The organism is Leisingera sp. MMG026, assembly GCF_021654205.1.
In the GTDB taxonomy this organism is placed as follows: domain Bacteria; phylum Pseudomonadota; class Alphaproteobacteria; order Rhodobacterales; family Rhodobacteraceae; genus Leisingera.
This window is the reverse complement of sequence record NZ_JAKFZM010000028.1, coordinates 1-56,804: the sequence shown is the minus strand read 5'-3', so window position 1 is coordinate 56,804 and position 56,804 is coordinate 1. Positions and strand designations below refer to the sequence as shown.

General features: G+C 63.2%; 52 protein-coding genes (1 of these 52 running past the window's edge). 33 read left to right on the top strand and 19 right to left on the bottom strand.

What is annotated here, in order from left to right; genetic code table 11:
* From L1069_RS15790 to mdoH, 5 genes are all read left to right on the top strand, one after another.
* A protein-coding gene (locus L1069_RS15790; RefSeq protein ID WP_237456298.1) for a CaiB/BaiF CoA-transferase family protein crosses the window boundary here: on the top strand, positions 1-736 show its 3' portion. 464 nt of this gene lie to the left of the window's left edge; the window shows 736 of its 1,200 coding nt (coding positions 465-1,200); its start codon lies beyond the left edge, outside the window; it ends in the stop codon at positions 734-736.
* A gap of 260 nt (positions 737-996) precedes the next feature.
* Positions 997-2,358: a tetratricopeptide repeat protein gene (locus L1069_RS15785; protein ID WP_237456297.1), complete on the top strand. Its 1,362-nt coding sequence runs from the start codon at positions 997-999 to the stop codon at positions 2,356-2,358.
* Positions 2,359-2,382: 24 nt separating this feature from the next.
* Positions 2,383-3,645, top strand: coding sequence for an OpgC domain-containing protein (locus L1069_RS15780; protein ID WP_237456296.1), 1,263 nt, complete (start codon positions 2,383-2,385; stop codon positions 3,643-3,645).
* Entirely contained in the window at positions 3,642-5,150 is a 1,509-nt protein-coding gene (locus tag L1069_RS15775) for a glucan biosynthesis protein G (protein WP_129370604.1), read from the top strand. Before L1069_RS15780 ends, L1069_RS15775 begins: the two co-directional genes overlap by 4 nt.
* Positions 5,147-7,024 carry a glucans biosynthesis glucosyltransferase MdoH gene (gene mdoH, locus L1069_RS15770; RefSeq protein WP_237456295.1) on the top strand — a complete coding sequence of 626 codons (1,878 nt, stop codon included), beginning with the start codon at positions 5,147-5,149 and terminating at the stop codon, positions 7,022-7,024. The genes L1069_RS15775 and mdoH overlap by 4 nt, the downstream gene beginning before the upstream one ends.
* A 262-nt stretch (positions 7,025-7,286) precedes the next feature.
* Here the strand turns inward: mdoH and L1069_RS15765 are convergent, their stop codons facing one another.
* Together L1069_RS15765 and L1069_RS15760 are read right to left on the bottom strand one after the other, a co-directional pair.
* Complete coding sequence (locus L1069_RS15765; RefSeq protein WP_343328062.1) at positions 7,287-8,123, bottom strand: alpha/beta fold hydrolase; 837 nt, start codon at positions 8,121-8,123, stop codon at positions 7,287-7,289.
* Positions 8,123-8,599 (bottom strand): rhodanese-like domain-containing protein, encoded by a 477-nt coding sequence (locus L1069_RS15760; RefSeq protein ID WP_211037970.1) that lies wholly within the window; start codon positions 8,597-8,599, stop codon positions 8,123-8,125. Before L1069_RS15760 ends, L1069_RS15765 begins: the two co-directional genes overlap by 1 nt.
* A 288-nt stretch (positions 8,600-8,887) precedes the next feature.
* Between L1069_RS15760 and L1069_RS15755 the strand changes: the two genes are divergently transcribed.
* From L1069_RS15755 to selD, 7 genes are read left to right on the top strand one after another with little or no spacing between them, the layout of a single operon-like run.
* A complete protein-coding gene (locus L1069_RS15755; protein ID WP_237456293.1) occupies positions 8,888-11,749 on the top strand; it encodes a monovalent cation/H+ antiporter subunit A in 2,862 nt (953 codons plus the stop codon).
* A gap of 2 nt (positions 11,750-11,751) precedes the next feature.
* Positions 11,752-12,105 (top strand): Na+/H+ antiporter subunit C, encoded by a 354-nt coding sequence (locus L1069_RS15750; protein WP_129370599.1) that lies wholly within the window; start codon positions 11,752-11,754, stop codon positions 12,103-12,105.
* The gene (locus L1069_RS15745; RefSeq protein ID WP_237456312.1) at positions 12,105-13,643 is read left to right on the top strand and encodes a monovalent cation/H+ antiporter subunit D; all 1,539 of its coding nucleotides are present in this window, start codon (positions 12,105-12,107) and stop codon (positions 13,641-13,643) included. The genes L1069_RS15750 and L1069_RS15745 overlap by 1 nt, the downstream gene beginning before the upstream one ends.
* Positions 13,640-14,137, top strand: a complete 498-nt coding sequence (locus L1069_RS15740) for a Na+/H+ antiporter subunit E (protein WP_237456292.1) — start codon at positions 13,640-13,642, stop codon at positions 14,135-14,137. The genes L1069_RS15745 and L1069_RS15740 overlap by 4 nt, the downstream gene beginning before the upstream one ends.
* Positions 14,134-14,403 (top strand): K+/H+ antiporter subunit F, encoded by a 270-nt coding sequence (locus tag L1069_RS15735; RefSeq protein WP_027259298.1) that lies wholly within the window; start codon positions 14,134-14,136, stop codon positions 14,401-14,403. Before L1069_RS15740 ends, L1069_RS15735 begins: the two co-directional genes overlap by 4 nt.
* Before the next feature lie 9 nt (positions 14,404-14,412).
* Positions 14,413-14,814 (top strand): Na+/H+ antiporter subunit G, encoded by a 402-nt coding sequence (locus tag L1069_RS15730; RefSeq protein WP_237456291.1) that lies wholly within the window; start codon positions 14,413-14,415, stop codon positions 14,812-14,814.
* A gap of 31 nt (positions 14,815-14,845) precedes the next feature.
* On the top strand, positions 14,846-17,008 hold the full coding sequence (selD, locus tag L1069_RS15725; protein WP_237456311.1) for a selenide, water dikinase SelD: 2,163 nt from the start codon (positions 14,846-14,848) through the stop codon (positions 17,006-17,008).
* Positions 17,009-17,248: 240 nt separating this feature from the next.
* Here selD and mnmH read toward each other — a convergent pair whose 3' ends face one another.
* Complete coding sequence (gene mnmH / locus L1069_RS15720; protein WP_237456290.1) at positions 17,249-18,301, bottom strand: tRNA 2-selenouridine(34) synthase MnmH; 1,053 nt, start codon at positions 18,299-18,301, stop codon at positions 17,249-17,251.
* 175 nt (positions 18,302-18,476) lie between these two features.
* On the opposite strand from mnmH, the gene L1069_RS15715 reads away from it, so the two are divergent.
* On the top strand, positions 18,477-18,968 hold the full coding sequence (locus L1069_RS15715; RefSeq protein ID WP_237456289.1) for a MarR family transcriptional regulator: 492 nt from the start codon (positions 18,477-18,479) through the stop codon (positions 18,966-18,968).
* A gap of 2 nt (positions 18,969-18,970) precedes the next feature.
* Here L1069_RS15715 and L1069_RS15710 read toward each other — a convergent pair whose 3' ends face one another.
* Positions 18,971-19,660, bottom strand: coding sequence for an SOS response-associated peptidase (locus L1069_RS15710; RefSeq protein ID WP_237456288.1), 690 nt, complete (start codon positions 19,658-19,660; stop codon positions 18,971-18,973).
* A 91-nt stretch (positions 19,661-19,751) separates the two neighbouring features.
* On the opposite strand from L1069_RS15710, the gene L1069_RS15705 reads away from it, so the two are divergent.
* Complete coding sequence (locus L1069_RS15705; protein WP_237456287.1) at positions 19,752-21,500, top strand: tetratricopeptide repeat-containing sulfotransferase family protein; 1,749 nt, start codon at positions 19,752-19,754, stop codon at positions 21,498-21,500.
* A 6-nt stretch (positions 21,501-21,506) separates the two neighbouring features.
* Here the strand turns inward: L1069_RS15705 and L1069_RS15700 are convergent, their stop codons facing one another.
* Both L1069_RS15700 and L1069_RS15695 read right to left on the bottom strand, forming a co-directional pair.
* Complete coding sequence (locus tag L1069_RS15700; protein ID WP_134831286.1) at positions 21,507-21,815, bottom strand: DUF1992 domain-containing protein; 309 nt, start codon at positions 21,813-21,815, stop codon at positions 21,507-21,509.
* Between the two features lie 153 nt (positions 21,816-21,968).
* Complete coding sequence (locus L1069_RS15695; RefSeq protein WP_237456286.1) at positions 21,969-23,549, bottom strand: bifunctional metallophosphatase/5'-nucleotidase; 1,581 nt, start codon at positions 23,547-23,549, stop codon at positions 21,969-21,971.
* Positions 23,550-23,711: 162 nt separating this feature from the next.
* Between L1069_RS15695 and L1069_RS15690 the strand changes: the two genes are divergently transcribed.
* Genes L1069_RS15690 through arsC form a run of 3 tightly spaced genes read left to right on the top strand, consistent with a single transcriptional unit; the run spans position 23,712 to position 25,443 of the window.
* The gene (locus L1069_RS15690; RefSeq protein WP_237456285.1) at positions 23,712-24,050 is read left to right on the top strand and encodes a DUF952 domain-containing protein; all 339 of its coding nucleotides are present in this window, start codon (positions 23,712-23,714) and stop codon (positions 24,048-24,050) included.
* Positions 24,047-25,105, top strand: coding sequence for a quinone-dependent dihydroorotate dehydrogenase (locus tag L1069_RS15685; RefSeq protein ID WP_237456284.1), 1,059 nt, complete (start codon positions 24,047-24,049; stop codon positions 25,103-25,105). Before L1069_RS15690 ends, L1069_RS15685 begins: the two co-directional genes overlap by 4 nt.
* A complete protein-coding gene (arsC, locus tag L1069_RS15680; RefSeq protein WP_237456283.1) occupies positions 25,102-25,443 on the top strand; it encodes an arsenate reductase (glutaredoxin) in 342 nt (113 codons plus the stop codon). Before L1069_RS15685 ends, arsC begins: the two co-directional genes overlap by 4 nt.
* A gap of 36 nt (positions 25,444-25,479) precedes the next feature.
* Here arsC and L1069_RS15675 read toward each other — a convergent pair whose 3' ends face one another.
* Genes L1069_RS15675 through L1069_RS15665 form a run of 3 tightly spaced genes read right to left on the bottom strand, consistent with a single transcriptional unit; the run spans position 25,480 to position 27,741 of the window.
* Positions 25,480-26,799 carry an MATE family efflux transporter gene (locus tag L1069_RS15675; protein ID WP_237456282.1) on the bottom strand — a complete coding sequence of 440 codons (1,320 nt, stop codon included), beginning with the start codon at positions 26,797-26,799 and terminating at the stop codon, positions 25,480-25,482.
* A 4-nt stretch (positions 26,800-26,803) separates the two neighbouring features.
* A complete protein-coding gene (locus tag L1069_RS15670) occupies positions 26,804-27,322 on the bottom strand; it encodes a PaaI family thioesterase (RefSeq protein ID WP_024089720.1) in 519 nt (172 codons plus the stop codon).
* Positions 27,319-27,741, bottom strand: coding sequence for a PaaI family thioesterase (locus L1069_RS15665; protein WP_129370586.1), 423 nt, complete (start codon positions 27,739-27,741; stop codon positions 27,319-27,321). Before L1069_RS15665 ends, L1069_RS15670 begins: the two co-directional genes overlap by 4 nt.
* Positions 27,742-27,865: 124 nt before the next feature.
* Between L1069_RS15665 and L1069_RS15660 the strand changes: the two genes are divergently transcribed.
* The 9 genes from L1069_RS15660 (at position 27,866) to L1069_RS15620 (ending at position 37,236) form a co-directional block, all read left to right on the top strand.
* Entirely contained in the window at positions 27,866-28,234 is a 369-nt protein-coding gene (locus L1069_RS15660; RefSeq protein ID WP_134829707.1) for a MerR family DNA-binding transcriptional regulator, read from the top strand.
* A 454-nt stretch (positions 28,235-28,688) separates the two neighbouring features.
* On the top strand, positions 28,689-29,090 hold the full coding sequence (locus L1069_RS15655) for a MerR family DNA-binding transcriptional regulator (protein WP_129370584.1): 402 nt from the start codon (positions 28,689-28,691) through the stop codon (positions 29,088-29,090).
* 74 nt (positions 29,091-29,164) lie between these two features.
* A complete protein-coding gene (locus L1069_RS15650; protein ID WP_134829706.1) occupies positions 29,165-30,946 on the top strand; it encodes an acyl-CoA dehydrogenase C-terminal domain-containing protein in 1,782 nt (593 codons plus the stop codon).
* 76 nt (positions 30,947-31,022) lie between these two features.
* On the top strand, positions 31,023-31,235 hold the full coding sequence (locus L1069_RS15645; RefSeq protein WP_134829705.1) for a hypothetical protein: 213 nt from the start codon (positions 31,023-31,025) through the stop codon (positions 31,233-31,235).
* 28 nt (positions 31,236-31,263) lie between these two features.
* The gene (locus tag L1069_RS15640) at positions 31,264-32,412 is read left to right on the top strand and encodes an acyl-CoA dehydrogenase family protein (protein ID WP_134829704.1); all 1,149 of its coding nucleotides are present in this window, start codon (positions 31,264-31,266) and stop codon (positions 32,410-32,412) included.
* Positions 32,413-32,698: 286 nt separating this feature from the next.
* Positions 32,699-33,331 carry a glutathione S-transferase gene (locus tag L1069_RS15635; RefSeq protein ID WP_237456281.1) on the top strand — a complete coding sequence of 211 codons (633 nt, stop codon included), beginning with the start codon at positions 32,699-32,701 and terminating at the stop codon, positions 33,329-33,331.
* Between the two features lie 10 nt (positions 33,332-33,341).
* Positions 33,342-34,553, top strand: a complete 1,212-nt coding sequence (locus L1069_RS15630) for an acetyl-CoA C-acetyltransferase (RefSeq protein ID WP_237456280.1) — start codon at positions 33,342-33,344, stop codon at positions 34,551-34,553.
* The gene (locus tag L1069_RS15625; protein ID WP_134829701.1) at positions 34,553-35,038 is read left to right on the top strand and encodes a cupin domain-containing protein; all 486 of its coding nucleotides are present in this window, start codon (positions 34,553-34,555) and stop codon (positions 35,036-35,038) included. The genes L1069_RS15630 and L1069_RS15625 overlap by 1 nt, the downstream gene beginning before the upstream one ends.
* Entirely contained in the window at positions 35,035-37,236 is a 2,202-nt protein-coding gene (locus tag L1069_RS15620; RefSeq protein ID WP_237456279.1) for a 3-hydroxyacyl-CoA dehydrogenase NAD-binding domain-containing protein, read from the top strand. The genes L1069_RS15625 and L1069_RS15620 overlap by 4 nt, the downstream gene beginning before the upstream one ends.
* A 111-nt stretch (positions 37,237-37,347) precedes the next feature.
* Here the strand turns inward: L1069_RS15620 and L1069_RS15615 are convergent, their stop codons facing one another.
* The 3 genes from L1069_RS15615 to L1069_RS15605 form a co-directional block, all read right to left on the bottom strand.
* On the bottom strand, positions 37,348-38,028 hold the full coding sequence (locus L1069_RS15615; protein ID WP_129370577.1) for a Hint domain-containing protein: 681 nt from the start codon (positions 38,026-38,028) through the stop codon (positions 37,348-37,350).
* Between the two features lie 111 nt (positions 38,029-38,139).
* Positions 38,140-38,805, bottom strand: a complete 666-nt coding sequence (locus L1069_RS15610) for a sulfotransferase family 2 domain-containing protein (protein ID WP_237456278.1) — start codon at positions 38,803-38,805, stop codon at positions 38,140-38,142.
* Between the two features lie 174 nt (positions 38,806-38,979).
* Entirely contained in the window at positions 38,980-39,903 is a 924-nt protein-coding gene (locus L1069_RS15605; protein ID WP_134829697.1) for a DMT family transporter, read from the bottom strand.
* Between the two features lie 76 nt (positions 39,904-39,979).
* On the opposite strand from L1069_RS15605, the gene L1069_RS15600 reads away from it, so the two are divergent.
* Positions 39,980-41,608: an AMP-binding protein gene (locus L1069_RS15600; protein ID WP_237456277.1), complete on the top strand. Its 1,629-nt coding sequence runs from the start codon at positions 39,980-39,982 to the stop codon at positions 41,606-41,608.
* 105 nt (positions 41,609-41,713) lie between these two features.
* On the top strand, positions 41,714-42,724 hold the full coding sequence (locus L1069_RS15595) for a hypothetical protein (protein WP_134829695.1): 1,011 nt from the start codon (positions 41,714-41,716) through the stop codon (positions 42,722-42,724).
* Positions 42,725-42,924: 200 nt separating this feature from the next.
* Here L1069_RS15595 and L1069_RS15590 read toward each other — a convergent pair whose 3' ends face one another.
* The 5 genes from L1069_RS15590 to L1069_RS15570 form a co-directional block, all read right to left on the bottom strand.
* Positions 42,925-44,241, bottom strand: a complete 1,317-nt coding sequence (locus tag L1069_RS15590; RefSeq protein WP_237456276.1) for an SPOR domain-containing protein — start codon at positions 44,239-44,241, stop codon at positions 42,925-42,927.
* 185 nt (positions 44,242-44,426) lie between these two features.
* Entirely contained in the window at positions 44,427-45,059 is a 633-nt protein-coding gene (upp, locus tag L1069_RS15585) for a uracil phosphoribosyltransferase (protein WP_129370571.1), read from the bottom strand.
* Between the two features lie 91 nt (positions 45,060-45,150).
* Complete coding sequence (locus L1069_RS15580) at positions 45,151-46,362, bottom strand: phosphopentomutase (protein WP_237456275.1); 1,212 nt, start codon at positions 46,360-46,362, stop codon at positions 45,151-45,153.
* Positions 46,362-47,666, bottom strand: a complete 1,305-nt coding sequence (locus L1069_RS15575; RefSeq protein WP_237456274.1) for a thymidine phosphorylase — start codon at positions 47,664-47,666, stop codon at positions 46,362-46,364. The genes L1069_RS15580 and L1069_RS15575 overlap by 1 nt, the downstream gene beginning before the upstream one ends.
* Positions 47,666-48,058 carry a cytidine deaminase gene (locus L1069_RS15570; protein WP_129370568.1) on the bottom strand — a complete coding sequence of 131 codons (393 nt, stop codon included), beginning with the start codon at positions 48,056-48,058 and terminating at the stop codon, positions 47,666-47,668. Before L1069_RS15570 ends, L1069_RS15575 begins: the two co-directional genes overlap by 1 nt.
* A gap of 79 nt (positions 48,059-48,137) precedes the next feature.
* Here L1069_RS15570 and L1069_RS15565 point away from each other — a divergent pair, with 79 nt between their 5' ends.
* The 3 genes from L1069_RS15565 to L1069_RS15555 all read left to right on the top strand — a co-directional run bounded on the left by L1069_RS15565 (position 48,138) and on the right by L1069_RS15555 (position 51,359).
* Positions 48,138-48,590 carry a hypothetical protein gene (locus tag L1069_RS15565; protein WP_237456273.1) on the top strand — a complete coding sequence of 151 codons (453 nt, stop codon included), beginning with the start codon at positions 48,138-48,140 and terminating at the stop codon, positions 48,588-48,590.
* Between the two features lie 32 nt (positions 48,591-48,622).
* Positions 48,623-50,896 carry an NADP-dependent malic enzyme gene (locus L1069_RS15560; protein WP_237456272.1) on the top strand — a complete coding sequence of 758 codons (2,274 nt, stop codon included), beginning with the start codon at positions 48,623-48,625 and terminating at the stop codon, positions 50,894-50,896.
* A 61-nt stretch (positions 50,897-50,957) separates the two neighbouring features.
* Complete coding sequence (locus L1069_RS15555; RefSeq protein ID WP_129370565.1) at positions 50,958-51,359, top strand: GFA family protein; 402 nt, start codon at positions 50,958-50,960, stop codon at positions 51,357-51,359.
* A gap of 95 nt (positions 51,360-51,454) precedes the next feature.
* On the opposite strand, the gene prpE is transcribed toward L1069_RS15555, so the two are convergent.
* On the bottom strand, positions 51,455-53,344 hold the full coding sequence (gene prpE, locus L1069_RS15550; RefSeq protein ID WP_237456271.1) for a propionate-CoA ligase PrpE: 1,890 nt from the start codon (positions 53,342-53,344) through the stop codon (positions 51,455-51,457).
* Between the two features lie 600 nt (positions 53,345-53,944).
* Between prpE and L1069_RS15545 the strand changes: the two genes are divergently transcribed.
* Positions 53,945-55,390 (top strand): amidase family protein, encoded by a 1,446-nt coding sequence (locus L1069_RS15545; protein ID WP_237456270.1) that lies wholly within the window; start codon positions 53,945-53,947, stop codon positions 55,388-55,390.
* 457 nt (positions 55,391-55,847) lie between these two features.
* Here L1069_RS15545 and L1069_RS15540 read toward each other — a convergent pair whose 3' ends face one another.
* On the bottom strand, positions 55,848-56,609 hold the full coding sequence (locus tag L1069_RS15540) for an NAD kinase (protein ID WP_237456269.1): 762 nt from the start codon (positions 56,607-56,609) through the stop codon (positions 55,848-55,850).
* Between L1069_RS15540 and L1069_RS15535 the strand changes: the two genes are divergently transcribed.
* Positions 56,608-56,804 (top strand): hypothetical protein (locus L1069_RS15535; RefSeq protein WP_237456268.1); only part of this gene is annotated, 197 nt, incomplete at its 3' end. The genes L1069_RS15540 and L1069_RS15535 overlap by 2 nt on opposite strands.

The following is a 56,804-nucleotide window of genomic DNA, read 5'->3' as shown; positions in this document are numbered from 1 at the left end:
CATCATGGCGCAGGGGTTCGGCGGCATCATGTCGCTGACCGGCGAACCTGACGGCCAACCGATGAAGGCAGGCGTTGGCATCGCAGACGTCATGTGCGGAATGTATGCCTGCATCGGTATCCTGTCGGCCCTGCACCACCGCGTAAAGTCAGGCGAAGGCCAGCAGATCGACCTCGCCCTGGTCGATGCGCAGATCGCCTGGCTGATCAACGAAGGCACCGCTTACCTGAACACCGGCCAGATCCCCAAGCGCCGCGGCAATGAGCATCCCAGCATCATGCCCTATGGCGTCTATGAGACCTCGGACGGGCATGTGATCCTGGCGGTGGGCAATGACAGCCAGTTCCAACGCTTTATGGCGTACCTGAAACTGGAAGGCCTGGCCGAGGACCCGCGCTTTGCTACCAACCCGGCCCGGCTGCAGAACCGCGACGCGCTGAACGGGGTCCTGATCCCGTCGGTGCAGCGGTTCACCACACAGGAGGTGCTGGCAGCGATGGAGGCCCGCAAGGTTCCCGCAGGACCGGTTCAGGATCTGGAGACGCTGTTTGCCACTGATCAGGTCGCGGCCCGCAATATGGCCATCGGCATGGACAGCGCGGCCGGCCCGGTCAAACTGCTGGGCAACCCGCTGAATTTCTCGCGCACGCCTGTAACATACCGGCACGCGCCCCCCGCTTGCGGTGAAGGGACAGAGGAGATTCTGGACGCCGGCGACCCCTTTGGGCCAAGCTAAGCACCGCCTTTCGCGGCGGCTTTTCGCCAAGTGTTACAATTTCCGGCAAATCACCGCCAAATCAGCGGTCATTTCGCCGCTCCTTAACCCTTTCGCTTGCAAAAATTTCCCCGGAAATCCTACACATCCGGCGAATTTGACTGTCAGGCACACACAGGCCATCACCAAACCGCGAGCGGGGTTCGCCCGGACCAATCCGATGAACTACTCTTTCATCAGGACACGGAACCCGCGCTTAATTTGAAAAAGATTGGACTCCTATGATGCATGATATTTTCGGCCAAGACAGCAGCCTGACCGATGCAGCGGCGCTGCGGGATTGGAATGCCGTGCAGATGGGCGTTCTGGCGCATGCCGCAATAACCGCCGATCACCTGGGCGCGGTTCTGAAGTCGGCGCCGGAGTTTGCCCTGGCCCATGCGATCAAAGGATTGTCCTTATTGATGCTGGGCCGCCGGGAGCTGCTTCCCACAGCGCAGGACGCCCTGCGCGATGCCAAGGCGCAGTACGAAGGTGCCCTGCCGCGGGAACGCAAATATATCGATGCGCTGGAAAACTGGCTGGCCGGCCGCCCCAGCCAGGCCATCCGCCGGATGGAAGAGGTGCTGGACATCTTCCCGCAGGATACCCTGGCAATGAAGCTCAGCCATGGCATCCGCTTTATCCTTGGCGACCCCAAAGGCATGCGCGCATCCGTTGAACGGGTGATGCCGGCCTATGCGCCCGACCACGCGGGCCGCGGTTATCTGTTGGGCTGCCACTCCTTTGCGCTGGAGGAAACCGGCGAGTTTGAACGCGCGGCCAATGCCGGCCGCCAGGCGCTGTGGATGGCGCCGGATGATGCCTGGGGCCTGCATGCGGTGGCGCATGTGCATGACATGACCGGCAATGCCAAGTCGGGGCTGGAATGGCTGCACGGCCGCGAAGAGGCCTGGGCCCATTGCAACAACTTCCGCTATCACGTCTGGTGGCACAAGGCGCTGATGCATCTGGACCTGGGCCAAATGGACGAAGCACTTGCGCTGTACGACACCGAAGTGCGCAAGGACAAAACCGACGACTACCGCGACATCTCCAACGCCACCTCATTGCTGGTGCGGCTGGAGCTGGAAGGCGTCGATGCCGGCAGCCGCTGGGAAGAATTGTCGGACCTTTGCGCCAACCGGACCGAGGACGGCAGCCTGATTTTCGCCGACCTGCATTATCTGCTGGCCCTCACCGGCCACCGCAAGGAAGACGCCCGCAAGCTGGTTCAGCGCATTCATGCCGACGCCAAACAGGGCGGCTCCGAAGCCTGCGCCCGCATGGGTGATCCGGGCTGCGCTGCGGCTGACGGGCTGGAAGCCTTTGGCGACGGCAATTACAAATCCGCCTTCAGCCATCTTGCGTCCGCCCGCGGCAGCATGCAGCTGGCCGGCGGCAGCCACGCGCAACGCGATGTTTTTGAACGCATTACCATAGACGCGGGAATCCGCTCAGGCCAGCTTGACGCGGTCGAGGCAATCCTGGATGACCGCCGTGCCAAGCGCGGCGGCGCCGAGGACAATTACGCGCTTGCCCGCCGCACCCTGATCGCCGAAGGCCGGAACTCTCCCGGTGCTGCAAGCGTTCCTGCCGAATAAGACCTTCAAGGACCAAAAACAAAAATGTCCAGCGTTGCGCCCTTCCCCGGGCCTCAGAACGATCCCGGCGTCGCCAACCGCGCAGCCCCCCCGCCGCAAGCGGCGCAGCCGCGTGTGCGCGACCCGCGGCTCGACTTCTACCGTGGCATTGCCATGTTCATCATCCTGGCCGCCCACATCCCGGGCAACCGCTGGACCGGCTGGATCCCGGCCCGTTTCGGGTTCTCGGACGCAACCGAGATCTTTGTATTCTGCTCCGGCATGGCCTCGGCCATTGCCTTTGGCGGCTCTTTCGCCAAACAAGGCTGGTGGCTGGGCACCGCCCGCGTTGCATTTCGCTGCTGGCAGGTGTTCTGGGCGCATATCGGCCTGTTTGTGTTCATTGCCGTCTCCATGGCTGCCATCGACCTCTATGGCGGGTTCGAGAAGAGCTATGTGAACTCTCTGAATCTCGGCCATTTCTTCAAGGATCCGATGACCCAGCTGGTCGGGCTGTTCACCCTGACCTATGTGCCGAACTACTTTGACATCCTGCCGATGTATCTGGTGGTGCTGATGCTGATGCCGGTGATGATGGGTCTGGAAAAGATCGGCCTTTGGGCCGTTGCAGCCATATCAGTGCTGATCTGGCTGACCGCCAACCCCTATATGATCGGCCTGGGTCCTGATGGTGTGTCGCTGCCCGCAGAACCCTGGTCGGAACGCGAATGGTTCTTTAATCCCTTCGGCTGGCAGCTGCTGTTTTTCACTGGTTTTGCCTTTATGAAAGGCTGGCTGCCGAAGCCGCCGGTTTCCAAAGTGCTGATCGTGCTGGCCGCCGCCTTTCTGATCCTGTCGGCGCCTTATGGCTCGTGGAAAGTCTTCACCTGGGTCAAATCTGCCAGCCCCGAATTGGCCGACCTGATCAAGCCGGGCCGCGATGCCATCGGCGAATGGCGCGAGAAAACCGACTTTGGCCTGCTGCGCTATGCCCATTTCCTGGCGCTGGCCTATCTGGGCTGGGTCGCAGCAGGCGAAGGCGGCAAACGGCTGATCGCCAACGGCAGTTCCGCTGCTGCGCGGATCTGGGCGGTTTTGCTGCAGGTCATCACCAAAGTCGGCCAGCAATCGCTTGCGGTGTTTGTATTCTCGATGGCACTGGCGCGTTTCATCGGCTTTGCGCTTGACCATACGGACCGCGCGGTTATGACCACGGCATTCGCCAATCTGTTTGGTTTTTTCCTAATCATTGGTTGCGCTTACGGCGCTGCCTGGTTCAAGTCCCAGCCATGGAGAGCCAAGAAATGAGCTCTTTCACCCGCCGTTCCTTTCTGGCTGCCGCACTTGGCAGCACCGCGCTTGCCGCATTGCCGTCTGTGGCACGGGAGGCCATGCCCTTTACCCGCGATGTTGTCGTGGCCAAGGCCCGTGCACTGGCCGCCAAACCCTTTGCCGAGCGCCCGATGGTGCCGCAGGATTGGCTGGACCAGTCATATGACGACTATAAATCGCGCTGGTTCCGCACCAAGGACGCGCTGTGGGCGGGGACCGACCGCAGCTATAACGTCGATTTCTTCCTGCCCGGCCTTTATTTCCCGCGCGCCGTTCAGGTGAACACGGTGGCAAACGGCATGGCTGAGCGGATCGGCTTTGACCTGTCGCTGTTCGACAAAAACGACAAGGCGCCGGATCTGACGACCGAGGGTGATCTGGGCTATTCCGGCCTGCGCCTGCGCACCGAGCAGGCCGAACCCGGCCAGAAAACCGAATTCTGCGTCTTTCAGGGCGCCAGCTATTTCCGCGCCATCGGCACCGGCAACGCCTATGGGCTCTCGGCCCGCGGCCTGGCGCTGAAAACCGCCGACCCCGAGGGCGAGGAATTCCCCGAATTCACCGAGTTCTGGCTTGAGGCCCCCGCCCCCGGCCAGCGCTCTATGGTGGTGCATGCGCTGATGGATTCGCCGTCCGTGACCGGCGCCTACCGGTTCACCATCACCCCCGGCAGCAGCGCGGTGATGGATGTGGAGGCAACCCTGTTCGCCCGCGAGGAGCTGAGCCACGCAGGTCTTGCGCCGCTCACCTCGATGTTCCTGTTCGACGCCACCAACCGCAATCGTTTCGATGATTTCCGCCCGGCGGTGCATGACAGCGACGGGTTGCTGGTGCTGAATGGCAATGGCGAGACCCTGTGGCGGCCGCTGGCCAATCCGACCCGTCTGCAGGTCTCGTCCTTTGTCGATGAGAACCCGCAAGGCTTTGGCCTGATGCAGCGCCCGCGCAGACTGTCGGAGTTCAACGACCTGGAAGCCTTTTATCACAACCGCCCCTGCCTGTGGGTCGAACCCAAGGAAGACTGGGGCAAAGGCGCCGTCACCCTGGTTGAGATCCCGGCGGACAAGGAAATCTACGACAATATCGTCGCCTACTGGCGCCCGCGCGAGCCCTATGCCGCCGGATCCGAGGTGAACCTGAATTACCGTCTCACCTGGGGCGAAGAGCCGGTGCTGTCGATGCCGCGGGTGATCGACACCGCCGAGGGCGCACGGATCTTCGGCGGGCCGGGCCGGATCATGACCATCGACTTCGATGCCCACCCGTTGTTTGACGGCGGCCCGGACACTCTTGACGTCCACATCCACTCTCCCCATGTGGCGACCAGCGAAGGCGTGCTGCAGCACAACCCCGAAACCGGCGGTCTGCGGCTGGCCTTCTATTTTGATCCCGGTGAGCGGGATCACGTTGAACTGCGCGCCCAGCTCAGGAAGGACGGCAATGCCGCTTCCGAGGTCTGGCTATACAGGTGGACCGCATGACTGCATGTGATCTGATGCCCCCGGAACAGCCGCTGGCGATGCCGGAACAGGATTTCAGCAAGGACTTTCACGATGCCGAAGCCCCCGGCGGTGCCGCGCCGCGCCAGGTGGCGTTGTGGCGGCTGCTGGCCTTCTCGCCGGCGATGCTGGCAACCGGCGTTCTGACCTGGGTGATGCGGGGCTGGTTTACGGCTGACGGGTTTTCGCTGCTGGAGCTGATCCTGCTGGCGCTGATCGCCTTCAACTTCTTCTGGATCGCCTTTACCGTCTCGACCGTGTTGCTGGGCCTTTACGGTCTGTCCCGCCGGGAAAAGACCGTGGTCCGCGGCGCGGCCCGCCCGATGAAGGTGGCACTCTTGATGCCGGTCTACAACGAGGTGCCGTGGTACGTGCTGGGCAACGCCCAGACCATGCTGCAGGAACTTCATGGCCGCGGCGGTCAGCATGAATATGCGATGTTCATCCTGTCCGACACCCGCAACGACGCCATTGCCGCACAGGAGCGCGCCAGTGTCGAGGCGCTGCGCAGCATGCTGCCGGAAGGCACTGAACTGTATTACCGCCGCCGCGCCGACAATGAGGGCCGCAAGGTCGGCAATATCTCTGACTGGGTGCGCCGCTGGGGGGCGGATTACGAGGCGATGCTGGTGCTGGACGCCGACAGCCTGATGACCGGCCGCGCCATTGCCCGGCTGGCCGATGCGCTGGCCCGCGATCCCGGCGCCGGCCTGATCCAAAGCTATCCGCAGCTGATCGGCGCCCAGTCGGTCTTTGGCCGCATGCAGCAGTTCGCCAATGGTGTTTATGGCCTCGCCCTGGCCGAAGGGCTGGCCCGCTGGGCAGGCCACGAGGGCAACTATTGGGGCCATAACGCAATCATCCGCACCCGCGCCTTTGCCGCCTGTGCCGGCTTGCCGCTGCTGCGTTCGCGCTTTGGCGGCGGCGACAAGCTGATCATGAGCCATGATTTTGTCGAGGCAGGCCTGTTGCGCCGCGCGGGCTGGTCGGTGCGTTTTCTGCCCCGCATCCGCGGATCATACGAGGAAACCCCGGCCACCCTGATCGACCACATCCTGCGCGACCGGCGCTGGTGCCAGGGCAACCTCCAGCACCTGAACCTGCTGCACGCCAAGGGTTTCCGGGCGATCTCGCGCTTTCACCTGTTTGCCGGCGCCATCGGCTATCTGATGGCACCGGTGTGGTTTGCGCTGCTGGTGCTTTGGGCCATCATCGGCCGCAGCGACGAGGCCTCGGTGATCAGCTACTTCAGCGAGGCCAACCCGTTCCGCCCCAGCTGGCCGGATATGTCGGAACCCAAACACGTGCTGGTGATCATCCTGATCTACGCGATGCTGCTGGCGCCCAAGATGCTGGCCGCAACGGCGCTGCCGCTGACCGGCAGCCGGTTCTCGGAATACGGCGGTCCAGTGCATTTTGCGCTGTCCTTTGTGTCCGAGGTCCTGCTGGCGATCCTATATGCGCCGATCCTGATGGTGCAGCAGATGATCGCGGTGTTCCGTACCGCCTTAGGCTTGCAGCGCGGCTGGGAACCGCAGGCCCGCGACGGCGGCAGCTATTCATTGCGCACGCTGATCACCTGCCATGCGCTGGAAACCGTCAGCGGGTTGGCGCTCTGGGCCGGGATCCTCAGCGGCACCGTATCGCTGTGGCTGGCGCCGATTGCGCTGTCGCTGGTGCTGGCAGTGCCGCTGTCTGCACTGTCCGGGGTGAAGACAGTGAACCGCATCCGCAACTGGATGGCCACGCGCGAGGAATTCACCGAACCCCAGATCACCCGTGCCGCCCGCGTTGCGCGGGCTGACCTGAAGGCCCTGCTGGAAGGCAGCACCGCCCGCGGTACTCCGGCGGAATAAACCTGCACGTCAGCGGGGAGCTCCCGCGACCGAAGGATCCCCGGCTGCGCCGGGACACCCTTGACGGTCTTGGGCCAAGCGCCGCGCCGGCGCGCGGCGCGGTTGCGCAAGTACCCGCCGCTATCCTCAAAAATGCCGGCCTCGCGGCGGCATGCAACAGCAGCGCGCCCGCAGGGCGCGCTGCCTGGCCCAACGCTTTGATGGAAATCTTTGATTTCGATTACAGGGGCGGGAGCGCTCCGTTCGTTACAGCCCCCAAGCGTCAGCGCACTGCCGGTTCATCTTCGAACCATTCGGCCATCAGGCCCGCCCAAGTTTCGGGCACAGTGTGGCCGCCGTCAAACAACACCAGTTCGATCTCCGCCCCCGGCCCGCAATCCCAGCGGCGGTGCATCAGGCTGTCCGCGCTCCAAGCCTTGACCGGCGCGTGCGACGCGCAGCCGTTCGCCTCGCGCCAAACCTCAAGCCCGGCAAAGACATCGCCCTGCTCCCAGCGCCCGCCGCCAAGGATACGCCCCTCCAGCGGCACCACCTCATCGCGCCAGCCGTGGGTTTGCAACAGGCGCACCGGCCCCTCGCAAGTCTTAGGCTGCGGCCGCCAGAACGCACCGGACACCGGCGCATAAGCAGCAAAGGCCGCCGGATTGCTGCAAGCCAGGTAATGCACCATAAAGGCACCCGCTGAGAACCCTGCGAGAACCGTCTGCGCAGAGGATGTGCCAAACCGTTCCGAGGCATCTGTCAGCACAGACGCAAAAAACGCTCCCTCATCCCGGCCTTCGGTGAACGGCCCGAAGCCCCAGGACTGCGGACCGCTGCCGCCGCGTTTGCGCCCCTCAGGTGCAATCACCGCATAGCCGCGCGCAGTCAGCCCTTCGGACAGCGCCCTGTTGCGCATCACCTGCGCGCCGCTGCCGCCGTAGCCATGCAAGAACATTACCACAGGCGGCGGGGTGTTCGCATCAGCGGGCAGCGCGATGTGATACGCGCCATCCGCAACCTCACACGCGCCGGCCTCTGAACCGCAGGCAGCAACTGCCGCGCCGCCCCACGCCGCAGACAGCAGCGCTGCGGCTGCGGCTGTTTTCCAAGTCTTCATCATCCCTCCCATCGCGCCACCGGAAGGTTGGCGGCAATCCAGCCTGGTCCTGCACCGGATCCCAGCATGCCTTCGGGCACGTCAAACACATTGCTGAATCCCGCCCGCGCCAGGGCCAGCGTCAGCCGGGCCGACCGCACGCCACGGGCGCAGATCAGCGCCACAGGCAAAGCCGGGTCCGGCCCCGCCGCGGTTTGCAGGGCTGCTATAAAGTCGTCGCGGCGCATGTCGATCTGATGGCTGCCCACCGGCACCCCCGAGGCGCGCCATTCCTGCGGCGTGCGGATATCCACCAAGGTAATCTCCCCGGCCTGCGCCTGGGCAAAAGCCTCGGCTACGGTCAGCCGCGGGTGATCATGGTCCGGAGGCTGCCTGCGCTGCCACCAGATCCCCGCACCAGCCGCCGCTGCAATACCGCCGAGCAGCGCCAGCCGGCGGGACACTCCGCGTTTACCTGTGTTTTCCTGCGCCGCCATCCCGCCGCTTTCCTTTCAATCCGACCGCCCGCTGACTGCCCGGACCCGGGCCGTTGCCCCAAGACCTAGCAGGCCATGAGGCCGCAATCACCAGAAACAGGCCAATACCGCCGGTCAAGTTCTTGTTATTGGACGGACACTGCCCAATTATGGCCCTAACGAGCGTAAGATTCCCGTCTCTGGCTGCGTCATTATTACCGCATCCGGGCCGGCGGGGGTGGTTCTGGGCAAGAAAATTGCTTAGCACTGGTCCAAAAACGACGCGCCAACCCGACAGGAGACCTGCACGTGTCCCTATTCCTGATTGCGGCCCTGCCCTTTCTCGGAGCCGTCTTCCCAGCGCTGTTGATCCGCGCGGGACGCAATGCGGCAGCCTCAGCCGCCGGGCTTACCAGCCTGCTCGCCTTTATCGGGCTGATGCTGCATATCCCGGCCGTGTTCCGCGGCGAAACCATTCATGCCTCTGCCAGCTGGCTGCCCGCATTGGGTCTGAATGCCAATTTCTTTCTTGACGGGCTGGGCTTCCTGTTTGCGGCAATGATCCTGGGCATCGGCCTGCTCATCATCCTTTACGCCCGGTTCTACCTGTCGCGCGAAGACCCGATGGGCCAGTTCTACAGCTATCTGCTGCTGTTCCAGGGCGCGATGGTTGGTATCGTTCTGTCCGATAACATTCTGCTTTTGCTGGTATTCTGGGAGCTGACCTCGCTCAGCTCCTTCCTGCTCATTGGCTATTGGAAACACCTGCCCGAAGGCCGCCAGGGCGCGCGGATGGCGCTGACTGTCACCGGCTCCGGCGGGCTGGCGATGATTGCGGGGATGCTGATCCTGGGCCATATCGCAGGCTCTTATGACCTGAGCGTCATTCTGCAAAACAAAGACGCCATTCAATCCTCGCCGCTGTATCTGCCCGCGCTGATCCTGATCCTTCTGGGGGCCTTCACCAAATCGGCGCAGTTCCCGTTCCATTTCTGGCTGCCGCATGCGATGGCAGCACCCACGCCCGTCTCGGCCTATTTGCACTCTGCCACCATGGTGAAGGCCGGGCTGTTTCTGATGGCCCGCATGTGGCCCGTCCTCGCCGGCACGCCCGAGTGGTTCTATATCGTTGCCACCACCGGCCTTGTGACCATGCTGCTGGGCGCGGTGATTGCGCTGTTCAAGGATGACCTCAAGGCGCTATTGGCGTTTTCCACCGTCAGCCATCTGGGGCTGATCACCATGCTCTTGGGCTTTGGCACCAAGATCGCCGCAGTGGCGGCCGTGTTCCACATCATCAACCACGCCACCTTCAAGGCGGCGCTGTTCATGACCGCGGGCATTGTCGATCACGAGGCCGGCACCCGCGACATCAAACGCCTTGGCGGATTGCGGCATCTGATGCCGGTCACCTTCACCATCGGCATGGTCGCGGCGCTGTCGATGGCCGGCATCCCGCCCTTGAACGGTTTCCTTTCCAAGGAAATGATGCTGGAGGAAGCCGCCCATACCGTCTGGAACGGCTCGCATCTGGTGATCCCTGCGCTGGCCTCCGTGGCGGCGCTGTTCTCTGCCGCCTATTCCTTCCGCTTCATTGCCCATGTCTTCTTCGGCCCCAAGCGCGACGACTATCCCGCACACCCGCATGACCCCAACTCCGGCATGTGGATGGGGCCTGCCTTTCTGGTGGTGCTGGTAGTGCTGATCGGCCTGGCTTCGGCCAAGATCGCAGGTCCGATGGTCGCCACTGCCGCCAGCGCGGTGATCGGCGGCGAGAAACTGCCCTATTACTCGCTCAAACTGTGGCACGGGCTGACTCCGGCGCTGTACATGTCCCTTTTTGCCGTGCTGGGCGGCGCGGTGCTGCTGGCGCTGCACAGGCCGCTGGAGCGGATCTGGAACGCCCTGCCCCGCCCCGAAGCCAAGGTCATTTTCGACGCCATGATCGATGCCTTTACCCGCCTGGGCCAAGGCGCGACCGAAGGGCTGCACAATGGCAACCTGACCCGCTATGCGGCAGTCATGGTCACCTTTACTGTTGCCATCGCCTTTTACGCCTATCAGGGCGGCACACTGGGTGCGACCACGCGTGAGCTGCAGAAGCCGGGCCTGCTGCCCGTGCTCGGCTGGTTCGCGCTGGTTGTGGCGACGCTGTTCATCGTCGCCAAACACCGCAACCGCCTGTTGTCGCTGGTGCTGATCGGCGTTGTGGGTCTGGTTGTCTCAATGTCGTTCAATTACCTCTCGGCGCCTGATCTGGCACTGACCCAGATTTCGGTCGAGGTGGTGACGATCATCCTGATGCTGCTGGCGCTGAATTTCATGCCCAAGGAAACCCCGGTTGAAACCCCGGCCCTGACCCGCATCCGCGATGGCGCGATATCTGTGGTCGCCGGTCTGGGTGCCGGCGGGCTGATCTATGCGCTGCTGATGCGTGATTTTGCCTTCCCGACCATTTCGGACTTCCACCTTGCCAACTCCTACAAGGGCGGCGGCGGCACCAATGTGGTGAACGTGATCCTGGTCGATTTCCGCGGCTATGACACCTTTGGCGAGATCATCGTGCTGGGCATCGCCGCCATGGTGATCTTTGCCCTGACCGAAGCGGTGCTGAGCAGCCGTGTGCGCGCCCATCTTCTGAACCGCAAGCCCGACCTGCCGCAGGCCGGCGACGCGCATCCGCTGATGATGGTGGTGGCAACGCGGGTGATAATGCCGCTGGCGCTGATGGTGGCGGCCTATATCTTCTTCCGCGGCCACAACCTGCCGGGCGGCGGCTTTATCGCCGGGCTGATCGCGGCAATTGCGATCATCATGCAATACATGGCGTCGGGCTTTGCCTGGGCCACTGAACGCCAGCGCTACCCCTATCACGCTATCATCGGGTCGGGCGTGCTGATTGCCGCCGCCACCGGCATGGGAGCCTGGTTCAACGGCATGCCCTTCCTGACCAGCGATTTCGGCTACCTGCACTGGCCGCCGCTGGAGGAATTCGAATGGGCCACAGCCGCCCTGTTCGACCTGGGCGTCTTCCTGGCGGTGGTTGGCGCGGTGCTGCTGGCACTGGAAAGCCTGTCGCGCTTTGCCTGGCAGCCAGGGATGAGCACGGAACACGCGATGGACATCAACCCGGCGCGCGATGACGCGGACAAGACCGGGACGGAGGGATAGATATGGAACTTCTCGTCGCCTCTGCCGTCGGCATCCTGACCGCGGCCGGCATCTACCTGATCCTGCGCCGCCGCAGCTTCCCGGTGATCCTGGGCCTGTCACTGATCACCTATGCGGTCAATGTCTTCCTGTTCGCCACCGGGCGGCTGGCAACCGGCGCGCCGCCGATCCTCAACAAATACGAGGAGGTCGCCTATACCGATCCGCTGCCGCAGGCGCTGGTGCTGACCGCCATCGTGATCTCCTTCGGCATGACCGCCGTGGTTGTGATGATCGCGCTGGGGGCCTATCTGTCGTCGCGCGATGACAGCACTGCCATGCCGGTTGAGCCCGAAGGCGCAGGAGACGACGCATGATCGACCACCTTCTGATTGCGCCGGTGGTGCTGCCTGCCCTGGTGGCGCCGTTCATCATCATGGCGGTGCGCCACCATCTGGACCTGCAGCGGATCTTTTCGCTGGCCAGCGTGGTGCTGCTGGCCGCCGTGTCGCTGACCCTGGCCGCCCAGACATTGGACGGCACCGTCAAGGTCTATGAGCTGGGCGACTGGCCCGCGCCCTTTGGCATTGTGCTGGTGCTGGACCGGCTGTCAGCGATGATGATCGTGCTGACCTCGCTCTTGGCGCTGCCGGTCCTGCTCTATGCCATCGGCTCCGGCTGGGACACCCGCGGCGCCAATTTCCACGCGCTGTTCCAGTTCCAGCTGATGGGCATCATGGGCGCATTCCTGACCGGCGACGCCTTCAACCTGTTTGTGTTCTTCGAGGTGCTGCTGATCGCCTCCTATGGCCTGATGATCCACTCCGGCGGCACCCGCCGGTTTCAGGCCGGGGTTCAGTATGTAGTGTTCAACTTGCTTGGCTCCACCCTGTTCCTGTTTGCGCTTGGCACGCTGTATTCGGTGACCGGCACCCTGAACATGGCCGACCTCGCGGTGAAAGTGGCCCAGATCCCGGCTGAGGATACCGCCCTGCTGCGCGTTGGTGCTGTGATGCTGCTGCTGGTCTTTGCCATCAAGGCGTCGCTGCTGCCGCTGCATTTCTGGCTGCCCTCGGCCTATGCCAATGCGCCGATGCCGGTGGCGGCCCTGTTTGCCATCATGACCAAGGTCGGCGCCTATTCGATCCTGCGTATGTACACGCTGATTTTCGGCCCCGAGGTTCAGGCCACCGCCGGCCTGACCGAGACCTGGCTGCTGCCCGCCGCCCTGCTGACCCTTGGCGCCGGCGCCATCGGTGTTCTCGGCTCCAAGAAGCTGGGCCGGCTTGCGGCCTTTGGCGCCATCGCCTCGATGGGCACGCTGCTGATCGCCATTTCGCTGTTCACCCAGACCGCCGCGGCAGCGGCGCTGTACTATCTGGTGCATTCCACCCTGGCCGCGGCGCTGTTGTTCCTGGTTGCCGATCTGGTGATGGAACGGCAGGGCCAATGGATCCTGCCGCAGCTGCCGATGCCGCAGACCGGGCTGATCTCCGCGCTGTTCTTTGCCGCCGCCATCGCGCTTGCGGGCATGCCCCCGCTGTCGGGTTTCCTTGGTAAACTGCTGGTGCTGGATGCCACCCGCGGCGTCGATCTGGCGCCGTGGATCTGGGCCGTGATCCTGCTGGGGTCGCTGATCACCATTATCGGCATGGCCCGCGCCGGTTCGCTGCTGTTCTGGAAAGGCCACGGCCTGCCGCCGCAGGACATTGATACCAGCGCCGAACCGCCACTGGATAACCTGGCCGCAAGACCGGCGCAGCTGCCCTTTGTCGCCTGTTTCGGCCTGCTGGGCGGCCTCATTGCCCTTACCGTATTCGCAGGCCCCGCCACCCGCTATGCCGAGGCAACGGCAGCCCAGCTCTTTACGCCAACAGCCTATATCGACACCGTGCTGGGGAGGACGGCAGAATGAAACTGATCCGGCGGCTGTTCCCGCACCCCCTGCTCACGCTTCTGCTGACCGTCACCTGGCTCTTGCTGGTCAATGGCTGGTCGCTGAATTCGCTGGTATTTGGCCTGCTGCTGGGCGTGCTGATCCCGTTTGTGACCCAGCCCTACTGGCCCAACCGGCCCAAGCTGCGCCGCCCGCTGAAGATCACGGAATACATCCTGGTGGTGCTGCTGGACATCGTGCAGGCCAATATCATCGTGGCCCGCATCGTGCTGTTCAAACCCAATGCAGACCGCCGCCCCAACTGGATCACCGTCCCGCTGGACCTGAAAACCCCCGAGGCAATCACCGCCCTTGCAGGCACCATCACCATGACGCCGGGCACCCTGTCGGCGGATGTCTCGGACGAGGGCCACGCCCTCTTGGTCCACTGCCTGGATGCTCCCAACCCGGACGCGGTGCGGGACGAGATCAAACAGCGCTACGAGCGCCGGCTGATGGAGATTTTCGAATGATCGAAAGTGCTGCCACCTTTGCCTTTGCCTGCTTTGCCCTGGCGATGCTGATGAACCTCTGGAAGGTCGTCACCGCGCCGGACGTGGCCGACCGCATCCTGGCGCTGGACACCATGTTCATCAACGCCATCGCCCTGATGGTGCTCTACGGAATGGCGCTGGGGAGCGAGATTTTCTTTGAGGCCGCCATGATCATCGCCATGCTTGGCTTTGTCTCCACCGTGGCCTACGCGCGCTTTATCCTGCGCGGCAATATCATCGAGTGAGGGTGAGACATGGAAAGCCTGTTTGAATTCCTCGTTGCCGCTTTTCTGGTAATTGCCGGGGTCTTCGGTTTTGTCGGCTCCTTCGGGCTGCTGAAACTCAACGATCCGATGTCGCGCCTGCACGCCCCGACCAAGGCCACCACCCTGGGCGTCGGCGGCGTGCTGCTGGCCTCGATGCTGCATGCGGCAGCGTTTGAGAAATACTTCTCGGTGCATGAGCTGATGATCACTCTGTTCCTGTTCCTGACTGCGCCGATCACCGCCAATTTCATTGCCAAGGTGCATATCCACCGGCAAGAGAGCCGCGACACCATGCCCTCGGCGGGCGAGGATGACCATTGGGCCACCCATGACACGCCAGAGGACGAGGAACGCCGCCACCCGACCCACACCCCGCCCACCGAAGACTGAACGCAGACCACTCAGGAAGGCCTGAACCGTGATGGACACCTCCCGCTTGCCGCTGACCCGCGATCTGGTGCTGGTCGGCGGCGGCCACACCCACGCGCTGGTGCTGCGCAAATGGGGCATGCGGCCCCTGCCCGGCGCCCGTCTGACGGTGATCAACCCCGGCCCCGCTGCGCCCTACTCCGGCATGCTGCCCGGTTTCGTCGCGGGCCATTACGGGCGCGATGAGCTGGACATCGATCTGGTGCGTCTGGCCCGGTTTGCCGGCGCCCGCGTGGTGCTGGGCGCGGCGGATCATATCGATACCGCAGCCCGGCTGGTGCATGTGCCGGGCCGCCCGCCCATCGCCTATGACGTGGCCTCGGTTGATGTCGGCATCACCTCTGCCATGCCGGACCTGCCGGGCTTTGCCGGCTACGGGATCCCAGCCAAGCCGCTGGGACGTTTCGCCGCCCAATGGGACGCGTTCCGCGACGGTGACACCCCCGCCCATGTCGCCGTGATCGGCGGCGGCGTGGCGGGGGCAGAACTGATCCTGGCGATGGCCTTTGCTCTCAGATCCCGCGGCCGGCTGGCGCAGGCAACCCTGATCGACAGCGGCCAGGCCTTGCGCGCGATTGGCACAAAGGCCCGCCAAACACTCCGCCGCGCTTTGGTCGAACAGGGCGTCCGGCTGGAGGAGAACGCGAAAATCGAGCGCATCCATGACGGCTATATCGTGCTGGAAGACGGGCGCGAGATCCTGTCGGACTTTACCACCGGCGCCGCCGGCGCCCGCCCCTATGGCTGGCTCGCAGACAGCGGCCTGGACCTGCAGGACGGCTTCATCCGGGTCAGTGACACCCTGCAAAGCTCCGCCGCCAACGTCTTTGCCGCCGGCGACTGCGCCCATATGGACTTCGCCCCGCGTCCCAAGGCCGGCGTTTACGCAGTGCGCCAGGCGCCGGTGCTGTACCACAACCTGCGCAGCACCCTGACTGGCGATCCATTGCGTAAGTACCGCCCGCAAAAGGACTACCTGAAACTCATCTCCATGGGCGCCAGGGAGGCGCTTGGCGAACGCTTCGGCACCACCTTGGCCGGCCCCATGATGTGGACCTGGAAAGACCGCATCGACCAGGCCTTTATGGAGAAGTTCCGTGACCTGCCTGCAATGGACGCGCTGCCCCTTCCGGCCGAACACACACTGGGCATGGAGGCCGCACTTGGCGACAAGCCCATGTGCGGCGGCTGCGGCGCCAAAGTCGGCCGCGACGCGCTGCTTGGCGCGCTCGCAGGTCTTGCGCCTGCGGACCGCAAAGACATCACCCCGCTGCCCGGCGACGACGCCGCACTTCTGACCACCGGCGGCGTCAATCAGGTGATCAGCACCGACCATTTGCGCAGCTTCACCAGCGACCCGGTCCTGATGACCCGCATCGCAGCCGTGCACGCACTTGGCGACATCTGGGCGATGGGGGCAGACCCGCAGGCCGCCACCGCCAACCTGATCCTGCCGCGGATGTCACCCGGCCTGCAGGCCCGGACCCTGCAGGAGATCATGGATGCCGCCTCGGACGTCATGCAGCAGGCCGGCGCCGCCATAATCGGCGGCCATACTTCGCTGGGGGATGAGCTGACCATCGGCTTCACCGTCACCGGCCTCTGCCCCCGCCCAGCCATCACCCTGGCGGGTGCCAAACCGGGCGACGCGCTGATCCTGACCAAACCCATCGGCTCCGGCGTGCTGATGGCCGCGGAAATGGCGGGCCTGGCCAAGGGGGAATGGGTCGCCGCCGCGCTGGCACAGATGAGCCAGCCGCAGGGCACCGCCGCCCGCATCCTGCAGGACGCCCGCGCAATGACCGACGTGACCGGCTTTGGCCTTATTGGCCATCTGCTTGGTATCTGCGAGGCTTCCGGCGCGGGCGCAGAAATCTTCACCAGTAAGATCCCCCTGATGCAGGGCGCCGCTGAACTGGCGGACCGCGGCATCCGCTCGTCGCTGTTTCCCGCCAATCAAGCCGCTGTACCGGAACTGAAAACCACTGGCTGGCAGGACCTGCTGTTCGACCCTCAAACCGCGGGCGGCCTGCTGGCAGCGGTCGCCGCGGATCAGGCTGATGATTTGCTGCACCGGCTGCGTGCAGCCGGATACCCGGCACTGCGCATCGGCAAGGTAACGTCAAGCCCCGGCGCCATCACCCTCAGTGCCTAGCGGCGCCTGGCGAACAGGGGCCAGCCCCTCTTGGCCCTGCGGACCAATTCACCCCGGGGGATTTTCATCCAGAAAGAAGCCCTGTTCCGGTGCTTCACCTTTGTGAAAATACTCCTGTCCCGCTGCCTGGCAGGCGGCTTTGCCGCCGGGTGCGCAGGCACGCTGCGCGCCAGCGCAGCGCCGCGCCCAACGGGAGCGGGGCATCTTTGATGTGCCGGCGACGGGCGGGAGCATCGTTTGTCAGAGACGGGACATGATCGCCGCCACCTGCGCCGCTGCGGCATCCAGGCCTGCGTCATCCAGCGCCTCTGCGTCGACAGTGGCGGCAACCTCTGCGCCAATAGCCGTGCGGGATTTGCGGTAGGCGGGGTCATAATGTTCGGCCATCAGCGCCTCGGTCAGCCCGGCTTTGTCGCCCTTGGCAATGCTGGTGAACCAGCCATCAACAACCGCGCCTGAGCGATACGCGCGCAAGGGGGCCAGCTTTTTGCGCAGACCGTCCGCGTCTGACAGGATGTCGTCATAAGCCGCCACCAAATATCGGCAGCGGGCCGCAACCGGCACCTGCAGGTCAATCCTCGGTGCCTGCTTCATTGCCGCCCAGACCGAAGGCGGAATGATCCGCTGGCCGACTTTGCTCGATTCCGCCTCCACCAGCACCGGGCGGCTGGGGTCCAGCCGCATCAAGGCGCCCGCCAGGGCGGATTCAAACCCCTTCTGCGACGGTTGCGGCGTCGGCATGTCCCCCAAGAGCGAGCCGCGGTGATTGGCCAGCCCCTCCAGATCCAGCACCTGCACGCCCAGAGCACCGGCCCGCGTCAGCACCTCGGTTTTGGCCGATCCGGTATAGCCGTCCAGCGCCACCAGCCGATGCGGCAATGCAGTCTGATACAGCGCCGTATTCACCAGACGGCGATAAGTCTGGTAGCCGCCCGCCACCACCTCGGCGCGCCAGCCGATCTGCTGCAGCATCCAGGTGAAGGACCCCGACCGCTGGCCGCCGCGCCAGCAATAGACCAGCGGTTTCCAGCCGCCCTCATGGTGGCTCAGATGCTGCTCGATGTGGTTTGCGGCATTGCGGAACACCAGCGCCGCGCCCAGCTTGCGCGCCTTGAACGGGCTGTCCTGCACATAGATGGTGCCGACCTCGGCGCGTTCCTCATTGTCCAGCACCGGCAGGCTGATTGCGCCCGGCACATGGTCCTCGGCATATTCCGCCGGGCTGCGCACATCGATCACGGTGTCGAACCCGTGGGCATAGAAGTCTTGCAGGGAGGTGAATTTCAGCGCCATGGCCCATGCCTACCCCGCGCCTTCGGCAAGGAAAAGCCGCAAATGCCGCAGTTGCGGCAATAAAACTTGCACGTACTGCGCACAGGGCAGTATGGCAGTCAGGGTGAACAGACCCGCGGGCAGAAGGCCCGGACCAGCAGACCGGCCCCAACAGGCCGGCAAGGACCAGAAGGCCATGGACAGCGACCCTTTGGACATTCACACCCTGCCCGGCCACCTGATCCGGCGGCTGCATCAGATCTCGGTCGCCCAGTTCATGGAACGGATGGCTGAGGAAAGTGCCGACCTTACCCCGGTGCAGTTCTCTGCCCTGGCCGCGATCCACCGCCATCCCGGCATCGACCAGGCCTCGGTTGCCGGGCTCATCGCCTATGACCGGGCTACCCTGGGCAAGGTGGTGGACCGGCTGGTGGAGAAGGGGCTGGTGGCCCGCGGGATCTCCAAGGCAGACCGGCGGGCGCGCGAGGTCAGCCTGACCGGCGAAGGCGAAGCATTGCTGCAACGGATCCTGCCGGTTGTGCGGGCCGCCCAGCCAGGCATCCTGACGGGCCTTACGGATTCGGAACGCGAGATCTTTGTGGCCCTGCTGCAAAAGGCGGCCATCGCCGCCAATGGCCTGAGCCGCGCGCCGCAGCGCGACCTGCCGTCCCGCCAAGCAGCCGAGTAACCTCAGATCAGCCGGCCGCGCGGGATATCCCCGTCCTCAAACGGCTCAATCAGCTCCGGCCCGCTGGCCCGGTTGGAGTTCACCGCCGGATCCACCCGGTGGAATTCCAGAACGCCCGCCGCCCCCGGCTGCATCAGCCGCGCGGCACCTGGCCCGTCCTCGCCCAGCCATCTGCCCCAGTCCTGCGGCTCAAGGATCAATGGCATCCGGTGGTGGATAGGCGACAGCGCCTCATTTGCCGCGGTCGTGACAATGGCGCAGGTCTTGACCGGGTCGTCCGCTCCCCAGCTCTGCCAGATGGCGGCAAAGGCCAAGGGGGCTGCGTCGCTGCGGCGGATGTACCAGGGCAGCCGGGCGCCGTCGCCTGCTTTGGTCCATTCATAGAACCCCGTGGCCGGGACCAGGCAGCGCCGTTTGCGGCAGGCGGCGGCAAATGCGGGTTTTTGCGCGATGGTTTCCGCGCGGGCATTGATCAGCAGCGGCCCGGCGGTCTCAGCCGTACACCACTGCGGCAGGAACCCCCAGCGCATGGGCACCAGCTGGCGGCCCCCCTCCCCGGTCTGCACCGCATGCACCGTATTGGTGGGGCAGACATTATAATCAGGCACATCCGGCAAAGTGTTCGCAGGCTGCGCTGCAAACAGCTGCGCCATTGCATCATTGGGCAGGGTTATGGCAAATCGTCCGCACATGCTGATTTTCTAACCCAGGACTGCCCCAGCGCAAAGTGCCTGCGCACATCCGGGAAGCAGCCGCCCTGACACAAAGAGACGGATAGGCCTCATGACTCTTCAGAACGACCTCCAGGCAGCGTTCGGCTTTCTCAATCAGGGCAAGTTCAAACAGGCGCTGAAACAGTCCAAAGCCGGGATGAAACGGCACAAGACCCATCCGGATTTTCCTAACATCGCGGGCATCTCCCTGTCCGGGCTTGGCAAACACCGCGATGCGGTGCCGCATTTCAAAAAGGCGCTGGCCCTGGCGCCCGGCTTTCATGACGCGCGCAAGAACCTGGCGCAGACGCTTTTGTTCCTGCAGCAGGGCGGGACCGCAATGAAACTGCTGGACCGGGTGCTGGCGGATCTGCCCGCTGATCAGGGTGCGCTGTATCTGAAAGCGCAGGCGCAGCTGGTGCAGAATGATCCCGAAGCGGCCATCGCCACGGCAAGCGATGCGCTCGCCCGCGATGGCAAACAGCCGCGGATGCTGCGGCTGCGCGCCATGGCCTGGAAGAACCTTGGCGACGAAAAGGCCGCGCTGGAAGACTATCAGGCCACCCTGCGCCTGAACCCCGATGACGTGGATGCGCTGACCAATATCAGCCTGCCGCTGGCCCGGCTGATGCGGCAGGACGAGGCCACAGAAGCCGCGCAAAAGGCCGTTGCCCTGGCGCCCGAAAACCTGGAGGCACGGCGGCGGCTGGCCAGCCAGCTGATCTCCAACGGAGAGTCCGATGCCGCCCGCACCCATTGCCTGGCGATATTGGATCTGGACCCCAAGGACAGCCAGGTGCTGGAAATGCTGGCCCGGCTCAACAGCCGTGAACAGAACGCAGAGCTGCTGCCGGTGGCGCAAAAGGCGCTGAAAGCGGCCGCCCCGCGCTCGCTCGACCGCGCCAACGTCAGCTTTTCACTGGCGCGGATAGCCGACCAAGGCGGCGACAAGGACGCCTTTGCCGCCCACAACGACGAGGCAAACGCCTGTATGGCGGCGCAGAACCCCTATGATTACGAGGACAGCGAACGCCAGTTCAGCCGCATCATGGCGGCCTTCCCGGAGGCGATCCCCCCGGCCGAAACTGAAGTTGACGGCCCGCGCCCGATCTATGTGGTGGGGATGCCGCGCTCCGGCACCACGCTGACGGAAACAGTGATCGGCCTGCACCCGGATGTGTTTCCCTTGGGCGAACGCGGCGTGCCGGCCTTCCTGCTGCATCCCTATATCGACAAGGGTCAGGATTTCACCCCCGAGGCCGCCCGCAATTTCGTAGCCGAGGACATCAGCCGCCTGCCGCAGATGCCCGAGGGCACCGCGGCCTATGTCGACAAAATGCCCGACAATTACCGGCTGCTGGGCCATCTGCTGACCGCCTACCCGGATGCACGGTTTGTTCATCTTTGCCGCGATCCGCGCGATGTGGCGCTGTCGATCTGGCGCGGCTATTTCTCCGGCAGCTCACTCACCTATGCCTATGATTTGAAGGCCATGGCGCACCGGTTCAACCTTTATGGCCGGCTGATGCAGCACTGGCGGCGAGTGATGCCGGGGCGGATCTATGACCTGCGCTATGAAGATTTCGTTGCCGGTATCGAGGGTCAAAGCCGCAAGCTGGCGGACTTCTGCGGACTGACTTGGGTCGAGGACATGGCCCACCCGGAACGCCACGAGGGCCAGGTTCTGACACTGTCGAACACCCAAGTGCGGCAGACGGCGCACACGCGCTCAATCGGCAAGTGGGAGAAATACGCCGATGTCCTGGCGCCGTTCATCGACGGATTGGACCCGGAAATATGGCCGGAAATCAAAGGGTAAACCGGCCTATTTCGTATAAGCTTTACGCGCCAGTTCCAACCGGGCATCCATCATCGACATCTCTTTCAGGATCTCCTGCCGGCGGCTGCGGTCGCCGGCCTCGCGCAGCTCTGCCCGCAGGCGCTGCAGCTCGCGCGACAGGCTCACGAACTCCGGCACCCCGCCGCTTTCGCGCACCAGCCGGTTGACCAGCGCGTTTTCCGGATCGCCGCAGTCCGGCAGAGGCCTGCCGGCGCCTTGCAAATTGTCAAAGGCGCCATCCTTCTCGGCGGCTTCGATCCGGGCATTGATGAGGTCGATCAGCGGGTGGTCCATGACCCGCATTCTGCCATGCCCCCCTGCCACCCGCCAGCCCGTTTACGAACCGCCGGCATAGGTTAACAATCACCAAAAATAATGCGGCAGCCCCCCTGCCCGAATGTTTCGCGCGCGAAACATTAGATCCGGTTCGGACCTAGTTGACAGCGCCTATTTCACCCGCGAAATCCGCCCGTCGGTATAGGGCGAATACGGGCCTTGCGCCGCCAGATATTCTGCCAGCACATCGGCCACATCCGGGCCAAAATCATAGGCATTCTTGTCGTCGCCCTCGAACATCGCATAACCGTCGCCGCCGTTGCGGACATAGTCATTGGTGACCACAAGGTATCTCTTTGCCGGATCAATCGGCACAAAACCCCCGCCCTCGGCCACCATCACTTGCCTGATGCGGCCCTCGTTCGGCGCAGCTGAGGCGTCCCAGCTGAATGTAAGACCTGCAACCTGCGGAAAGCGGCCCTTGACCTCCTCCACCTGGCTGACCCCGTTTTCCAGCGCTTGGATGAGGGTTGCGCCGCTGATTTCAAAGGTCGACAGCGTATTTTGAAACGGCAGGATGGTCAGCACTTCGCCCATGGTGACGGCGCCGGCATCCAGACTGGCGCGAATACCGCCGGAGTTGGCAATGGCAATGGTCACGCCCTGATCCCGCACGTGGTCCAGCATTGCATCAGCCACCAGATTTCCCATCTGGCATTCCTGCACCCGGCAAATGTCACGGCTGCCCTCAACCGGTGCGGCCGTTTCCGCCACCACCTTGTTGCGGATCTCATCCAGCGGCTGCGCCAGTTCGGCAATCCGGTCCAGGGTGGCCGCATCTTCGCTGACGGCAGCATCCATGATCAATGGCTCACCTGAGGCGCTGGTCACATTGCCCGCATCGTCGAAGGTCACGCTCAATTCACCCAGGAACTTGCCATAGGCATAGGCCTGTACGATCTGCACCCCGTTGACCACTGTCGGGTACGGGCCGGCGGCCTTGTCCGACCTGTTGGACAGGTAGGTGTTACTGTGGCCGCCGACGATCACGTCAACGCCGGTGGTTTCCGCCGCCACCCGCTGATCCACGCCGTATCCGGAATGGCTCAGCACCACGATCTTGGTCACGCCTTCCGCGGTCAGCCTGTCGACCTCTGCTTGCACCGCCGCCACGGGGTCGGAAAAATGCACGTTCTTACCGGGGCTTGCCAGCTCATGCGTATCTTCGGGCGTCAGGCCGATAAGGCCAATCTTTTCGCCGCCGCGCTCAATCACCGTGGATTTCTTCAGCACATCTGCCAGCGCCGGTTCGCCCGAGACATCCGCATTGGACATCAAGACGGGAAAGCCCACCGCATCCATGAAGCCGCGCAGCACCTCCGGGCCGTCGTCGAACTCATGGTTGCCGACGGTCATCCCGTCATAGCCCAGCTGGTTCATGAATTCCGCCGCGGCCTTGCCCTTGTAATAGGTATAGAACAGCGAACCCTGGAACTGGTCGCCGCCATCCACCAGAATCGAATGCTCCGCCCGCGCCCGCGCCTCCGCGATGGCCGTCACCAGCCGCGCGGTGCCGCCGAAACACTTGCCTTCGGCCTGATCCTCACCGTCGCAGGTGCTGTCGTATTTGTTGATCGGCTCGAACCGCGCGTGGAAATCGTTGGTGTGCAGGATGGTCAGCTTGTACTCCGCCGCCACCGCGCCGGCTGTGAGGGTCAGGGCTGCAACCGACGTGAGAATGCGTGCAATCATTTGGGGCGCTCCTGTTGATCTGTGTTGGGAAAATCCTGCGCCCAAAGCCTGCGCCGGTCAAAGGGGAAAAGCCAGGCCGCCGCCTCCCCTTGCGTCAGCTCTGCGCGGTTGCTGCCGCCAATCCCCCTTGATTCACCCGCAAACACAAGGCATCAGGCCGTCATGCTGATTTACAAGATTTTCCGGGCGGACGAATGGGCCGCACTGCAGGCGGCGGGCGAAACCACTGGCGCGCCGATTGATGTGGCGGACGGTTACGTCCATTTCTCCACCGCAACCCAGGCGGCGGAAACCGCGGCCAAGCATTTTGCCGGTGCCGGGGGGCTGACCCTGCTGGCCTGCGATGCGGTTGCAATGGGGGCGGATCTGAAGTGGGAGATTTCCCGCGGCGGCGCCGAATTCCCGCATCTCTACCGCAATATCCGACTGAGCGATGTTGTCTGGGCCAAACCGCTGCCGCTGGCGGAGGGCGTGCATCAATTCCCGGAGGAGATGGCATGAAGCTGACCGAGAAGCTGGCCCTTGCCGCCCTGCACAAGACCGATCCGGAAAACGCCCATGGCCTGTCAATCAAGGCGCTGACCATGGGGCTGGCGCCTGCCCCCGGCCCGGTGACTTCGGCGCGGCTGAAGACCACGCTGGCGGGCATTGATCTGCCGAACCCGGTGGGCCTCGCCGCAGGCTATGACAAAAACGCCGAGGCGTTGGCGCCGCTGGCGAAGTCCGGATTTGGTTTCATCGAGGTCGGTGCTGCCACCCCGCGCCCGCAGCCCGGCAACCCCAAGCCGCGCCTGTTCCGCCTGACCGAGGACAAGGCGGCGATCAACCGCTTCGGCTTCAACAACGAGGGCATGGAGGCCATCGGCGCGCGTCTGGTACAGCGCCCGCGCAATGCCGTCATCGGCCTGAACCTTGGCGCCAACAAGGACAGCGAGGACCGCGCGGCGGATTTTGCCAAGGTGCTGGCCCATTGCGGTGCGCATCTGGACTTTGCCACTGTCAACGTGTCCTCCCCCAACACCGAAAAACTGCGCGACCTGCAGGGCAAGGCGGCGCTGTCGGCGCTGCTGGCCGGTGTGATTGAAACCCGCGAGGGCCTTTCCCGCCGGGTGCCGGTGTTCCTGAAGATTGCCCCGGATCTGGACCGCGAAGGCATTGAGGACATCGCCGCCGTCGCGCTGGAAACCGGCATCGACGCGGTGATTGCCACCAACACCACCCTGTCGCGCGACGGACTGCAAAGCGCCTATAAGGGCGAGGCCGGCGGGCTGTCCGGAGCGCCGCTGTTTGAAAAATCCACCCGGGTGCTTGCGCAGCTGTCGGAGCTGCTGGAGGGCCAAGTGCCGCTGGTCGGTGTCGGCGGTATCAGCACGGCGGAGCAGGCCTATGCCAAGATCTGCGCCGGGGCGTCAGCGGTGCAGTTCTACACCGCGATGGTCTATGGCGGGTTGTCGTTGGCCGGAGACATCGCCCGCGGGCTGGACGCGCTGCTGGCGCGGGATGGCTTTGACAACGTCGCACAGGCGGTTGGCACCAAACGGAAGGATTGGCTGTGATTACTTATTGGCATTACCCGAAATGCTCAAAATCCCGCGCGGGCCTTGCGCTGATTGAGGAGCGCGGCGTGGATGTGCAGACGCGGGTGTATCTGGAAGATACGCCTTCGGTGCAGGAGCTGAAGACCGTATTGGCCGCACTCAATGTGCCTGCGGTGGAGATGGTACGGACCGGCGAAAAAGTCTTCAAAGAGCTGGGCCTGACCAAGGACAGCACCGAGGAAGAGCTGCTGGCAGCCATGGCCGCGAACCCGATCCTGATCGAGCGCCCGATTGCGATTAAGGATGGCAAGGCTGTGATCGGACGCCCCACCGAGGCGATTGAAACGCTGCTGTAAGCGGCTGCGGCGGGCCAATAGGCCCGCCTTGCACATTCAGGCGCCCACTTGCGCCTCCAGCCGCGGATAGCGCAGGCCCAGCGTGACGCCGCGAGCGATGTTCAGCACGATCAGCGCGGCCCAAAGGCCATGATTGCCAAAGGCTGGAACCAGCAGCAGCAGCGCCGCGACATAGATGGCCACCGATTGCAGCATCGCCCACCGCATATCGCGGGTCCAGGTGGCGCCGATATAGATGCCGTCGAACATGTAGCTCGCCACGCTGAGGACCGGCAGCACCGCCGCCCAGACCAGAAACACCCGCCCCGCGTCGCGCACTTCAGGTGACGTGGACATCAGGTCGATGAGCCAAGGGCCGCCCGCAGCAAAGGCAATGCCCAGCAGAACCGACCCGCCGACGCCCCATTGCGAGGTGATCACCGCAGCACGGCGCAATCTTTGGCGGGCCTTGGCGCCGACGGCACCGCCCACCAGCGCTTCGGCAGAGAAGGCAAAGCCGTCCAGCGCAAAGGCGGTGATTTCGACAAACTGCAGCAGGATCTGATTGGCGGCGAGGTTCACATCGCCGATGCCGGAGCCGATGAACAGGAAGGTGGTAAAAGAGCCGGTCAGCAGCACCGAGCGCACCATGATATCGCCATTGACCTGCATCATCCGCTTCAGCCGCGCCGGGTCGAGCACCCGCGCCCAGTCGCGCCATTGGTCACCGGCAAAGGCATCACGGCACAGGTACAGCCCCAGCGCCAGCCCGGTCCATTCCGCAATCAGCGTGGCAATGGCGACGCCTTCCACACCCCAGCCAAGACCCAGCACAAACCACAGGTCCAGAGCGATGTTGAGCCCGTTCATCCAGACCTGCAGCAGGAACACTCCGCGGGTGCGCTCGACCGCGATCAGCCAGCCGGTGACGGCATAAAGCGCAATCGTGGCAGGCGCGCCCCAGATGCGGATCTGCAGGTAGTCCCGCGCCAGGTTTTCGACCTCGGCACTGGCAGGCGCCAGCGCAAAGGCGCCCCAGAACACCGCACCTTGTGCAATGATGAAAACGGCACCGGCCGCAAAGGCCAGCAGCAAACCGCGCGTCAGCAGCGCGCCGGTCTCAGCCCAGTCCCCGGCCCCGCGGGCCTGCGCCGCAAGGCCAGTGGTGCCCATGCGCAGGAAGCCGAAGATCCAATAGATCGTCGCCAGGATCACCGCGCCAATACCAACCGCACCTATCGGTGCGGCCTGGCCCATCTGTCCCACGACGCCGGTATCCACCGCACCCAGGATCGGCACCGTGGCGTTTGACAGCACAATCGGCAAAGCGATTTTCAGCACCCGTTTATGGGTGATCTCATGGCTGGCGCCGGTCATAAGGTCAGCCTTCGCCGTTCTGATCCTGCGGCATCAGGAAATGTCCGGTGGCCTGGGCAAACAGCTTGTCCTTGTGATCCTGCCAGGCCTCTACATGCACCGAGGCATAGCGGCGCCCGGAGCGGTTCACGCGGGCGCGGGCATAGGCATCGCGCGGCAGGCCGGAACGCAGGTAGTCAACGGTGAAGTCGATGGTCTTGGGCTGGCGCGGCAGGTTGCCCTTGGCCATTTCCGCCGGATCCAGATCGCCGGATTCGATGCGCTGCCACAGGTGCGACCAATTGAGCGTGATCATCGCGGTGATTTCCAGGAAGGCCGCGGTGACCCCGCCGTGAATGGCGGGCAGAAACGGGTTGCCGATCAGCTTGTCATCAAAATTCAGCTGCGCCGTCAGCTCATCTCCGCGGCGCTCAAATGTCACGTTCAGGAAGCGGATGTAGGGCACCGAATCCACCAGCGCCGACAGGGCCGCATCGCGGCGCTGCTTGACCACCTGGATCGGTTCTGGACGGGGGCGGCTCAAAACTTCTTCTCCACGGTAAAGGCGCCCGCGGCTGTGGCGACGGGGCGGTCTGTGTCCTCGTCCATCGCAACGGCGCGGACAAAGGCGACGCTGCGGGTGATCTGGTGGCAGGTGGCGCGGGTGGTGATCGCCTGTCCCGGCGTTGCCGGGCGCATGTAGTCGATGCGAAGGTCGATGGTGGCAGTGCCACCCGGCGCCGAAGGATGGCTCATCACTGCGGCGCCGCAGCAGGTGTCCATCAGCGCCGAGACCGCGCCGCCGTGAATGACGCCGGTTGCGGGATCGCCGATCAGCTTTTCATCATACGCCATGCGGATTTCGGCAGTGCCGTCGCTGATCTCAGTCAGCTTCATGCCCAATTGCTGGGCATGGGGGATCGCTTCGATGAACTGGCGCGCGAGGTCGGTCTTGTCGGCCATGGGGCTGCCCCTTTGGATTGTCTGCTTCATCTTTGGCCCCGCCCCGGCGAAAGCGCAAGAGTGCCGCCGCGGAGGTTGCACTGTTCGCTGCAAGTGCATAGGTTCCCGGCAAGGGAGAAGACGGATGACCGACAACAGATTGTCATTCAAAGAAATGTGCGCCGAGTTCGAGGTTACGCCGCGGACGCTGCGCTACTATGAATACATCGAATTGCTGCAGCCGGACCGCGAAGGCCGGTCGCGTTTCTATGGCGCGCGGGAGCGGGCGCGGATGAAGCTGATCCTGCGCGGGCGCAAGTTCGGCTTTCAGCTGGAAGAGATCCGCCAATGGCTCATGATCTATGAAAAAGAGAGCAATGACGCCCAGAACCATGCGTTCATGGATATGGCTGACCGTCAGCTGGTGGAACTGGAAAAGCAGCGTGAACAGATCAATGAGGCCATTGAAGAGCTGAGCGAGCTGCGCGAAAGCACCCGGGCGCTGCTGAAGTAATCTCCTTCGACATCTATCCTAAGCCAGCCCCGTTTTAATCAGCCGGGCAAGCGCCTGCCCGCGGGGCGGGTGCCGACCTGTTTTGCCTGCCGTTTTCCAGCAGCCAGGCAGCGCTGTATTTTTAATGTGATGCCAGGCTGCAAAGGCGCCGGCCCTTTGGGGCGATCTCTCGTGCTATGCGCCGCAAAGCACGGCCGGCAAGCGCTTGCCTGACGCCTTGGTTTTGATTCCGGGCTGCTGGATTCGTCTGCAAAACATTCCTTTCAGGGCTGCGGAACCTTGCTCTGGCGCGGCCACCAAACCGTAACGCTGCGTCACTTTTTGTTCGTTTTACGAACCTTTCACTCAGCTCAAAGTGACGCAACGTACAACTTACGTAAACGTAAAGTCAGTCTTGATCGAAAAGCCGGATGCGCCCAGCTTGGTCCTGCACCAAGCCGTAAGAGTAACGATGATGACTGAGAAAACCATGACCATCCGGGAGATGTGCGAGGCATATGACGTCACGCCCCGCACGCTCCGGTTCTACGAGGCCAAGGAACTGCTGTTCCCGATCCGCGACGGCCAGAAGCGGTTGTTCACCAAACGCGACCGCGCCCGGCTGAAGCTGATCCTGCGCGGCAAGCGGTTCGGGTTCAGCCTGGAGGAAATCCGCCAGCTGCTGGATCTGTACCATGCCGGTGACCAGCAGGTGACCCAGCTCACCAAGACCTATGAGGTCGGCCGCGAGCGGCTTGCCGATATGGAGCGCCAGCGCGAAGAGCTGACCGAGGCGATCGAGGACCTGAAAGACCAGCTGGCCTGGGGCGAAAAGATGATCGCCTCGATGCGGGCCAAGCAGGAGGCCGCCCAATAGGCAGCCGCCCCGCCCTATTCCGCCGGCCTGCCCGGCACCGACCCTAAGCAACAAGACCCCTGAAGAGGACCGCAATGCCTTCTTATACAGCCCCCGCAAAAGACGCCCAGTTCATCCTGCATGACGTTTTGAAGGTGTCCGGCAGCGGCACCCCCGGATACAGCGAACTGGAGCCGGATTTTACCGGCGCTGTGCTGGAAGAAGCCGGCAAGATCGCCAGCGCAGTGCTGCACCCCCTGAACGTGGTGGGCGACACCGAGGGCTGCCGGCTGGAAAACGGCGTGGTCTATACGCCCAAGGGCTTCAAAGAGGCCTTTGAGCAGGTCAAGGAAGGCGGCTGGACCGGGCTGGATATGCCCGAGGAGTTCGGCGGCCAGAACATGCCCTATGTGATGGGCACCGCAGTGGGGGAGTTTTTCTCCTCTGCCAACCAGGCGTTCACCATGTACCAGGGCCTGACCCATGGCGCCGCCTCGGCTATTCTGGTGCATGGCACGGACGAACAGAAAGCCACCTATCTGCCCAATATGGTCAGCTGCCAGTGGACCGGCACCATGAACCTGACCGAACCGCATTGCGGCACCGATCTGGGCCTGATGCGCAGCAAGGCAGAACCGCAGGGCGACGGCAGTTTCAAGATCTCGGGGCAGAAGATCTTCATCTCCTCGGGCGATCACGACATGGCGGAAAACGTCGTCCATCTGGTGCTGGCCAAAATCCCCGGCGGCCCCGACGGCATCAAGGGCGTCAGCCTGTTCATCGTGCCCAAGTTCCTGGTGAAAGAAGACGGCTCGCTGGGAGAGCGTAACGGCGTCTCGGTCGGCAAGATCGAAGAGAAGATGGGCATCCACGGCAATTCGACCTGTGTGATGGATTATGACGGCGCCACCGGCTGGCTGCTGGGCGAAGAGCATAAAGGCATGCGCGCCATGTTCACCATGATGAACGAGGCCCGTCTGGGGGTCGGCATGCAGGGCCTGGCCCAGGCCGAGGCCGCCTATCAGAACGCGGTCGAGTACGCCAAGGACCGGCTGCAGGGCCGCGATGTGACCGGCGCCAAAAACCCGGACGGCCCCGCCGATCCGCTGATTGTGCACCCGGATATCCGCCGCTCGCTGATGGACCAGAAAAGCTTTGCCGAGGGCGCGCGCGCGTTCTTGCTGTGGGGTGCCACCCTGATCGACCAGGCGCACCGTGCGGACGACAAGGACGCCGACGGGCTGATCTCGCTGATGACGCCGGTGATCAAGGGCTTCCTGACCGATCAGGGCTATGACATGACCGTGCAGGCGCAGCAGATTTACGGCGGCCACGGCTACATCGAAGAATCAGGCATGTCGCAATACACCCGCGACGCCCGCATCGCGATGATCTATGAGGGCGCCAACGGCGTGCAGGCGCTGGACCTGGTGGGCCGCAAGCTGGGTCAGCACGGCGGCAAATACGTGCTGGCGTTCTTTGATCTGGTGAAAACGTTCTGCCAGGAAAACAAAGATGTTTCAGAGGCTTTCGGCAAAGACTTCATTGATCCGCTGAAGGCCGCATCCAAAGACCTGCAGGCGGCAGGCATGTATTTCATGCAAAACGGCATGAAGGATCCCAACCATGCGCTGGCGGGCTCTTACGACTTCATGCATCTGTTCGGACAGGTCTGCCTGGGCCTGATGTGGGCAAAGATGGGCAAGGCCGCGCAGGAAGCGCTTGACGCGGGGTCTTCTGACGCGGCGTTCTATGAGACGAAACTCGCAACCGGCCGGTACTATATGGCACGGCGGCTGCCCGCGACCAAACTGCACCTGGCCCGCATCGAAAGCGGTGCTGATACGGTGATGGCGCTGGACGCAGACGCTTTCTGATGCCTTCCGGGCGTTCCCGTGTCGGGAACGCCCAACGCAACCCCGACCGGTGCTTTGACATGCAAAGGACCACATGATGCCGAAACGTTTCCGCCTGACCCGCCGCTTTCCGGTTGCAATGACCGAGGACGGCTATCGCAAGCTAAAGAAGTTTGCCCAGGAGGCGGGGCTGGATGAAGGCGAGGCGCTGTCATTCCTGTTCGAGAATTTCGACAGCGTGACGGATTTTGAAAACCTGAGCCACCGGCTGCGGCTGTTCAACGCCGAGCTGGAGGCGCGCAAAAGATAAGGCCCGCAAAGCGGCCAAAGGGAGAAAGATGACCGAGACGCGCTCCGCATGGATGACGGATGAGCATCAGATGCTCGCCGGAATGACGGCCCAGTTCATCACCAATGAATGGGCGCCCAAATTCGAGACCTGGCGCAAGCAGGGCATGATGGACCGGGAGACCTGGAACCAGGCCGGGGACCTCGGCCTGCTCTGCCCCTCAATCCCCGAGGAATACGGCGGCGCCGGCGGCGACTTCGGCCATGAGGCGGTGATCCTGATGGAAGGCAGCCGCGCCAATCTGGCCAGCTGGGGCCAGGGCATCCATTCCGGCATCGTCGGCCACTATATCCTGGCCTATGGCACCGAAGAGCAAAAACAGCGCTGGCTGCCCAGGATGGTCAGCGGCGAACTGGTCGGCGCGCTGGCGATGACGGAACCCTCCACCGGATCAGACGTGCAGGCAATCAAGACCAAGGCGGTGCGGGACGGCAATGCCTACCGGCTGTCGGGGCAGAAGACCTTTATCACCAACGGGCAGCACGCCAATCTGATCCTGGTCGCTGCCAAGACCGACCCGGCAGCGGGTGCCAAGGGTGTCTCGCTGGTGGCGGTGGAAACCGATGGTGCAGCGGGCTTCAGCCGCGGCCGCAACCTCGACAAGATCGGCTGCCATGCGGCGGACACATCCGAGCTGTTCTTTGACGGCGTGGAAATCCCGCCGGAGAACATTCTGGGCGGCGCCGAGGGCCAGGGCTTTTATCAAATGATGAAGCAACTGCCGCAGGAGCGGCTGATCATCGCCTGCGGCGCAGTGGGCGCCATGGAAGGTGCTGTGGACCGCACCATTGCCTATTGCAAGGAGCGCGAAGCCTTTGGCGGTCCGATCCTGCAGTTTCAGAACACCCGCTTCAAACTGGCGGAATGCCTGACCAAAGCCAAAGTGGCACGCGCCTTTCTGGATGACTGCATTGCCGAGCATCTGGCGGGCAAGCTGACGGTTGAGAAGGCAGCGATGGCGAAATACTGGATCACCGATACCCAGGGCGAGGTTCTGGACGAGTGCCTGCAACTCTTCGGCGGCTATGGCTACATGCAGGAATATGCGGTGGGTGAGATGTGGGCAGATGCCCGGGTGCAGCGGATCTATGGCGGCACCAATGAAATCATGAAGGAGCTGATTTCAAGGGCGCTGTAGGCGCAGGAGCCGCGGCGGAGCGGCGGGAGGCTGATGATGGGATTTGAGTATTTGGGGAAAGATGAAGGCGAAAGAATGCCCCTGCCCCCGGTCCCGGCGGCGCCTGGCCGGAAGGCAGGGCTTCTCCTTTGGCGGTCATCGGCTCTCCAGCCTGTACCGCAGCACGAGTGCAACGGAACATGGTTAAGGAAGTATGAACCCGCATCCTTCTTCTTTGCCAAAAATACTCCACGGGGGTGCGGGGGTGTGAAACCCCCGCTCCGCCAGCAGACACAGGGAACAGCAGATGACAATCAAACTTCATTGCTTTGGCGAAAGCGGAAACTCCTACAAGGCCGCCTTGGCGCTGGAGCTTTCCGGCCTTGCCTGGGAGCCTGTCTTTGTGGATTTCTTCAACGGCGCGGCGCGCACCGAAGAATTCCGCGACTTCACGCCCATGGCTGAAGCACCGGTGCTGGTGGACGGCGATCTGACGCTAAGCCAGTCCGGCGCGATCCAGCAGTATATCACCGACAAGACCGGCAAATTCGGCGGCGCGCCGGAAGACAAATACGAAGTGCTGCGCTGGATCCTGTGGGACAATCACAAAATGTCCAGCCAGGCCGGCATGACCCGCTTCCTGATCAACTTCCTGCCGGAAAAACACCGGCCGCCGGAAGTGATCGCTTTCATGCAGGGCCGCCTGAAAGCCGCATATGCCACATTGGAACACCACCTGAAGGGGCGGGAGTGGATTGTGGGGGAGGACCTTAGCAATGCTGACATCAGCTGCTGCAGTTATCTGTATTACCCCGAACCCTTCGGCTTTGACCGGACCGAGTGGCCTAATATCGACGCCTGGCTGACCCGCATCAGCGCGGTTCCAGGCTGGAAACACCCCTATGATTTGATGCCCGGCAACCCGTCGGACCGGGCGTGAGGAGAGCAAAATGACTGATGCATATATCTATGACGCCCTGCGCACCCCGCGCGGCAAGGGCCGCAAAGACGGCAGCCTGCATGAGGTGACCTCGGTCCGCCTGTCGGCCCTGACGCTGAACGCAATAAAAGAGCGCAACAACCTGGAAGGCCATGCGGTCGAGGACGTGATCTGGGGCAATGTCACCCAAGTGATGGAACAGGGCGGCTGCCTGGCGCGCTCGGCGGTTCTGGCCTCGGACCTGGACGAGCGTATTCCGGGTCTCGCCATCAACCGCTTCTGTGCCAGCGGCATGGAAGCCGTGAACCTGGCCGCAAACCAGGTGAAGGGCGGCGCAGGCGATGGTTACATCGCGGGCGGTGTTGAGATGATGGGCCGGGTTGCCATGGGCAGCGACGGCGCAGCGATTGCCGTGGACCCGAGCCTGGCAATGGACACGTATTTTGTGCCGCAGGGCATTTCCGCGGATATCATCGCAACTGAGTATGGGTTCACCCGTGATCAGGCGGATGCGCTGGCGATGGAGAGCCAGCGCCGGGCCAAGGCCGCGTGGGATGATAACCGCTTTGCCAAATCGGTGATCACGGTGCGCGACCAGAACGGCTTGGCGATCCTGGATCACGACGAATTCATGCGCCCCGGCACCGACATGCAGGCGCTGGGATCGCTGAACCCGGCGTTCCAGATGATGGGCGAGCAGATGCCAGGTTTCGACAAAGTGGCGATGATGAAATACCCGCATCTGGAGCGGATCAACCATATCCACCATGCGGGTAACTCTTCCGGTATTGTGGACGGGGCTGCCGCGCTGCTGATCGGCAACAAGGAATTCGGTGAGAAGCACGGGCTGAAACCGCGCGCCCGGATCAAGGCAACCGCCAAGATCGGCACCGACCCCACCATCATGCTGACCGGCCCGGTGCCAGTGACAGAAAAGATCCTGGCCGACAACGGTATGAAGATCAGCGATCTGGATCTGTTTGAGGTGAACGAAGCCTTTGCATCCGTCGTGATGCGCTTCCAGCAGGCGTTTGATGTCGACCCGGAACTGGTCAATGTCAACGGCGGTTCCATTGCCATGGGTCACCCGCTGGGTGCGACCGGCGCGATTATCATCGGCACCCTGCTGGATGAGCTGGAGCGGCAGGACAAGGAATGCGGCCTCGCAACCCTGTGCATCGCATCCGGCATGGGCGCGGCCACCATCATTGAGCGCGTCTGATGCCGAAACTGGACCTTTCCCAACTGCCCTGGCGGACCGGATCGGGCTATCCCGGTAAGCTGGCGGCCTCGACTGAAGGCCGCAGCGTGCAGCCCTTGGGCGATCCCGGCGGCCTCACCCAGTACGGCGTCAACATCGTGCGGCTGGAACCCGGCGCGGCGTCGTCATTGCGCCATTACCATATGGAGCAGGACGAGTTCGTAATGGTGACCGAGGGCACCTGCACCCTGATCGATGATCAGGGCGCGCATGAGATGCTGCCGGGCGATTGCGCCGCCTTCCCTGCGGGGGAGGAGAACGGCCACCATCTGGTGAACCGCTCGAGCAAGCCCGCTGCCTTTCTGGTGGTGGGCACCCGTACCGCAACCGAGACCGGCTATTACAGCGATTTGGACATGATGGTGAAATTCGCAAACGGCGATTTCAATTTCACCCGCAAGGACGGCAGCCCGCTGACGGCTGACCAGACCGGAGAAGACACATGAGCGATTTCAAATACGACGTGGACGCAGACGGCGTCGCAATCATCACCTGGGACGCGATCGGCAAGTCCATGAACGTCCTCACCCGCGAGGCATTTGGCCTGGTGGAGGAATACGTGGACCGGGCGCTGGAAGACGACGCCGTCAAGGGCATCGTGATCACGTCGGCCAAGAAGGATTTTGCCGGCGGCATGGACCTGAATGTGCTGGCGACAATCCGCGAAGAATCCGGCGAGAACCCCGCGCAAGGGCTGTTCGACTTCACAATGGGCGGCCACCGCATCCTGCGCAAACTCGAACTCGCAGGCATGGACCCGAAGACCAAGAAGGGCGGCAAGCCGGTTGCCTGTGCGATCAACGGCACCTGTGCCGGCATCGGCACCGAGATTGCGCTGGCCTGCCATCACCGGGTGATGACCTCCAAGCCGAAAGCCAAGATCGGCCTGCCGGAAATCCTGATCGGCATCTTCCCCGGCGGCGGCGGCACCATCCGCTACTCCCGCATGGTCGGCGCGATGGCGGCGGCTCCGGTGCTGCTGGAAGGCAAGATGATGGACCCGAAGAAGGCCAAGGGCGCGCAGCTGATCGACGCCGTTGCCGACGACGCGCTGGCCGCGGCCAAGGAATGGGTACTGAATGCCAAACCTGCCGATCTGGTCAAGCCGTGGGATGCCAAGGGTTACAAGATGCCGGGCGGCGCGCCATATCACCCCGCTGGTTTCATGACCTTTGTCGGCGCCTCGGCGATGATCAACGGCAAGACCCAGGGCGCCTTCCCCGCGGCCCAGGCACTGCTGTCGTCGATCTATGAAGGGGCGCTGGTTGACTTTGACACCGCCCTGAAGATCGAAGCGCGCTGGTTCACCCATGTGCTGATGAACCCGTCGTCCTCGGCGATGATCCGCAGCCTGTTCCTGAACAAGCAGGCGCTGGAAAAAGGCGCTGTGCGGCCCAAGGATGTGCCGGACCAGTCGGTGAAGAAAATCGGTGTACTGGGCGCTGGCATGATGGGCGCAGGCATCGCGCTGGTCTCGGCCCAGGCCGGCATGGAGGTTGTGCTGATCGACCGTGATCAGGACGCCGCCGACAAAGGCAAGGCCTATTCCGCCGCCTATATGGACAAGGGCATCAAGCGCGGCAAAGCGACTGAGGAAAAGAAAGAGGCGCTGCTGGCACAGATCACCGCGACCCCGGATCTGGACGCGCTGAAGGGCTGCGACCTGATCATCGAAGCGGTGTTCGAGGATCCGGGCGTCAAGGCCGAGATGACCCGGAAGGTTGAGGCGATCATTCCCGACGACTGCATCTTTGCCTCCAACACCTCGACCCTGCCGATCTCGGAGCTGGCCAAGGCCTCCAGCCGCGCAGATCAGTTTATCGGCATCCACTTCTTCTCGCCGGTTGAAAAGATGTTCCTGGTGGAGATCATCAAGGGCAAGGAAACCGGCGACCGCGCAGTGGCCAAGGCGCTGGATTACGTGCGCCAGATCCGCAAGACGCCGATCGTGGTCAATGACGCGCGCTTCTTCTACGCCAACCGCTGCATCATTCCTTACATCAACGAAGGGGTGCGGATGATCGCCGAGGGTGTCAGCCCGGTGCTGATCGACAACGCCGCGCGCCAGCTGGGCTTCCCGGTGGGGCCGATCCAGCTGACCGATGAGACCTCGATTGATCTGGGCGCCAAGATCGCCCGCGCAACCAAGGCAGCGATGGGCGAAGCCTATCCGGAAAGCCCGTCGGATGATCTGATTTTCTGGATGGAAGAACAGGGCCGTCTGGGCCGCAAAGCCAACGCAGGCTTCTTTGACTATGACGACAAGGGCAAGCGCGTTGAATACTGGAAAGGCCTGCAGGAGAAATACCCGCAAGCGTCCGAACAGCCCGAGCTGATCGAAGTCCAGGAACGGCTGATGTTTGCGCAGGTTCTGGAAGCGGTGCGCGCACTGGAGGAAGGTGTGCTTATGGACATCCGCGAAGGCGACGTGGGCGCGGTTCTGGCCTGGGGCTTTGCGCCCTGGTCCGGCGGCCCCTTAAGCTGGCTGGACATCATCGGCACGCCTTACGCAGCTGAACGCTGCGATCAGCTGGCCGCGCAGTACGGCGAACGCTTTGCCTGCCCGGATCTGCTGCGCGACATGGCGAACAAGGGCCAAAGCTTCTATGGCCGTTTCGACCCGGAGAAATCGGCCGCCGCCTGACGGCAACGGCAACTGCAACGGAAAACACAAAACGGCCAGGGCATTCCCTGGCCGTTTTTTACTGCTCCGAATGGTGTGCTGCCCGCTCAGTTTAGCGGCGGATGGTCCCGCTCAATTCAGCGGTTGCTGATATTGGGCCGCAGCCGAGGCCGCGCCAGGCGCGCCCCAGCGCTCTTCCTCGGCCATCATCGACAAGACCAGACCGCGCGCCTCATCCGGCGGCAGCACACGGTAAGTGCCTTCTTCGGTAAAGATACGCCCGCACATCAAGTTGACCGGCGCGGCTGCGAAACCCAGCATTCCGGCCTCCAGGTAAATCACCTGATCCTGGGCAAACCGCGGCGTGACCAGCTCCAGCTGCGCACCGGGATGCATCCGGCGGATACCCCGGTAACCCTCCAGCGCGGCGGCGGGCACAACCGCAAAGGGGTCACCCTGAACATCCTCCACCAGATCGCTCTCCAGCAGCACGCCCTGATCCGGCATCAGCCACAGCGGCACCCGGTTCATCAGCGCATCACGCGGCACCAGCAGCGGACAGCGGGCCGGATCCAGATCGCCGTCGCCCGGAACGATGGTTTCGCGCTGCAGTTCCACAATCTCCTGCATGCCATGATCGAATGTCAGCACCTTGTCGCCTGGCGTCAGCGCTTCAACCGGGCGCCAGCCCAGGTTCGAGGCCACATGCGTGCCAGCCAGAAACCCGCCCTGCCCGACGGAAACCAGTGGAAAACCGCTGTTCAATGCCCGTCCCATAGAGACCTGCGAACGTTTCAGAAGCCAATCCAGCATCCGGTTTCCTTTCCTGCGGCCCAGGCATTCCCAGGCTGGCCTCAACTCTCACGCTTTGGCAAATCCCCGTTGGCCGATCCGCCCCGGGGGCCGCAAAAGCGCCTTTCCCGGTCACCTGGATAGAGGGGAATCGTTAAAAGAGTATTCAAATTGCGCGATATCCTGCGCGCAGGCCTCCGCCACGGCCCCGGCTGCACGGTCATCGTAATAGGCCCGCCAGTCCCGCTGCCGGCCGCTGTCATTGACCCGCGGCAGGTCCAGAGAAAACCCGAGGTGGCTGAACAGAGGCTGGGCATCGTCGTGAAAATGCTCCAGCCGGATGTACAGCCGGCACTGCTCTGCCCCGTCCGCGTGGCGCATGTAAGAGGCCGCCGGGCTGCCGCGGAACGCGCTGATGATCTCCGGGTGCTGCACAAAGCCGCGGAACTCCAGTTCTTGTGCCAGACGGATTGCCGGGTGGCTGAAGCTCTGCCCGCGCAGCCAATGGTAATAGCTCACCGCCCGGTCCCACGGGTTGCGCACCAGGGTAAAGGCAAACAGCGACCGCAATGTGCGATCCGGCACCAGCCCTTCGATGTCAGCCAGCGTGGAGTGTTTCCACAGCCGCCCGCGGGTCGGCGTGTCCTTCAGACGGCGGCGGCGTTTCAGCGCTTTTGGGGTGTCGCCCAGCATCATGTCATTGGCCATGGCGCGCGCTTCCAACGCCAGGGCCAGCGCTGTTCCACCGGTCTTGGGGATATGGATAAAGACGTATTTGCGGCCCGGAGACAGGATCATGAGCCGACCCTAGGCCATTGATCCGCAGTTGGAAATGCTGATGTGCGCAGGCCTGCAGAACGCTCTGCCCCGGTGAACGGCAAACCCAAAGCAACCCCGGCCCATTTCACCTTTGCGCCAATACTCCGGGGTGAATTGACCCATAGGGCCAAGAGGGGCAGCGCCCCTGCCTGGCTACCTTGAGCGCACCGCAATGGTGGTGCCGGCGGCAATGATCAGGGTGATCCCCAGCATCTGCCAGATGTTCAGCGCCTGGCCCCAATAGGCCCAGGCAACACCCGGTCCGACGATCATCACCGAATATTCAAACACCGCCACAAAGGACGCTTCGCCCAGCTGGTAGGCCTTGGTGATCAGGAACACGCCGCCAACTGCCGCGCAGCCCTGCAGCAGGATCAGATGCGATATCTCCCACAGCGGCCAGACCCAGCCGCGGGTGACAAAACCATCGGCGCCAGCGGGCACGGCTTGCGGCCAGATTTCCAGCCCGGTGAGCAGCATCGCCCCCAGTGCGCCCTGCACCAGCAGGTAGATGAACAGCATTGCCACCGTGCTTTCGCCCTGGCAGTAAAGGCCGGTGGCCAGCGACCCCAATGCGTAGAACAGCCCGCCTGCTACCGGCACCAGGATCAGCCAATTGAAGGCCGCCGGGTCGGGCTGCAGCACCATCAGCACCCCGGAAAACCCAAACAGCACGGCGCCGATGCGGACCCAGCCAATCTGCATTTTCAGAAACAGAACCGAGATAAGCACAATGATGATCGGCGAGGTGAACAGCCCCGCCAGCGCCTGTGCGATCGGCATCAGCGCGACAGCAGCAAAATAGAACACCATCGCCACCGCAACCAGCACCGCCCGCAGCAGCACCGCCCCCATCCGGCGCGGCGCCAGGCCGCCCAGCCCGGCCCGCGCCATCAGCCACAGGAACGGCAGCGCGACAAAACTTCGCAGCAGGTAGAACTGCCCCAGCCCGATCTGTTCGGCCATCAGCGGGACCGCATTGTCGGTAATGCCGATAATCAGCATGGCTGCCAGCATGGCGTGCGCGGCCGCCGTCTGGCTGCCGGTTTCTGCGGAAAGGGTCGCTGTTTGTTTCATACCCTTCCCATTGCCCGCAACTTTCCGCAATATCTGTTCTCTAAACGACACCAAAGTGATTCAGGGGAGGAAACTGATGGGGTGGATGGCGGATGAAACCGGTCTGGAGAAGACCGCCGCGAATTATGTGCCGCTGACGCCGCTGTCGCATCTGCAGCGGGCGGCGCAGGTGTTTCCGGAGCATCTGGCGGTAAGCTATGGCAAGCACCGCAAAACTTATGCCGAATACCACGGCCGCTGCAGCCGGCTGGCTTCGGGCCTGACCAAACTGGGAGTGAAGCCGGGCGACGTGGTGGCCACCCTGCTGCCGAATATCCCGGCCCAGGCCGAGGCGCATTTCGGCGTGCCCGCCTGCGGTGCGGTCTTGAACACCATCAACACCCGGTTGGACGTGGGCACAGTCGCCTATATCTTTGACCACGGCGAAGCCAAGGCGGTGCTGGTCGACCCGCAGTTCCTGGAACTAGCCGAAGCCGCCGTCGAGGAAATGGAAGGCCCGGCCCCGGTTTTGATCGAAGTGGCGGATGATCAGGCCACCTGGCACGCCACCAGCCGGCATATGGAATACGAGGCGCTGCTGGCCAGTGGCGATGCGGACTTCCAATGGATCATGCCCGAGGATGAATGGGAAAGCCTGGCGCTGAACTATACCTCCGGCACCACCGGGCGGCCCAAGGGCGTGGTTTACCACCACCGCGGCGCGTATCTGATGACCATGGGCACGGTGGTGTCCTGGCGCATGGTGCTGCATCCGGTCTATCTGACCATCGTGCCGCTGTTTCACTGCAACGGCTGGAACCACACCTGGATGATGCCGGTGGTGGGCGGCACCCTGGTCTGCTGCCGCGATGTCACCGCGCAGAACATCTATAACGCCATCCACTATGAGGGCGTCAGCCATTTCGGCGGTGCGCCGATTGTGCTGAACATGCTGGTCAATGCGCTGGACGAAGAGCGCCGCACCTTTGATCACACGGTGGAGGTCTTCACCGCAGGCGCCCCGCCAGCGCCCGCAACCCTGTCCAAGATCGAGGATCTGGGCTTTAACATCACCCATGTTTACGGGCTGACCGAAACCTATGGCCATGTCACCGAATGCTACTGGAAGGCCGCTGAATGGGACGGGCTGGACAAGGCCGGCATTGCCGCCAAGAAATCCCGCCAGGGGGTTTCCATGCCGATGCTGGAGCCGGTGGTGGTGCGCGACAGCGATCACAACACCCTGCCCAAAGATGGCCAGAGCCAGGGCGAGATCGCCTTGCGCGGCAATGTGGTGATGAAGGGCTATCTGAAGAACCCGGAGGCCACTGCAGAGGCGTTCAAGGACGGCTATTTCAATTCCGGCGACCTGGCAGTTCAGCACCCCGACGGCTACATCCAGATTGCCGACCGGGCCAAGGACATCATCATCTCGGGCGGCGAGAACATCTCCTCGGTTGAAGTAGAAGGCGTGCTGATGGCGCATCCGGATGTGCTGCTGGCCGCGGTCGCTGCGATGCCGGACGACAAATGGGGCGAGGTGCCCTGCGCCTTTGTCGAGCTGAAACCGGGTGCCGCGGAAGATGCTGCTGCTTTGATCGCCTTCACCCGCGAGACGCTGGCGGGTTTCAAGGCGCCCAAGAAAGTGGTGTTCCAAGAGCTGCCGAAAACCTCCACCGGCAAGATCCAGAAGTTCGAACTGAGGAATATCGCCAGGAACCTGTAATTTTTCGCGGCGAAACAGCGTCCGGGGGCAGCAAAGCAATTTGCTGCCCCTGTTTTATGTGATTATCCTGCTGGCAACGATAAGAACGGGGGCCGGGCTGGCTGCATGACGGCATTGAGGGAATTTGAGCGGCTGGAGGCTGCGGGCTTGTGGCGCGCGGACCGGGAGGCGCAGCGGCGGGATGTGATCATCTCGCTGGGCGATGCGACGCTGACCATCGCAAGCATGAATGACCTGCCGCTGGCCCACTGGTCACTGGCAGCGGTCGAGCGCGCCAATCCCGGAGCGTTCCCGGCCTTGTTCCACCCCGATGGTGACCCCGGCGAGACACTGGAACTGGGTCAGGACGAAACTGCCATGCTGGAAGCGATAGCCCGGGTGCAAAACGCCATCGGCCGTTCCCGCGCGCGGCCCGGGCGGCTGCGGGCTGTCAGTATCCTGGGCACCTTTGCGCTGGTGCTGGCGCTGCTGGTTTTGTGGCTGCCTGGTGCTGTCACCCGGCATGCTGTCAGCGTGGTTCCTGACATTAAGCGCAAGGCCATCGGCCAAGCCTTGCTTGGCCGGATCGAACGGGTCTCGGGGCCGGCCTGCGCGACGCCGGAAGCCGCACCGATCCTGCGGGATCTGGCAGCGCGCACCGGGGTGCGGCAGCTGGCGGTGCTTCGCTCAGGCATTCCCGGCAGCCTGCATCTGCCTGGCGGCATTGTGCTGCTGAACCGTTCGTTCGTTGAGGATTTCGAGGATCCGGCAGTTGCGGCCGGCGCCATCCTGGCGGAACGCGCCCGGGCTGAGGCCAGCGACCCGATGTTCGAACTGCTGGAGGCCGGCGGTGTCATGGCCGCCTTCAAACTGCTGACCACGGGCGAGCTGGACCGCGCTGCCCTGGATGCCTATTCCGAGGCGACCCTGGCCAGTCCGCGCCCGGCACTGCCGGATCAGGTGCTGCTGGCCGAGTTCGCCCGCGCAGCGCTGCCCTCATCGCCTTATGCCTACGCGCTGGACATCACCGGTGAAACGGTGCTTGGGCTGATCGAGGCGGACCCGATGGCAGGCCGCGACCAGAAGCCGCTGCTGAATGACCGCGACTGGGTTCAATTGCAGAACATCTGCGGCTAGGCGCCCGCCTTTGGGTCCCGGCGCAATACGGGCGGCACAATTGTTAATACAGAAACGGGAGCAGCTGCGGCACAAAACACAAAGCCCGCCCCTGATGGTGTCAGGAACGGGCCATTATGCGCTCATTGGTGCATTCCGCTTTCGGACCGCAGGGGGTGCTGACCGTCTTTGCAGAGGCAGGGGCAGGCCCTGCCCCGATGTTACTTACTGATCCGGGCGCCGGTGAAACCAGCATTGCGGGCCTTGGCCAAGGCTGCGGCGGCCTGGTCATCGGCTTGAAACGGGCCTGCCAGAACCACCTTGTAGGGCTGCCCTCTGCGGCTGACTGTACCAAGGCGCACCGGCAGGCCGGCAGCAGCAAGCTGCCGCGCTGCGGCCTGGGCCTCAGCGGCACCGGCAAAGGTTGCGGCGCGAATGTACCGCCGCGATGCGGGCTGCTGCGGCACCGCCGCATCCGGTGCCGAGCGGGAGGACAAGCGCAGGCCCGACGGCTGCGCTTCGGCCGGGCTGCGGCGCACATTGCGCGGCAGTGTCAGCGTGGCACGGTCCAATGGCAGCTGTACCAGGCGGCGCGGCACCCCATTGGTCCAGACCTGCGCCATCTGCGCGTCGCCCTCGGGCGTGCGCACGCCGCGCATCGGGTTCAGGCGGCCATCCTCACGTTCCACTGTCAGATAGCCGGCCGGGGCCTGGGCAAAACCGGTCACCACTGCCGGACGCACGGTACGCACTGCACGCTGCGGGTTCAGCCGCCCGTCGGTCCAGACCGGGCGATAGCCTTCGGGCACCGTGAAACTGTTGCTGAGGCGGCGGTCCTGGTAGATGTGCGTCTGCACCACACGTGTATTCGGGGTGAGGCGCAGAGAGGACTGTGCGCCGCTGTCCTGCCCGCCGTAGGTCACCGGCGAAACAGTTTGCGGGCCGCAGCGCGCGCCGGTGGCATTGGAGTACTGGCGGCTGATATCAGATAGCCCGGCGCAAGCACCGCTGCCTGCGGGCTGCACTGCTGCCGGAGCGGGCGCTGCCGGGACTGGTGCCGGTGCTGGCTTGGGCGTCACCCGCACGACCCTTTTGACTGCCGGTTTCGGCAACGGCGCCGGAGCGGCTGCAGGCCGGGCGCTGGTGGATTGCGGTGTGCGGCGCGGTTTGGCTGTGGTGACAACCCTGGGCGCCGCGGCGCCCGCATTCGATTGTGCCGGCTGCTGGCCCGGGTCAAGGGTGATCAGCTCCGGTGCCGGGGCTGCCTGCTGCGTTCGCGTGGCGCCCGCCAGCTTGGTTGGTGCATAGCCGCAGATCTGCTTGCGCGAGCGGGAGACCCGCGGCACCCAAGTGACATTGCCGTCGATGCCTGCACGGATGTAGACACAGCCGCGGCTGTCCACATATTGCTTGCCCGCGTAGGAGGCAGGCGGAAATTCGGAGGGCGGGCTGGTTTCACGCAGGGTTTGCGCCTGTATACCTGCTGCCCCGGTTGTCCCCGCGATGATGGCCAGTGCAATAATTCTAGTTGTTTTCATTCCTGAGCCCCACAAAATATGGCTGCAGGATGCCCGAATCTGGCCTGTGAGTAAAGATTCTGCGGCAACAATAAGGCCGGACGGCGGCAATTTTTGCGCAAATTGGAACTAGTTTTCGTGCCACGGGCCGCAGCCGGGCAGTCCGGCCAAGGCAATCAGGGCTGCCTTGGCCGTTTCCGATCAGATCATTTGGTGCCGAACATCCGGTCGCCGGCATCACCCAGACCGGGCAGAATGTAGCCCTTCTCGTTCAGCTGCCGGTCCAGCGAGGCGGTGACGATCGGCACATCCGGGTGCGCTTCCTTCATCCGTGCAACACCCTCGGGCGAGGCCAGAAGGCACAGGAAACGGATGTTGTTGGCGCCGGCCTCCTTCAGCAGATCAATGGCCGCAGCTGAGCTGTTGCCGGTGGCCAGCATCGGGTCCACCGCGATCACCAGCCGGTCTTCCAGCGCTTCGGGCGCTTTGAAGTAATACTGCACCGGTTCCAGGGTTTCCTCGTCCCGGTAAAGGCCGACAAAACCGACGCGGGCCGAGGGGATCAGCTCAAGCACCCCGTCCAGCATACCGTTTCCCGCGCGCAGGATCGACACCAGCGCCAGTTTCTTGCCGGCCAGGATCGGCGCGTCCATTTCCTCCATCGGGGTTTCGATGCTGGTTGTGGTCAGCTCCATTCCGCGGGTGATTTCATAGGCCAAGAGCTGGGTAATCTCGCGCAGCAGGCGGCGGAAGCCGGCCGTGGATGTGCCCTTGTCCCGCATCAGGGTCAGCTTGTGCTGCACAAGCGGGTGATCAACAACGGTCAGGTGGTCGGTCATGGGGCACTCCTACTTTTTTGTTTGCGGCGGTTCTGTTTGCAGCGCTTTTACGGGCCTGGCCGCGGCTGGCAAGCGGGTTTTGACCATGGAGTCAAAGAAAGCTCTTGCCGGGGCCCTGAGCCGGGACGTTCAAATGGGCCGCAATAGAGGCGCCCACATCGGCGAATTTGACCTGCCCGACGGGGCCGGCGTCAAGCCCTGCGACCAGAACCGGCACTTGTTCGCGGGTGTGGTCACTGCCGGGCCAGCTGGGATCATTGCCGTGATCAGCGGTGAGCACGAGCATGTCATCAGGGCGCAGCTTTGCCAGCAGCCGTCCCAGTTCCGCGTCGAACCACTCCAGCGCGCGGGCATAACCGGCGATGTCGCGGGTGTGGCCGTACATGCTGTCGAACTCAACAAAGTTGGCGAAGGTCAGACTGCCCTCCTCTGCCATCTCCACTGCATCAAAGAGATGCTGCATCAGTTTGGCATCAGCGCCTTTTTCCAATGTATCAATGCCGGACATAGAGAAGATATCACCGATCTTGCCGATAGCATGGACCTTGCCGCCGGCGTCCTGCACCCAATTTGTCAGCACAGGTGCCGGCGGGGTGATCGCATAGTCGCGGCGATTGGTTGTGCGGGTGAACCCGTCCTCCGCCGAGCCAAGGAAAGGCCGCGCAATAACCCGTCCCACCTTCATCGCGTGCAGGCGGGGGGCGATGGATTTGCACAGGGCCAGCAGGCGGTCGAGACCAAATGTTTCTTCATGCGCGGCGATCTGAAAGACGCTGTCGGCGGAGGTGTAGCATATCGGCTTGCCGGTCCGCATGTGTTCGGCGCCAAGGTCGTTTAGGATCACCGTGCCGGAAGCGTGGCAATTGCCGAGGATGCCATCGGTGCCGGCCTGCTCCGCCACAAATTCCGTTAGGTCTTCGGAGAAAGTCAGCGCCTGATCGGGGAAGTAATGCCAGTCCCAGGGCACCGGCAGCCCCGCCAGTTCCCAATGACCCGAGGGCGTGTCCTTGCCGCGGCTGACTTCGCTGGCACAGCCCCAGCGGCCCTGCGGCTCTGCATTCAGGCCCGGAAACGGCACTGAGGACGCCAGCCGCATTGCTGCGCCTAGGCCAAGGCGCTCCATGCTGGGTACCTGCAGCGGGCCGCTTCTGCCCTCCTCGGCCTCACCCGCAGCACAGGCCTGGACGATATGGGCCAATGTGTTGGCGCCGAGATCCGGCAGATCGCCGTTGAAGAACGTCCCGGCGTCCGGGGCACCGCCGATGCCAACGGAATCCATCACCACAAGGAAGGCACGGGGCATCAGGAGATCCTTTCGTGAACCAGCGGCGGCAGCGCATCCGGCGCATCGCCGATGGCAATGGCGGCCAGGAGGGAAGCCTCGGCCAGGTCTGCCGCATCATCGCTGGCCGCGTGAATGCGGGCCAGGACATCCCCTGCCCCGACCTGCTGCCCCAGGCGGGCAATGCCGGAAATGCCAACGCCGGGATGGATTTCGTCACTCTCCACCATGCGGCCGCCGCCAAGGCTGACAACGGTCAGGCCCAGGGCTTCGCCGTTCATTGCCGAGACGCAGCCGGCGATTGGCGCTTTCACATCACGCACGACCTCAGCGCCGGGCAGATGATCCTGCCATTTGGCGGCGAAATCCGCGGGGCCGCCCATGGCGGCAATCATACGGGCAAACCGCTCTGCCGCGCGGCCATCGGCAAGGGTTGCGGTGATCTTTGCCGCGCCATCCCCTGCATCGGCAGCCAGCCCGGCATGGGCCAGCAATTCGCCGCCCAACACCGCGGAAATCCCGGCCAGGGGGCCAGCCGCCTGCCCTGTCAGAACCCGCATCACCTCGGCCACCTCCAGCGCATTGCCCAGAGCGGGCGCCAGCGGCTGATTCATGTCGGTGATCAGCGCCGAAGTGCGGCAGCCTGCGGCATTGGCGGTATCGCACAGCGACTGCGCCAGCGCACGGGCGTCATCGGCGGTTTTCATAAAGGCGCCGGAGCCGATTTTCACGTCCAGCACCAGCGCATCCGGGCTGGCGGCGAGTTTTTTGGACAGGATCGAGGCGGTGATCAGGTCGAGGCTGTCCACCGTCGCGGTCACGTCGCGGATCGCATAAAGCCGCTTGTCCGCAGGTGCGATCCGCGCAGTGGCGCCGGCAATGGCGCAGCCCATGTCCTGCATCATGCGGCGCAGGTGGTCTTCGCTGACGCTGGTGGAAACACCGGGAATCGATTCCAGCTTGTCCAAAGTACCGCCGGTGTGGCCCAGGCCGCGGCCCGAGATCATCGGCACATAGGCGCCGCAAGCAGCCAGCGCAGGCGCCAGAAGCAGCGAGACACAGTCCCCCACCCCGCCGGTGGAGTGTTTGTCCAGCACCGGCCCGTCCAGATCCCATGCCAGCACATCACCGGTGTCGCGCATCGCCAGCGTCAGGGCGCGGCGGCCCTCGACGCTGAGGCCCTGCAGGCAGACCGCCATGGCAAAGGCCCCGGCCTGCGCGTCCGAGACCGCGCCATTGGCCAGCCCTTCGGCAAACCAGCGCAGTGCGTCCTCGCCCGGTGTTTGACCGCGCCGGAGCGTTGCATTGATGGCGCGGGCGTCCATCAGCTGCGCTCCATATGGTCCACGTCAAAAGCGCCCGGCAGCAGATCGCCGATTGTAGTGTCCTTCTCAGCACCGTCGGTGGTTGCCAGGGTCACTTTGACCTCTCCTGTGCCAAACTCCTTGAGCTTCTGACGGCAGCCGCCGCAGGGCGGGATCGGAGAGGGGCAGTCGGCGATCACATAGACCTCTGCCAGCTGCTTTTCGCCCGCGGCCACCATGGCGGCGATAGCCCCGGCCTCGGCGCAGGTACCCTCCGGGTAGGCCACGTTTTCAACATTGCAGCCGACATAGATCTGGCCGCTGGACGAGCGGATGGCGGCACCAACCTTGAAATTGGAGTAAGGCGCGTGGGCGTTTTCGCGGACGGCGGTTGCGGCGGCTTTGAGGCTCATGGGTGTTTCCCCGGTTTTTGATCATCTGGTCAGAATGCCGCAGCCTAGCTGATATGCCCCGCAGAGCGAAAGCCCTGCTATGCAGTTCACTTGGCATCCCGGTGTGAAGCCGAACAAGCAAAACCAATCCACGCTCAGTAGTTGCACGTTGCTTCAGGGGCCGGCCAGGCGGCGGGCCTTCGTTAAACCCACTAAGATCTTCAGTCAGAATACAGCGGTCGCCAAGGATGTCTTTGGTTTTCTAGCAACCCGCAGTACACTTGGCGGCTGGAAAACCCGCAATCCGCAAGTCATCCGCCGTTTGACTATGTCCGATTTCCTCCCCAAGGCTTCGGCAATCAGCACTATACCAAAGAACCGCTCCGGCTTGCGCAGGCAAAATCCGGCGACTGTGCGCCCCGTTTTTATTCCCTTTTCATTTGCCGGCAAAGGCGTCCGCAAGGCAGAATTCACGCAAGAAGCCGCCGCTTGCCAGCACTGGCGTTCATTTGCGTCAGTTTGGACTAGGTTTCCGGCAAGAAAAATGGTTTAACACTAAACAATACTGATTTTCAGGAGCGCCAGATGTCCGATTCACAGAACCTGCGCCAAGCCGCGCTCAACTATCACGAGTTTCCGCGGCCCGGTAAACTGGAGATCCGCGCGACCAAACCGATGGCCAACGGGCGCGATCTGGCACGCGCCTATTCGCCCGGTGTGGCAGAGGCCTGCACCGAGATCAAAGCGGACGCCGCCAATGCTGCCCGCTATACCTCGCGCGGGAATCTGGTGGCGGTTGTGTCGAACGGTTCAGCGGTTCTGGGGCTGGGCAACATCGGCGCGCTGGCCTCGAAACCGGTGATGGAAGGCAAGGCGGTCCTGTTCAAAAACTTCGCGGGCATTGATTGTTTTGACATTGAAGTGAATGAGAGCGATCCGGAAAAGCTGGCGGATATCGTCTGCTCGCTGGAGCCGACGTTCGGCGCCATCAACCTCGAAGACATCAAGGCGCCGGACTGTTTTATCGTCGAGAAGATCTGCCGTGAGCGGATGGGCATTCCGGTGTTTCATGACGACCAGCATGGCACCGCAATTGTTGTGGGCGCTGCCGCCAAGAACGCCCTGCATGTGGCGGGCAAGTCGTTTGAAGACATCAAGATCGTCTCCACCGGCGGCGGTGCGGCGGGGATTGCCTGTCTCAACATGCTGGTGAAACTGGGGGTGAAGCGCGAAAATATCTGGCTCTGCGACATTCACGGTCTGGTTTATGAAGGCCGCGAGGAGGATATGAACCCGCAGAAGGCGGCCTTTGCCCAGGCGTCGGACCTGCGCGCGCTGGACCAGGTAATGGACGGCGCGGATCTGTTCCTTGGCCTGTCCGGCCCGAACGTGCTGAAGCCTGAGATGGTGGCAAAGATGGCGGACCGCCCGATCATCTTTGCACTGGCGAACCCGACGCCGGAAATCATGCCGGAGGCGGCGCGCCAGGTGGCACCGGAGGCGATCATCGCCACGGGCCGCAGCGATTTCCCCAATCAGGTCAACAACGTGCTGTGCTTTCCATTCATCTTCCGTGGCGCGCTGGATGTCGGGGCAACCGAGATCAATGACCAGATGCAGATCGCCTGCGTTGAAGGCATTGCCGAACTGGCCCGCGCCACAACCAGCGCCGAAGCCGCGGCTGCCTACAAAGGCGAACAGCTGAATTTCGGCGCCGACTACCTGATCCCGAAACCGTTTGACCCGCGCCTGGTGGCGGTGGTGTCCTCCGCCGTGGCCAAGGCGGCAATGGACAGCGGCGTGGCAACCCGCCCGATTGAGGATATCGAGGCCTATAAGCAGAAGCTGAACCAGACGGTATTCAAATCCGCACTGCTGATGCGCCCGGTGTTCGAGGCCGCCCGCGCCGCGTCCCGCCGGATCGTGTTCAGCGAGGGCGAGGATGAGCGGGTGCTGCGTGCGGCGCAGGCCATCCTGGAGGAAACCACCGAGACCCCGATCCTGATCGGCCGTCCGGAAGTGATCGGGCGCCGCTGTGAGCGGCTGGGGCTGGATGTGCGGCCAGGGCGCGATTTTCAGCTGGTGAACCCGGAGAACGACCCGCGCTACTACGACTATTGGAACAGCTATCACAAGGTGATGCAGCGGCGCGGGGTGACGCCGGATCTCGCCAAAGCGATCATGCGCACCAATACCACTGCGATTGGCGCCATTATGGTTCATCGCGGCGAAGCGGACAGCCTGATCTGCGGCACCTTTGGTGAATACCGCTGGCACATGAACTATGTCGAACAGGTTCTGGGCGGCAACAGCTATGCGCCGCACGGGGCGTTGTCGCTGATGATCCTGGAGGACGGGCCGCTGTTCATTGCCGACACCCATGTGCGGATCGAGCCGACGCCGGAACAGATTGCGGAAACCGTGATCGGCGCCGCCCGCCACGTGCGCCGCTTTGGCCTGGAGCCGAAGATCGCGCTGTGTTCGCAGTCGCAATTCGGCAATATCGCCTGCGACACCGGCAGCCGCCTGCGCGCCGCGCTGGAGATCCTGGACGAAAGGCACCGGGATTTTGCCTATGAGGGCGAGATGAACATCGACAGTGCGCTGGATCCCGAACTGCGTGAGCGGATTTTCCCCAATTCGCGGCTGGAGGGCGCGGCCAATGTGCTGATCTTTGCCCATGCCGATGCCGCCTCAGGCGTGCGCAACATCCTGAAAATGCGGGCCGGCGGGCTGGAGGTCGGGCCGATCCTTATGGGCATGGGCAACCGCGCCCATATCGTTTCCCCTTCGATCACCGCGCGCGGGCTATTGAACATGGCCGCCATTGCCGGCACCCCGGTGGCGCACTACGGTTAGTCCTGCGGCTGGGAATTACCGCTGGCCGCCTGTCCAGGGAAGCCAACAGTGAGGACCAGCCATGAGAGGGCATTGCCACTGCGGCGCCGTGCATTGGGAGAGCCAGGCCGAGGCGGCCTGGAGCTGCTATTGCCACTGCGCCGATTGCCGCCGCAACTGCGCGGCACCAGTCACCGCATTTTTCGGACTGCCGCATACGGCAGTCGCGTGGTCCGGTGCAGAGCCGCAGATCTACAATTCCTCTGACGGTGTCGAGCGGCTGTTCTGCGGCGCCTGCGGCACCCAGATGGCTTATCGCACCGCACGGGATGCGGTGAATATCCACATGTACACGGCGACTTTGGAATGTCCTGGGGATATGCCCCCCAGGTTTCATGTCTTCCACTCCGAACATGTGAGCTGGCTGGAGCTGAAAGACAGGCTGCCCCGCTATGGCCAGAGCAGCGACCAGGATCCGCGGTAGCCAGGCCGGGTTGACGGCCGGACATCAATGTTTCCTGCGCCGCCAGGAGATCGCGGGATTTCCTAGCGGCTTTCATGCAGGGAACCACCCTGCGCTTAACTGGCGTAACCGATTGTTTGCAGAGCATCCTTGATTTCGTCCAGGACAGCCGGATCGTCAATGGTCGCCGGCATCTTCCAAGGCGTGCCATCCGCAATGTTCACCATGGTGCCGCGCAGGATCTTGCCGGAGCGGGTCTTGGGCAGCCGGTCCACCACCACCGCCAGTTTGAAGGCGGCAACCGGGCCGATCTTCTCGCGCACCAGTTTGACGACCTCGGCCGCCACCTCGCCATGATCGCGGCCGGCGCCTGAATTCAGGCAGAGGAAGCCAACCGGCATCTGACCCTTAAGGCTGTCCGCCACGCCGATCACGGCGCATTCGGCAACATCCGGATGGCCCGCCAGCACTTCCTCCATGCCGCCGGTCGAGAGACGATGCCCCGCCACGTTGATCACATCATCAGTGCGCGCCATGATATAGAGATAGCCGTCCTCGTCCTTCATGCCGGCATCGCCGGTCTCGTAATAGCCGGGAAATGTAGTGAGGTAGCTTTTCTTGAACCGCTCTTCGGCGTTCCACAGCGTCGGCAAGGTTCCCGGCGGCAGCGGCAGCTTGACCGCAATTGCGCCCAGTTCGCCCGGCGCCACCGGGTTGCCGCCTTCGTCCAGAATGTCCACCTCATAGCCGGGCATCGGCACCGCAGGCGAGCCAAGCTTGGTCGGCAGTTCTTCGATCCCCAGCGGGTTGGCGGCAATCGACCAGCCGGTTTCGGTCTGCCACCAATGGTCCACCACCGGCACCTTCAGCTGATCCTGCGCCCAGGTAATGGTGTCGGGGTCGGCGCGCTCGCCGGCCAGGTAAACCTGCTGCAGGCAGCTCAGATCGTATTTCTTGACGAATTCGCCCTTGGGATCCTCCCGCTTCACTGCGCGAAAGGCGGTAGGGGCAGTGAAGAAGCTTTTGACCTTATGCTCGGAAATCACCCGCCAGAATGTGCCCGCATCCGGTGTGCCGACCGGCTTGCCCTCAAACACAATTGTTGTGTTGCCGTGAATGAGCGGCGCATAGCAGATGTAGCTGTGCCCAACGACCCAGCCCACATCCGACGCCGCCCAGAACACATCGCCCGGATCGACGTTGTAGATGTTTTTCATCGTCCAGTTCAGCGCCACCAGCTGGCCCGCGGTATGACGGATCACGCCTTTGGGCTGGCCGGTGGTGCCGGAGGTGTAGAGGATATAGGAGGGGTGGTTGCCCTCGACGGGCACACATTCGGCCGGTTCCACACCGTATTGGAACCCGTGCCAGTTCACGTCGCGGCCCGGGATCAGATCCGCCACTTCCTGTTCGCGCTGAAAGATCACGCAGAATTCCGGCTTGTGCTCAGACAGGTCGATGGCGCCATCCAGCAGCGGTTTGTAATGCACGGTGCGGCCCGGCTCGATCCCGCAGGACGCGGCGATGATCGCCTTGGGCTTGGCATCGTCGATCCGCACCGCCAGCTCGTTGGAGGCAAAGCCGCCGAACACCACCGAATGCACAGCCCCGATGCGGGCGCAGGCCAGCATCGCCTCCAGCGCTTCAGGGATCATCGGCATATAGATGATGACCCGGTCGCCCTTTTCGATGCCTTTCGCACGCAGCGCACCGGCCAGTGTGGCGACCCGGTTGCGCAGCTCGACATAGGAGATTTCACGCTTGGTATGGGTGACCGGGCTGTCATAGATGATCGCGGTCTGTTCGCCGCGGCCCTGTTCCACATGGCGGTCAACGGCGTTGTAGCAGGTGTTCACCTTGGCATCGGAAAACCATTCATAAAGGCCATCACCCTTATCTAACAGCGCCTGTTTCGGGGCTTCATCCCAGTTGATCGCCTGTGCGGCCTCCATCCAAAACCGTTCCGGGTCCTGTTTCCAGCCGGCATAAATATCCTGATATCCCATAGTGATCGTCTCCTCCTGCTCTTTGCCTAGGCGAGAAAGCGGCAAACGGGCAAGTTTTGCTGCCCCTGCACGCAAGGTTGGTCAATAAATTTACAGGTTCCGAACAGGCAGACAGCCTGAATTCACAAAATTTACACATGGTTTGCGGTTTGCATCCAAACCACTTTGCAAACAGGTCTTTGCCGGAGAATATTCAGGAAAGCCCCGCCAGAATTGCAAATCTGCAAATCCCCCCCCGGATATGGCGGCTGCAATCAGGGAATCACCCCCTGCGGCAAGACCCATGACACAGAAACGGCCTTCTGGCATCTGCCGCGGCGGCTTGCCGTGCGCCGCTGATCCTGCATTCCGCCCAGCATGGTTTTAATCAGGCTTTGCCGCTTTCAACTGCGCTTATCCTGTCGCGCCGCCCGCCATGGGCTTGGGGAAACAATTTCCAGACGTGCCATCGCGTGCTCATATGCGATCTGTCACGCTCACAGACAAACCTGACAGGTCCTGAACCTCGGTGGAGTTCTTGCAGAATTCCGGCCCTTTTCCGTCCGGTTTCCCTTGCAACTCAGCCCTGCCCTCCTAGGCTGCGGCCAGGGAGGCTTGAGCATGACAAAACCGGATCTATGGCGCCTGAGTGCAACGGAACTGACAAAACGGACCCGCACCGGAGATCTGAGCGCCGAAGATGCCGTGCAAGCCTCCATTGACCGAATGAACGCGGTGAACCCGGCGCTGAATGCCGTGGTTGAAGACCTGAGCGCCGAGGCACTGGAGCGCGCCCGCGCGCTCGACACGGAACGCGCAGGCGGTGCTGTTCCCGGCCCGCTGCATGGCGTGCCGGTCACCATCAAGATCAACGTGGATCAAAAGGGCCATGCCACCTCCAACGGCGTCCCGGCGCTGAAGGATTTGATAGCGCCTGCAGACGCCCCGGTGGTGGAAAACCTGCAAAAGGCCGGGGCGGTGGTGATCGGGCGGACAAATACGCCGGAGTTTTCCTTCCGGGCCGATACCGACAATCCGCTGCATGGCCGCACCTATAACCCTTGGGGGCGGCATATCTCGCCGGGCGGCTCCTCCGGCGGCGCAGGGGCTGCGGTGATGGCCGGGATCGGCGCACTGGCGCATGGCAATGACATAGGCGGATCCTTGCGCTTTCCAGCGGCCGCCAATGGCGCGGTAACAGTGAAGCCTGGCCTGGGCCGGGTGCCGGCCTGGAACCCCAGCCAATCCGCCGAACGCGGGCTGCTGGCGCAGCTGATGTCAGTGCAAGGGCTGATTGCGCGCTCGGCAGAAGACCTGCATCTGTCAATGCCCTCCTTGATTGCCGCAGACCCGCGCGACCCCTTCCATGTGCCGGTACCGTGGTTTGGCAAAGCGGTGAGCGGCCCGGTCAAGGTCGCATTCACCAAGAACACCCATGGCTATGATCTGCACCCCGAAGTCGAGGCCGCGCTGGATTTTGCCCGCTCGGCGCTGACCGACGCAGGCTATTTGGTGGAGGAAGCGGAACCGCCCAATGTGTTCGAGGCCGGGCGCAACGGTTACCGCGCACTGATGGGCGAGGTCCATGCGCTAATGAAGGATGACGTGGACGCGGCAGGCTCCCAGACCGTGCGCGACATCTTTGCCGTCTATTTCCAGGAGTTCCCGCCCTTTGCCGGCGACGAGCTGCTGCGAATGATGGCCGCGCGCACCCATTACGCGCGGCAATGGTCCCTGTTCATGGAAGAATACCCGCTGGTCTTGTCGCCGTTCCTGCCGCAGCCCTTTTTCAAGCCGGACCGCGACACCGAAGGCGCCGAAGGCGTGCATGAGGTGCTTGGCTGCGCAGTTTATTCCTATGCGATGAACTTCCTCGGCCTGCCTGCCGCCTCAGTCCCCGCCCGGCTGGCGCAGCTGCCCAAGGGGCCGCAGCCGATCAATGTGCAGATCGCCGCCCGCCGCTGGCGCGAGGATCTGGCAGTGGACGCCTGCGCCGCGATTGAAGCCCGCGCAGGCTGCATGTGCCTGCCGCTGTGGGACCAGATACAGGCGGGCGGAAGCGCCTGATTTCACAGTCAGCCGGCAAACGGCAGCATCAGCGGGTCCCGAAGGTTCAAATTGGAGATCGCCCCGAAACAGTCCGGATGGGCGCAATGGCGGGAGTATGCATCTTCGCGTACAGCCTATTCTCGCACAGCCTGTTCACGCCCGTATTGCCTGTTCACGCCCTTTTTGCGAATGGTCCCGGGGAACGGGTTGAACCGCCCCCGGGGAACTTCCATACCGAGATCACTCACTACAAACAGCGGTCGCCTCGCCGCATTCAGCGAACCTGGCGTTCTGGCGCAGGTTTCGTAGGCATGACCGGCAGGTAACTAAATAAACAGGAACGTAAAAAACACGCCGGTACGGCTCTATGGCATTCTGCCCTTGGGCAATTACCACCCACGTCCGCCTGTGGGTAAACCATCGCATATAATCGTTACCGGGATGTTCACAAATCCGTGAACTCTTCGTTAAACGGTTACGTAAACTGCTCGGATATAAGCCTTTCTTCCAGGCCATGACCCGGATCGAACAGGATTTTATGGCGTATTTGCGGATCAGTGCGGATCTCAACCCAATCAATATCGGCCACCGAATTCGAATCCGCGTCAGCCATCACTGGGCGTTTACCGGCCTCCAGCACATCAAAGCGCACCATTGCGTTGCTGGGCAAAAGCGCTCCGCGCCAGCGCCGCGGCCGGAAAGCGGCAATCGCCGTCAGCGCCAGCACATCCGCCCCGATCGGCAGGATCGGGCCATGGGCAGAATAATTATAGGCCGTGGAGCCCGCAGGGGTGGAGACCAAGGCGCCATCGCAGACCAGTTCGTCCATCCGCACGCGCCCGTCCACGGATACTCTGAGCCGTGCCGCCTGCGGCCCCGCCCGCAGCAGAGACACTTCGTTGATGGCCAGCGCCTTATGCACCGCGCCGCGGCGGTCCATTGCGGTCATCGACAGCGGATTGATGATTTCCTGCACGGCTTCTTCAAGCCGCTCGATCAGCCCGTCTTCACGGTACTCATTCATCAGAAAGCCAACGGTGCCGCGGTTCATCCCGTAAACCGGCGCCGGATGATCCACCATCGCAAGCAATGTGCGCAACATGAAACCGTCGCCGCCCAGGGCCACAACAATACTGGCTTCGGCGGGCGGCACATGCCCGTATCTGTTACGCAGAGTGCCCAGGGCCTGTTGCGCAATTTCGGCCTCACTGGCCAGAAAGGCGATTCTCAAACTCATGAAATCTGTTTCCGGTGTTAGGCATCTGGTTCCGAAACAATCACAGCTTTCCGGCAAAGACCATAGTTGCCGTTCTGTCGCAGGGAAATGTCGCTTTACAGGCTTCCTGCGCAAGGAAGTTTCCGATAGGAAATCCCTCAGTTCTGATCCTTACTCCAACGGAGCCACTATGACTGAAGCGACCCGTGACCCCGG

Excerpts from the sequence above, each read along its gene's own strand:
- L1069_RS15785 (WP_237456297.1), top strand. The coding sequence starts at position 997 with ATGATGCATGATATTTTCGGCCAAGACAGCAGCCTGACCGATGCAGCG.
- L1069_RS15560 (WP_237456272.1), top strand. The coding sequence starts at position 48,623 with ATGTCCGATTCACAGAACCTGCGCCAAGCCGCGCTCAACTATCACGAG.
- L1069_RS15640 (WP_134829704.1), top strand. The coding sequence starts at position 31,264 with ATGACCGAGACGCGCTCCGCATGGATGACGGATGAGCATCAGATGCTC.
- L1069_RS15655 (WP_129370584.1), top strand. The coding sequence starts at position 28,689 with ATGACTGAGAAAACCATGACCATCCGGGAGATGTGCGAGGCATATGAC.
- L1069_RS15750 (WP_129370599.1), top strand. The coding sequence starts at position 11,752 with ATGGAACTTCTCGTCGCCTCTGCCGTCGGCATCCTGACCGCGGCCGGC.
- L1069_RS15565 (WP_237456273.1), top strand. The coding sequence starts at position 48,138 with ATGCAGTTCACTTGGCATCCCGGTGTGAAGCCGAACAAGCAAAACCAA.
- upp (WP_129370571.1), bottom strand. The coding sequence starts at position 45,059 with ATGACCGACCACCTGACCGTTGTTGATCACCCGCTTGTGCAGCACAAG.
- mdoH (WP_237456295.1), top strand. The coding sequence starts at position 5,147 with ATGACTGCATGTGATCTGATGCCCCCGGAACAGCCGCTGGCGATGCCG.
- L1069_RS15580 (WP_237456275.1), bottom strand. The coding sequence starts at position 46,362 with ATGCCCCGTGCCTTCCTTGTGGTGATGGATTCCGTTGGCATCGGCGGT.
- L1069_RS15700 (WP_134831286.1), bottom strand. The coding sequence starts at position 21,815 with ATGGACCACCCGCTGATCGACCTCATCAATGCCCGGATCGAAGCCGCC.
- L1069_RS15660 (WP_134829707.1), top strand. The coding sequence starts at position 27,866 with ATGACCGACAACAGATTGTCATTCAAAGAAATGTGCGCCGAGTTCGAG.
- L1069_RS15545 (WP_237456270.1), top strand. The coding sequence starts at position 53,945 with ATGACAAAACCGGATCTATGGCGCCTGAGTGCAACGGAACTGACAAAA.
- selD (WP_237456311.1), top strand. The coding sequence starts at position 14,846 with ATGGACACCTCCCGCTTGCCGCTGACCCGCGATCTGGTGCTGGTCGGC.
- prpE (WP_237456271.1), bottom strand. The coding sequence starts at position 53,344 with ATGGGATATCAGGATATTTATGCCGGCTGGAAACAGGACCCGGAACGG.
- L1069_RS15775 (WP_129370604.1), top strand. The coding sequence starts at position 3,642 with ATGAGCTCTTTCACCCGCCGTTCCTTTCTGGCTGCCGCACTTGGCAGC.
- L1069_RS15650 (WP_134829706.1), top strand. The coding sequence starts at position 29,165 with ATGCCTTCTTATACAGCCCCCGCAAAAGACGCCCAGTTCATCCTGCAT.
- L1069_RS15740 (WP_237456292.1), top strand. The coding sequence starts at position 13,640 with ATGAAACTGATCCGGCGGCTGTTCCCGCACCCCCTGCTCACGCTTCTG.
- L1069_RS15570 (WP_129370568.1), bottom strand. The coding sequence starts at position 48,058 with ATGAGCCTCAAAGCCGCCGCAACCGCCGTCCGCGAAAACGCCCACGCG.
- L1069_RS15685 (WP_237456284.1), top strand. The coding sequence starts at position 24,047 with ATGAAGCTGACCGAGAAGCTGGCCCTTGCCGCCCTGCACAAGACCGAT.
- L1069_RS15595 (WP_134829695.1), top strand. The coding sequence starts at position 41,714 with ATGACGGCATTGAGGGAATTTGAGCGGCTGGAGGCTGCGGGCTTGTGG.
- L1069_RS15600 (WP_237456277.1), top strand. The coding sequence starts at position 39,980 with ATGGGGTGGATGGCGGATGAAACCGGTCTGGAGAAGACCGCCGCGAAT.
- L1069_RS15615 (WP_129370577.1), bottom strand. The coding sequence starts at position 38,028 with ATGCTGGATTGGCTTCTGAAACGTTCGCAGGTCTCTATGGGACGGGCA.
- L1069_RS15605 (WP_134829697.1), bottom strand. The coding sequence starts at position 39,903 with ATGAAACAAACAGCGACCCTTTCCGCAGAAACCGGCAGCCAGACGGCG.
- L1069_RS15625 (WP_134829701.1), top strand. The coding sequence starts at position 34,553 with ATGCCGAAACTGGACCTTTCCCAACTGCCCTGGCGGACCGGATCGGGC.
- mnmH (WP_237456290.1), bottom strand. The coding sequence starts at position 18,301 with ATGGCGCTGAAATTCACCTCCCTGCAAGACTTCTATGCCCACGGGTTC.
- L1069_RS15590 (WP_237456276.1), bottom strand. The coding sequence starts at position 44,241 with ATGAAAACAACTAGAATTATTGCACTGGCCATCATCGCGGGGACAACC.
- L1069_RS15710 (WP_237456288.1), bottom strand. The coding sequence starts at position 19,660 with ATGTGCGGACGATTTGCCATAACCCTGCCCAATGATGCAATGGCGCAG.
- L1069_RS15645 (WP_134829705.1), top strand. The coding sequence starts at position 31,023 with ATGCCGAAACGTTTCCGCCTGACCCGCCGCTTTCCGGTTGCAATGACC.
- L1069_RS15675 (WP_237456282.1), bottom strand. The coding sequence starts at position 26,799 with ATGACCGGCGCCAGCCATGAGATCACCCATAAACGGGTGCTGAAAATC.
- L1069_RS15765 (WP_343328062.1), bottom strand. The coding sequence starts at position 8,123 with ATGAAGACTTGGAAAACAGCCGCAGCCGCAGCGCTGCTGTCTGCGGCG.
- L1069_RS15540 (WP_237456269.1), bottom strand. The coding sequence starts at position 56,609 with ATGAGTTTGAGAATCGCCTTTCTGGCCAGTGAGGCCGAAATTGCGCAA.
- L1069_RS15730 (WP_237456291.1), top strand. The coding sequence starts at position 14,413 with ATGGAAAGCCTGTTTGAATTCCTCGTTGCCGCTTTTCTGGTAATTGCC.
- L1069_RS15760 (WP_211037970.1), bottom strand. The coding sequence starts at position 8,599 with ATGGCGGCGCAGGAAAACACAGGTAAACGCGGAGTGTCCCGCCGGCTG.
- L1069_RS15620 (WP_237456279.1), top strand. The coding sequence starts at position 35,035 with ATGAGCGATTTCAAATACGACGTGGACGCAGACGGCGTCGCAATCATC.
- L1069_RS15695 (WP_237456286.1), bottom strand. The coding sequence starts at position 23,549 with ATGATTGCACGCATTCTCACGTCGGTTGCAGCCCTGACCCTCACAGCC.
- L1069_RS15635 (WP_237456281.1), top strand. The coding sequence starts at position 32,699 with ATGACAATCAAACTTCATTGCTTTGGCGAAAGCGGAAACTCCTACAAG.
- L1069_RS15555 (WP_129370565.1), top strand. The coding sequence starts at position 50,958 with ATGAGAGGGCATTGCCACTGCGGCGCCGTGCATTGGGAGAGCCAGGCC.
- L1069_RS15575 (WP_237456274.1), bottom strand. The coding sequence starts at position 47,666 with ATGGACGCCCGCGCCATCAATGCAACGCTCCGGCGCGGTCAAACACCG.
- L1069_RS15735 (WP_027259298.1), top strand. The coding sequence starts at position 14,134 with ATGATCGAAAGTGCTGCCACCTTTGCCTTTGCCTGCTTTGCCCTGGCG.
- L1069_RS15715 (WP_237456289.1), top strand. The coding sequence starts at position 18,477 with ATGGACAGCGACCCTTTGGACATTCACACCCTGCCCGGCCACCTGATC.
- L1069_RS15690 (WP_237456285.1), top strand. The coding sequence starts at position 23,712 with ATGCTGATTTACAAGATTTTCCGGGCGGACGAATGGGCCGCACTGCAG.
- L1069_RS15610 (WP_237456278.1), bottom strand. The coding sequence starts at position 38,805 with ATGATCCTGTCTCCGGGCCGCAAATACGTCTTTATCCATATCCCCAAG.
- L1069_RS15630 (WP_237456280.1), top strand. The coding sequence starts at position 33,342 with ATGACTGATGCATATATCTATGACGCCCTGCGCACCCCGCGCGGCAAG.
- L1069_RS15665 (WP_129370586.1), bottom strand. The coding sequence starts at position 27,741 with ATGGCCGACAAGACCGACCTCGCGCGCCAGTTCATCGAAGCGATCCCC.
- L1069_RS15705 (WP_237456287.1), top strand. The coding sequence starts at position 19,752 with ATGACTCTTCAGAACGACCTCCAGGCAGCGTTCGGCTTTCTCAATCAG.
- L1069_RS15780 (WP_237456296.1), top strand. The coding sequence starts at position 2,383 with ATGTCCAGCGTTGCGCCCTTCCCCGGGCCTCAGAACGATCCCGGCGTC.